The sequence below is a fragment of the Herbiconiux sp. 320_LB genome, assembly GCF_059691755.1.
On record NZ_JCAWAD010000001.1, the window covers coordinates 847,485 to 890,850 of the forward strand.

At 71.4% G+C, this 43,366-nt stretch carries 39 protein-coding genes, 1 tRNA gene and 1 rRNA gene (1 of these 41 running past the window's edge); 12 read left to right on the forward strand and 29 right to left on the reverse strand.

Annotated elements, in window-relative coordinates:
• Both AC59HU_RS03895 and AC59HU_RS03900 read left to right on the forward strand, forming a co-directional pair.
• Positions 1-133 carry the 3' portion of a DUF3090 domain-containing protein gene (locus AC59HU_RS03895; RefSeq protein ID WP_497222021.1) on the forward strand. The gene continues 428 nt to the left of window position 1, outside the view, so the window shows 133 of its 561 coding nt (coding positions 429-561); its start codon lies off the left edge, out of view; the stop codon is at positions 131-133.
• Positions 133-924 carry an SCO1664 family protein gene (locus AC59HU_RS03900; protein ID WP_497222022.1) on the forward strand — a complete coding sequence of 264 codons (792 nt, stop codon included), beginning with the start codon at positions 133-135 and terminating at the stop codon, positions 922-924. The genes AC59HU_RS03895 and AC59HU_RS03900 overlap by 1 nt, the downstream gene beginning before the upstream one ends.
• Here the strand turns inward: AC59HU_RS03900 and AC59HU_RS03905 are convergent.
• A complete protein-coding gene (locus AC59HU_RS03905; RefSeq protein ID WP_497222023.1) occupies positions 885-2,912 on the reverse strand; it encodes a vWA domain-containing protein in 2,028 nt (675 codons plus the stop codon). The two genes, AC59HU_RS03900 and AC59HU_RS03905, sit on opposite strands and share 40 nt — an antisense overlap.
• Positions 2,913-2,923: 11 nt before the next feature.
• Positions 2,924-4,309, reverse strand: coding sequence for a MoxR family ATPase (locus tag AC59HU_RS03910; protein WP_497222024.1), 1,386 nt, complete (start codon positions 4,307-4,309; stop codon positions 2,924-2,926).
• 162 nt (positions 4,310-4,471) lie between these two features.
• On the opposite strand from AC59HU_RS03910, the gene AC59HU_RS03915 reads away from it, so the two are divergent.
• From AC59HU_RS03915 to AC59HU_RS03930, 4 genes are all read left to right on the forward strand, one after another.
• On the forward strand, positions 4,472-5,215 hold the full coding sequence (locus tag AC59HU_RS03915) for an alpha/beta fold hydrolase (RefSeq protein ID WP_497222025.1): 744 nt from the start codon (positions 4,472-4,474) through the stop codon (positions 5,213-5,215).
• Complete coding sequence (locus AC59HU_RS03920) at positions 5,212-5,904, forward strand: esterase/lipase family protein (RefSeq protein ID WP_497222026.1); 693 nt, start codon at positions 5,212-5,214, stop codon at positions 5,902-5,904. The genes AC59HU_RS03915 and AC59HU_RS03920 overlap by 4 nt, the downstream gene beginning before the upstream one ends.
• A gap of 80 nt (positions 5,905-5,984) precedes the next feature.
• Entirely contained in the window at positions 5,985-6,215 is a 231-nt protein-coding gene (locus tag AC59HU_RS03925; protein ID WP_497222027.1) for a hypothetical protein, read from the forward strand.
• 7 nt (positions 6,216-6,222) lie between these two features.
• Positions 6,223-6,627, forward strand: coding sequence for a hypothetical protein (locus AC59HU_RS03930; RefSeq protein WP_497222028.1), 405 nt, complete (start codon positions 6,223-6,225; stop codon positions 6,625-6,627).
• 40 nt (positions 6,628-6,667) lie between these two features.
• Here the strand turns inward: AC59HU_RS03930 and AC59HU_RS03935 are convergent, their stop codons facing one another.
• Together AC59HU_RS03935 and AC59HU_RS03940 are read right to left on the reverse strand one after the other, a co-directional pair.
• Complete coding sequence (locus AC59HU_RS03935; protein ID WP_497222029.1) at positions 6,668-7,135, reverse strand: Hsp20/alpha crystallin family protein; 468 nt, start codon at positions 7,133-7,135, stop codon at positions 6,668-6,670.
• 133 nt (positions 7,136-7,268) lie between these two features.
• Positions 7,269-7,832 carry a TetR/AcrR family transcriptional regulator gene (locus tag AC59HU_RS03940; protein WP_497222030.1) on the reverse strand — a complete coding sequence of 188 codons (564 nt, stop codon included), beginning with the start codon at positions 7,830-7,832 and terminating at the stop codon, positions 7,269-7,271.
• 143 nt (positions 7,833-7,975) lie between these two features.
• Between AC59HU_RS03940 and AC59HU_RS03945 the strand changes: the two genes are divergently transcribed.
• Positions 7,976-11,665: a glycosyl hydrolase gene (locus AC59HU_RS03945; protein WP_497222031.1), complete on the forward strand. Its 3,690-nt coding sequence runs from the start codon at positions 7,976-7,978 to the stop codon at positions 11,663-11,665.
• Between the two features lie 164 nt (positions 11,666-11,829).
• Entirely contained in the window at positions 11,830-12,300 is a 471-nt protein-coding gene (locus AC59HU_RS03950; RefSeq protein ID WP_497222032.1) for a DUF8821 family protein, read from the forward strand.
• Between the two features lie 88 nt (positions 12,301-12,388).
• Here the strand turns inward: AC59HU_RS03950 and AC59HU_RS03955 are convergent, their stop codons facing one another.
• From AC59HU_RS03955 to AC59HU_RS03970, 4 genes are all read right to left on the reverse strand, one after another.
• Positions 12,389-14,557, reverse strand: coding sequence for a glycoside hydrolase family 3 protein (locus tag AC59HU_RS03955; protein ID WP_497222033.1), 2,169 nt, complete (start codon positions 14,555-14,557; stop codon positions 12,389-12,391).
• A 143-nt stretch (positions 14,558-14,700) separates the two neighbouring features.
• Positions 14,701-16,014 (reverse strand): ROK family transcriptional regulator, encoded by a 1,314-nt coding sequence (locus AC59HU_RS03960; RefSeq protein ID WP_497222034.1) that lies wholly within the window; start codon positions 16,012-16,014, stop codon positions 14,701-14,703.
• Positions 16,015-16,101: 87 nt separating this feature from the next.
• On the reverse strand, positions 16,102-17,547 hold the full coding sequence (locus AC59HU_RS03965) for an MFS transporter (RefSeq protein WP_497222035.1): 1,446 nt from the start codon (positions 17,545-17,547) through the stop codon (positions 16,102-16,104).
• Positions 17,548-17,773: 226 nt separating this feature from the next.
• Positions 17,774-18,430, reverse strand: coding sequence for a type 1 periplasmic-binding domain-containing protein (locus AC59HU_RS03970; protein WP_497222036.1), 657 nt, complete (start codon positions 18,428-18,430; stop codon positions 17,774-17,776).
• Between the two features lie 271 nt (positions 18,431-18,701).
• On the opposite strand from AC59HU_RS03970, the gene AC59HU_RS03975 reads away from it, so the two are divergent.
• Both AC59HU_RS03975 and AC59HU_RS03980 read left to right on the forward strand, forming a co-directional pair.
• The gene (locus tag AC59HU_RS03975; RefSeq protein ID WP_497222037.1) at positions 18,702-20,672 is read left to right on the forward strand and encodes a purple acid phosphatase family protein; all 1,971 of its coding nucleotides are present in this window, start codon (positions 18,702-18,704) and stop codon (positions 20,670-20,672) included.
• A gap of 106 nt (positions 20,673-20,778) precedes the next feature.
• Complete coding sequence (locus AC59HU_RS03980; RefSeq protein WP_497222038.1) at positions 20,779-21,891, forward strand: COG1361 family protein; 1,113 nt, start codon at positions 20,779-20,781, stop codon at positions 21,889-21,891.
• Positions 21,892-21,974: 83 nt separating this feature from the next.
• Here AC59HU_RS03980 and AC59HU_RS03985 read toward each other — a convergent pair whose 3' ends face one another.
• The 3 genes from AC59HU_RS03985 to AC59HU_RS03995 all read right to left on the reverse strand — a co-directional run bounded on the left by AC59HU_RS03985 (position 21,975) and on the right by AC59HU_RS03995 (position 24,028).
• The gene (locus AC59HU_RS03985) at positions 21,975-22,394 is read right to left on the reverse strand and encodes a hypothetical protein (RefSeq protein ID WP_497222039.1); all 420 of its coding nucleotides are present in this window, start codon (positions 22,392-22,394) and stop codon (positions 21,975-21,977) included.
• On the reverse strand, positions 22,391-23,719 hold the full coding sequence (locus AC59HU_RS03990) for a HupE/UreJ family protein (protein WP_497222040.1): 1,329 nt from the start codon (positions 23,717-23,719) through the stop codon (positions 22,391-22,393). The genes AC59HU_RS03985 and AC59HU_RS03990 overlap by 4 nt, the downstream gene beginning before the upstream one ends.
• A gap of 235 nt (positions 23,720-23,954) precedes the next feature.
• Positions 23,955-24,028: transfer RNA gene (locus AC59HU_RS03995), tRNA-Pro, on the reverse strand.
• Between the two features lie 217 nt (positions 24,029-24,245).
• Between AC59HU_RS03995 and AC59HU_RS04000 the strand changes: the two genes are divergently transcribed.
• Together AC59HU_RS04000 and AC59HU_RS04005 are read left to right on the forward strand one after the other, a co-directional pair.
• Positions 24,246-24,902 (forward strand): TetR/AcrR family transcriptional regulator, encoded by a 657-nt coding sequence (locus AC59HU_RS04000; protein WP_497222041.1) that lies wholly within the window; start codon positions 24,246-24,248, stop codon positions 24,900-24,902.
• A gap of 9 nt (positions 24,903-24,911) precedes the next feature.
• Entirely contained in the window at positions 24,912-25,859 is a 948-nt protein-coding gene (locus tag AC59HU_RS04005; RefSeq protein ID WP_497222042.1) for an ROK family protein, read from the forward strand.
• 79 nt (positions 25,860-25,938) lie between these two features.
• Here AC59HU_RS04005 and der read toward each other — a convergent pair whose 3' ends face one another.
• The 18 genes from der to rrf form a co-directional block, all read right to left on the reverse strand.
• Positions 25,939-27,471 carry a ribosome biogenesis GTPase Der gene (gene der / locus AC59HU_RS04010; RefSeq protein WP_497222043.1) on the reverse strand — a complete coding sequence of 511 codons (1,533 nt, stop codon included), beginning with the start codon at positions 27,469-27,471 and terminating at the stop codon, positions 25,939-25,941.
• Between the two features lie 106 nt (positions 27,472-27,577).
• Positions 27,578-28,300: a (d)CMP kinase gene (gene cmk, locus AC59HU_RS04015; protein WP_497222044.1), complete on the reverse strand. Its 723-nt coding sequence runs from the start codon at positions 28,298-28,300 to the stop codon at positions 27,578-27,580.
• On the reverse strand, positions 28,297-29,379 hold the full coding sequence (locus tag AC59HU_RS04020; RefSeq protein WP_497222045.1) for a prephenate dehydrogenase: 1,083 nt from the start codon (positions 29,377-29,379) through the stop codon (positions 28,297-28,299). Before AC59HU_RS04020 ends, cmk begins: the two co-directional genes overlap by 4 nt.
• Positions 29,380-29,382: 3 nt before the next feature.
• On the reverse strand, positions 29,383-30,276 hold the full coding sequence (locus tag AC59HU_RS04025; RefSeq protein ID WP_497222046.1) for a pseudouridine synthase: 894 nt from the start codon (positions 30,274-30,276) through the stop codon (positions 29,383-29,385).
• Complete coding sequence (gene scpB / locus AC59HU_RS04030) at positions 30,273-30,923, reverse strand: SMC-Scp complex subunit ScpB (RefSeq protein WP_497222047.1); 651 nt, start codon at positions 30,921-30,923, stop codon at positions 30,273-30,275. Before scpB ends, AC59HU_RS04025 begins: the two co-directional genes overlap by 4 nt.
• Complete coding sequence (locus tag AC59HU_RS04035; protein WP_497222048.1) at positions 30,913-31,854, reverse strand: segregation and condensation protein A; 942 nt, start codon at positions 31,852-31,854, stop codon at positions 30,913-30,915. The genes scpB and AC59HU_RS04035 overlap by 11 nt, the downstream gene beginning before the upstream one ends.
• Entirely contained in the window at positions 31,745-32,578 is an 834-nt protein-coding gene (locus AC59HU_RS04040) for a ParA family protein (protein WP_497222076.1), read from the reverse strand. Before AC59HU_RS04040 ends, AC59HU_RS04035 begins: the two co-directional genes overlap by 110 nt.
• 165 nt (positions 32,579-32,743) lie before the next feature.
• Complete coding sequence (gene xerD / locus AC59HU_RS04045; protein ID WP_497222049.1) at positions 32,744-33,655, reverse strand: site-specific tyrosine recombinase XerD; 912 nt, start codon at positions 33,653-33,655, stop codon at positions 32,744-32,746.
• 10 nt (positions 33,656-33,665) lie between these two features.
• Complete coding sequence (locus AC59HU_RS04050) at positions 33,666-34,298, reverse strand: NUDIX domain-containing protein (protein WP_497222050.1); 633 nt, start codon at positions 34,296-34,298, stop codon at positions 33,666-33,668.
• Positions 34,291-35,949, reverse strand: coding sequence for a CTP synthase (gene pyrG, locus AC59HU_RS04055; RefSeq protein ID WP_497222077.1), 1,659 nt, complete (start codon positions 35,947-35,949; stop codon positions 34,291-34,293). The genes AC59HU_RS04050 and pyrG overlap by 8 nt, the downstream gene beginning before the upstream one ends.
• 73 nt (positions 35,950-36,022) lie before the next feature.
• Complete coding sequence (locus AC59HU_RS04060) at positions 36,023-37,045, reverse strand: hypothetical protein (protein WP_497222051.1); 1,023 nt, start codon at positions 37,043-37,045, stop codon at positions 36,023-36,025.
• A 31-nt stretch (positions 37,046-37,076) separates the two neighbouring features.
• On the reverse strand, positions 37,077-38,822 hold the full coding sequence (recN, locus tag AC59HU_RS04065; protein ID WP_497222052.1) for a DNA repair protein RecN: 1,746 nt from the start codon (positions 38,820-38,822) through the stop codon (positions 37,077-37,079).
• Positions 38,815-39,744, reverse strand: a complete 930-nt coding sequence (locus AC59HU_RS04070) for an NAD kinase (protein WP_497222053.1) — start codon at positions 39,742-39,744, stop codon at positions 38,815-38,817. Before AC59HU_RS04070 ends, recN begins: the two co-directional genes overlap by 8 nt.
• A gap of 3 nt (positions 39,745-39,747) precedes the next feature.
• On the reverse strand, positions 39,748-40,548 hold the full coding sequence (locus tag AC59HU_RS04075; protein WP_497222054.1) for a TlyA family RNA methyltransferase: 801 nt from the start codon (positions 40,546-40,548) through the stop codon (positions 39,748-39,750).
• Positions 40,541-40,699: a hypothetical protein gene (locus AC59HU_RS04080; RefSeq protein WP_497222055.1), complete on the reverse strand. Its 159-nt coding sequence runs from the start codon at positions 40,697-40,699 to the stop codon at positions 40,541-40,543. Before AC59HU_RS04080 ends, AC59HU_RS04075 begins: the two co-directional genes overlap by 8 nt.
• 53 nt (positions 40,700-40,752) lie before the next feature.
• On the reverse strand, positions 40,753-41,772 hold the full coding sequence (locus tag AC59HU_RS04085; RefSeq protein ID WP_497222056.1) for an HAD-IIA family hydrolase: 1,020 nt from the start codon (positions 41,770-41,772) through the stop codon (positions 40,753-40,755).
• A complete protein-coding gene (locus tag AC59HU_RS04090; protein WP_497222057.1) occupies positions 41,744-42,445 on the reverse strand; it encodes a hypothetical protein in 702 nt (233 codons plus the stop codon). The genes AC59HU_RS04085 and AC59HU_RS04090 overlap by 29 nt, the downstream gene beginning before the upstream one ends.
• 678 nt (positions 42,446-43,123) lie before the next feature.
• A 5S ribosomal RNA gene (gene rrf, locus AC59HU_RS04095) occupies positions 43,124-43,240 on the reverse strand.
• Positions 43,241-43,366 lie beyond the last annotated feature (126 nt).

Here is a 43,366-nt window from a genome sequence, read left to right on the forward strand (position 1 = left end):
GCCGGTGGGCACGGCCCGGGCCTTCGCGAAGCGCACCCGCGAGATCGTCGGAGCGGGCCGACCGCTCTGCCCGCTCTGCGGCGAACCGATCGATCCCGAGGGGCACGTCTGCGCCTCGCCCGGCGACTTCTGATGACGCCGGCCCCGGATGCTCGGCCCGAGCAGGGCGACCTGCTGACGGGCGATCTCGAGATCCTGGGGCGCATCCGCACGGCCTCCAACGCCACCTTCCTCGCCCGCATCGGCCAGGTCGAGGTGGTCTACAAGCCCATCTCGGGCGAGAAGCCGCTCTGGGACTTCCCGGACGGCGACCTCGCCCACCGTGAGGTGGCCGCGCGACTGGTCTCCGAGGCCTTCGGCTGGAACGTGGTGCCGGAGACCTGGCTCCGCGACGGCCCGCTCGGCGCCGGGATGGTCCAGCGCTGGCAGGACGTGGATCCCGAGCAGGAGGCGGTCGACCTGGTCGCCGTCGACGCGCTGCCGGATGCGGGGTGGCGGCTGGTCTTCGACGGGCACGACGACGACGACCGACCGGTCGCCCTCATCCACGAGGACTCACCGGCCCTCCGCCGGATGGCGGTCTTCGACGTGGTGGTGAACAACGCCGACCGCAAGGGCGGGCACGTGCTCGCCCTGCCGGGCGGCCACCGCCACGGCGTCGACCACGGCCTCACCTTCCACGTCGAGCCGAAGCTGCGCACCGTGCTGTGGGGCTGGCTCGGCGATCCGCTCGACCCGGACGAGCTCGAGGGGCTGCAGCGCGTGTCGACCGCCCTGGCCTCAGGCCTCGCCGACGAGCTGACCGGCTACCTCACCGACGACGAGATCGGGATGCTCGTGCTGCGCTGCGAGCAGCTCGCCGCGACCGCGCGCTTCCCCGCCCCTCAGGGCCAGATGCCCGTGGTGCCCTGGCCGTTGTTCTGACCGGGGCGTGAGGAGCGCAGGTAGGAATCGACCACGGCGGCGCTGAGGTCGTCGGCCTCGGGCGCGACCACCGTGCCGCCGACCCGCTTAGCCATCGAGGCGATGAACCGGGCGAGCCCCGGGTCCTCCCCGAGCCGGAAGAAGGTGGTCTTCGCCCCCAGCCGCATCGAGTTCTCGAGCTCGCGCACCGCGTAGGCGATCGTGAGCGGCGCCGGCGGGTAGTCGAAGTACACCTCGCCGTCGGGTTCGAGGTGCGAGGTCGGCTCGCCGTCGGTAACGATCAGCAGCACGGGCTGGGCGTTCGGATGCTTCCGGAAGTGCCGGTTCGCCAGCAGCAGGGCGTGGTGCAGGTTGGTGCCCTTGTCCCACTTCGCCTCGAGGCCGACCAGGTGCTCGATCTCCATCACCTCGGCCGAGCGGCCGAAGCCGATCAGCTGCAGGTCGTCGCCGCGGAACCGGCTCGTGATCAGGGTGTGCAGCGCGAGCGCGGTGCGCTTCATCGGCACCCAGCGGCCGTCCATCGCCATCGAGAACGAGGTGTCCACGAGCAGTGCCACGGCCGCCTGCGTGCGGGCCTCGGTCTCCTGCACCTCGACGTCGCCGATCTCGATCCGCACGCCCGGGCCGGTGCGCTCGGCCGTCTCGCCCGCGGTGCGGGTGATCGCGTTCGTGATGGTGCGCGTCACCTCCCAGGGCTCGGTGTCGCCGAACGCCCACTCGCGGGTCGCGCCCGAACGTTCGCCCGCCGCGCCCGCCTGCCGCACGTCGCGGTTGCCCTGCCGGCCCGAGAGCGACTCGGCGACATCCCGGAGCAACGCCCTGCCGAGCTGCCGCATCGCCTTGGGCGTCAGCCGGAGCTGCCCGTCGACCCCGCGTCGCACGGTGCCCGTGTCGCGGAGGGCCTTCTCGAGGCGCTGCAGGGTGCGGGCGTCGACGACGGCGTCGTCGCCGAGCTGGCGGGAGAGACGGTCGAGGTCGAGGTCGTCGAGCCGGGAGCCGTCGTAGGACTGCGAGAGCTGCTCGGCGAGCTGGTCGAGGTCGGCGAGATCCTGGAAGACGCCCGTGCCGTCGCCGAGGCCGAGGCCCTCGTTGCCGTCCATCCGTTCGGCGCCGCCCCAGTCCTCCCCCGGCCGGAGCGAGCGCAGCGTGCCGTCCAGCTCGGCGAGCGCGTTCATCAGGTCGGGAGAACCGAAGGCCTGCTGGGCCAGGGCGTCGAGCTCGGCGCGCTGTTCGGGGCTCATCGAGTTGCGCATCCGCTGCGCCGCCGCCGCACGGGCGGCCAGGGCGTCGAGCAGTTCGTCGATGTCCTGCGGATCCTCGGGGAAGTACTCGCCGTGCTCGGCCATGAACTCGGCGAACTGCTCTGGGGTGTCCTCGCCGCGGCGGTGGGCGTCGAGCAGGGTGTTCAGGTCGGCGAGCATCTCGGCGATCGCCGCGCGGTCCTCGTCGGTGGCGCCCTCGAGCGCCGACTTCATGCCCGCGAAGCGCTGATCGAGCATCTCGCGGCCGAGAAGGTCCTTGATCTTGTCGTAGTCCTCCCGGGCCTCGCGGCTCTTCCAGGAGTAGCCGGCCAACTCGGTCACCGCGGCGGCGGGCGAGGCGGGGAGGTTCGCCAGCTGGAGTTCGGCGAGCGCGCGATCGCCCTCGTCGAGCTCGACATCACGGGCCAGCTGCTTGCGCTCGGCCAGCACGGCCTTCTCCAGCAGCTCGCGGATCTCCTGCAGCGTGCCGTCGAGGTTGTGCTCGCGGGTCAGGTCGCGCCGGCGCTCGGCCACGCGGCGGGCGAGGTCGTCCAGCCCCGAGTGCTCGCGGCCACCGCGGCGGAGGAATTCGCGGAGCGCCTGCTCGGGCGAGTACCCCGCCATCACCTCCTCGCCGATGGCGTCGAGGGCCTCGGTCAGGTCGACCGGGGGCGCGAGCGGGTCGGGCCCGTCGACGTACTTGCCGTACCGGGCGTCGCGGGTCAGTCGCCGGTTCGCTCTCGCCATGTGCTCGCTCCTCAGCCGTAGATGGTCTCGCCGCCGCCGGTCTCCTTGCTCACCCGGCGGGCGAGGTAGAGGCCTTCGAGGGCGAGTTCGATGGCGCCGGCGCGCTCGCCGTCGTTCCGGGCGTCGAGCCGCTCGCAGATCTCGTCGTAGAGTTCGGACTCGCCAAGCGGGGGCAGCCCCGCCAGGAAGTCGCGGGCCGCCACCTGCTCGCCGGTGGTGACCAGGGCGCCGCTCTCCAGCGCCTCCACGAGCAACGAGAAGTCGATGCCGCGGAAGTGGGCGCGCACGGCCTCGGCCGTGGCGGTGCGGAGCAGGTGGTCGAGGATCTCGTCCTCCCGGCCCTCCTCCCCCGACTCGAACTCGATCTTGCCGCCGAGCACGTCGACCGCCGTCTCGAGGTCGACCGGTCGGGCCACGGCCTCGGCCTCGCCCTGCCGGGTGGCGCGGTGGATGGCGGCGGCCGCGATCGTCTCGGCCCCCGCGATCGCGAACCGGGCGCTGACGCCGCTGCGCTGGTCGACGGCCGGCGAGTCGCGGAGCGCGCGGGTGAAGCGGGCGAGGATCTCGACCAGGTGGTCCGGCACCTCGGCCACGAGCTCGGCCTCCTGGCGGATGACCGCGATCTCGTCGGCCAGCTCGGTCGGGTAGTGCGTGCGGATCTCGGCGCCGAACCTGTCCTTCAGCGGCGTGATGATGCGGCCGCGGTTGGTGTAGTCCTCGGGGTTGGCGCTCGCGACGACGAGCACGTCCAGCGGCAGGCGCAGCACGTAGCCGCGGATCTGGATGTCGCGCTCCTCCATCACGTTGAGCATGGCGACCTGGATGCGTTCGGCCAGGTCGGGCAGTTCGTTGATCGCGACGATCCCCCGGTGGCTCCGCGGGATCAGGCCGAAGTGGATGGTCTCGAGGTCACCCAGGCTCCGCCCCTCGGCGACCTTCATCGGGTCGACGTCGCCGATCAGGTCGGCGACGCTGGTGTCGGGGGTGGCGAGCTTCTCGACGTAGCGCTCGTCGCGGTGCCGCCACTCGATGGGCAGGTTGTCGCCGAGGTTCTCGGCGAGCCGCTTGCTCTGGCTGGTGATCGGCTCGTAGGGGTGCTCGCCGAGCTCGGAGCCGGCGATCACCGGGGTCCACTCGTCGAGCAGCCCCGGCAGGGTGCGCAGCAGCCGGGTCTTGCCCTGGCCGCGCTCGCCGAGCAGCACGATGTCGTGCCCGGCGATCAGCGCCCGTTCGAGCTGCGGGATGACGGTGGCCTCGAAGCCGTGCAGGCCCGGCCACGGGTCGCGGCCCTCGCGCAGGGCGCTCAGCAGGTTGTCTCGGATCTCGGCGCGCAGGGTCTTCTGGGTGTGCCCGGATGCCCGGAGCTCGCCGACGGTGGATGCGGATGGACGGTTCACCCGGCCACCGTAACCCCTCTTCCGCACCCCGATGTCACGATCCTGAGAAGTCGCGGAAACCCCGCCCCTTTTTCCCGGGGCGACGAGCCGATCGGGGCGACGGGGTCGATGCTGGAGGAGACCGTCGTCCGACGACGAGCCCGTTCCGACCGAGAGGATGCGATGACCGAGACCGGCCGCCCGCCCGCCGTCCTGGTGCCCGGCATCGGGATGTCGCACCGCTACAGCGTCCGCTTCACCCGGGCCCTCGAGGCCCGACGGCCGGTCCTGGCGCTGGATCTCAGCGGGTTCGCCGGGTTCCCGTTGGCGCCGGAGGCGAAGGAGCGGATGGCGGAGGGCGAACGGCCGCCGATGTCGGTGGAAGACTACGCCGCCGAGGTGATCTCGTCGATCCTGACCCGGCTCGCGGAGCCCGGGGTCGCGCCCGGTCCCGTCATCCTGATCGGCCATTCGATGGGGACGCAGATCGCCGCCGAGGCCACGCGGCTCCGGCCCGACCTGGTCGAGCGGCTCGTGCTCGCCGCCCCGGTCGTCGACCCGCGCCGACGGACGGCCAGGCAGCAGACCTTCGACCTGCTCAAGGACTTCCCCCGCGAATCGCCGCACGGGGCGGCGATCAACATCGCCGACTACGTCCGCACCGGGCAGCGCTACTTCGCCGCCGAGGTCGAGGCGATGCTCGCCTACCGGCTCGACGAGGCGATCCGCGACATCCACTGCCCCGTGCTCGTGGTGCGCGGGGAGCACGACCCGGTCGCGGGCCGGGAGTGGTGCCTCGACCTCACGCGGGCGGCGCCGGACGGCCGGTTCGTCGAACTGCCCGGGGCCGGTCACATCCTGCAGGACGCCCGGGCGCAGGCCTTCGCCGACGAGGTGGAGGCGTTCAGCGGGGCCGGAGTGCGATGAGCTCGCCCTGGCCCGATCGCGCCCGCTGGCTGGGTGAGGACTACCTCGCGGCCGTCCGGCTGCAGCTCGGCGGGATGGGGTCGAGGATCGACCCGCTGCAGTACCGCACCGGCACGAAGCGGCCCTGCGTCGTCATCCCGGGCGTCTATGAGACCTGGTACTTCATGCGCGAGATCGTCGAGCACCTGCACGACGCCGGGCATCCGGTCTACGTCGTCACCGATCTGCGGCACAACCGGCGGCCCGTGATCGACAGCGCCGAGACGGTCGCCCGCTTCATCGACGAGAACGGGCTCGACGACGTCTTCGTGGCCGCGCACAGCAAGGGCGGGCTGATCGGCAAGTACGCGATGCTGAAGCTGGATCCGGCGCGGAAGCTGGTGCGGATGGTGGCGGTCGCCACCCCGTTCTCCGGCAGCCGTTACGCGGAGTGGGCGCCGAACCGCACGCTCCGGGCGTTCCGGGCGAGCGACCCGGTCACGGCGCTGCTCTCGGCGGAGGATCTGGTGAACGACCGGATCACCTCGATCTTCGGCCGGTTCGACCAGATGATCCCGGAGTCGAGCGTGCTGCCGGGCGCCCGCAACATCGAGCTGCCGACCGGCGGTCACTTCCAGGTGCTCCGCCATCCCACCACCCTGGCCACCGTCCTCGCCGAGGCCGCCCGCCCGCGCGACGCGTCCCGCTGAGCCGAGCCCCTGTGCGCGCCCCCGGTGCGGCTCTGTGCGAGCCCCTGTGCGCGGCCGACGATCGGGGGCAGGGTGAGAGCATGGCGAGCGACGACGACAAGGCCCAGCTGGGCCGACGGCTGAACGGCGAGCAGGATCCCCTGGACCCGGACGGCCTGCTGACCCTCGACGACCTCTCGGAGGAGGAGCGCACCGGCGGCGACGACGCCCGCGGCAAGCCGCGCGCCCCCGGCTCGCACGAACCCCCGCACGAGGCCATCCCGCGTGACCAGACGCCGAGCAGCCACCGGGGCACGCCCCAGCAGGACTGAGGATGCAGTGACGCCCCGTCGCCCGCGCACCGGTGCGCTGGTCATGGTTCTCGCCCTCGACCTGGCCGCTGTCGCGGCTGTGGCCGCCATGGCCGCCGTGGCCGCCGTGGCGGCGGATCGCCACCGGAGTGGGACGGCTCTGACCGCCGGAGCATCCGCCGTCGGTTTCGCCACCTGGATCCCCGCGGCGATCGCCGTCGGTATTCGAGCAGGGGCACCCCGCTCGCGCCGCACGGAGGCGCGCGCACGCCGTCTCGTCCACCTCGGCTGGACGGCGAACACGGCCGGAACGCTCTCCGTCGCCGCTCTGGCCTCCTCGGCCGAGGGCCCCGGTTCGCGTCCGGCCGTGCTCGCCGGAGCGCTCGCACTGGGCGGGGCTGCCGCCAGCGCCTCCTACCTCGAGCTGCTCTGAGCTCCTCCGAGGTGCCCCGAACTGCTGCCGGCGCGACTCGTCAGCTCGTCAACGTCCTCTGGTCGTCGGATGCGGTCTTTGCCGCGGCCATCGCCGGTGACTCGGAGCCTGCCTGGCTCTGCACCTGGATCTTGCGCGGCTTCGCACGCTCGCTGACCGGGATGACGACGCTGAGCACACCGTTGTCGTAGCTCGCCGAGATGCCCGCCGTGTCGACGCCCTCACCGATGCTGAACTGGCGCAGGTACGACCCCGCGGGCCGCTCCTGGGCGAGCCACTTGGCGCCCTCGGCGCTGCCGGCGGTGCGCTGCGCCCGAATGGTGAGCAGCTGGCCGTCGACGTCGATGTCGACCGATCCCGGATCGACACCCGGCAGGTCGGCGTTCAGCACGTACCGGTCGGCGTCGCGGTACAGGTCGACGGGCATGACGCGGGGGCCCGGACGGGACTGGAGCAGGACGGCGGTGAGGCGGTCGAGCTCGCTGAAGGGGTCGAAGGTCATAGCCATGATGGATCAATCTCCTTCCGGATCAGGGGTTGAGTCACCTCGACTCAACTACTGAAAAATTAGCACTCTCTCCCACCGAGTGCCAAGCATCCGTAGCTCAAAATTCTCTTGGAAGTCGGCCGCCCTGCGAAGGTCACGGCCCGGTCAGGAGCGATTGAAGGCCGCGCCCGTAGAGGGCGACGACCTCTGCCGCCGGGGCCTCCACGAGGGAGGCGTCGTCATAGACCGTCAGCGCCACCATCAGGCCGATCAGCTGGGCTGCGAACAGATGGGCGCGCAGTTCGGCACCCGGCCCCTCCAGCCGGTCGACCAGCGGCGTCGCGAACTGCTGCACGATCGACACGCGCAGGTGGTCGCGGATGTCCGGGCGCGAGGACGCGCGGATGGTCGATCCGAACACCTCCAACCCGTCCCTCCGGTCGCGCAGCACCGACTCGACGACCCGGATCCCGAGATCGGAGATCGGACCGTCCAGAAGCCGCTGCCACCGCTCCCCCGGGTCGATCGACTCCAGGAACAGGTTCTCCTTCGATCCGAAATGGCGGGTGACCAGGGCGGGATTGACCTCCGCCGCGGCGGCGACGTCCCGGATGCCGACGGCGTCGTAGCCCTCCGCCGCGAAGAGCCGGGCCGCCGCTTCGAGGATGGAACGGCGGGCTCGAGCGGTGCGCTCGGCATTGGATACGCGTTCTGTCACCGGTCTCATTCCGCCAAACTTTGTATACGTCGTCTGCTTTCTTGCTAAGGTGCGATCGAACCCGGATCGCGACCCGTCGGCAGTCTTTCATCGAAGGCAGCGGCGGCGCCGAAGGTGAATCGTTTCAACGTCGAAAGGAACCCGTGATCTCCCGTCCCGCTCCCTCCGCTCCGCCGCGCCGGCTCCGTCGCGCGGCGGCCGTCGCCGTCGCCGCCTGCGTGCTGGCCTCGCCCCTTGCCCCCGCTTTCGGCCAGGGTGGGGCGCAATCCGCCTCCGCCGCAGCGGCCTCGTCCGCCCCGGCCGCCGCAGACGCCGCATCCGCCGCGGCGCCGGCATCCGCCGCATCGGGTTTCGCCGATCCGGCGGGCGACGTGCGCCCGCTGTACCGCTACTGGCTCCCCCTCGCCTACGTCGACGACGACGTGCTGCGCGACGAACTCCGCGACATCGCCGCCGCGGGCGCGGGCGGGGTCGAGGTCGCCCCGTTCGTGGTGCCCGGACAGGGCAATCAGAGCAACCCCTTCCTGGTGCAGTACGGCTGGGGCACCCCCGCCTGGGCGCACAAGATGGAGGTGATCACGGGCGAGGCGGCCGAGCTCGGCCTCAGCGTCGACCAGAACCTCGGGCCGCAGTACCCGCCGACGGTCCCCTCGCTCAACAGCTTCAACCAGCCCGAGGCCGAGCAGCAGCTTCTCTTCGCCACCGAGTACCGGCCCGCCGGGGCGAGCCGCGACGGAGCCCTCCCCCGACCGGCCACCGCGGTGCCCTCGGTCACGACCGCTTTCTGCGAGCCGGCCGCGGCGGGCGCCGCCCGGATCGGCGTCGCCTCGGTCGGCGGGTTCGCGGTCGGCGACACGATCACCGTCGGGTCCGGCGCGTCGGCCGAGCAGGTCTCCGTCACCGGCCTGGGCGACCGCCTCGCCGCCTGCGGCTCCCTCACCGTCTCGCCCCTCACGCAGGCGCACGCGAACGGCGAACCCGTGGTCGACGTGGCACGCACCACGCGCATCCGCACGCTCGTCGCCCAGTGCGCCGGCGCCTGCAGCCCGGGCGGCACCGGCCCGGTGCAACTCGTGCCCGAGTCGGTCGCCGACGTCACCGCTCAGGTCGACGCGGGCACGCTCGCCTACTCGTTCCCGGCCGGCAACGGCAATCCGTGGGTGCTGATCGATTTCACCCAGGCGCCCTCCGGTCTGATCGCCCAGCGCGGCGGCTACACCGCGACGCAGCCGAACTACGTGGTGGACCACCTCGGGGTCGGGGGCGTGCGCATCCAGTCCGACTTCTGGGACGAGAACGTCCTGACCCCGGCCGTGCAGGCCAATCTCGACCGCATCGGGCGGGGCGCCGTCTTCGAGGATTCGCTCGAGCTCGGCACCTCACAGAAGTGGACCTGGGGGCTACTCGACTCCTTCACCGAACGCCGCGGCTACGACCCGACGCTGCTGCTCCCGGCGATCGCCGGCATCGGCGTGCAGGGCACCGCGACACCCGCCTTCGACTTCGCCGGCAGCATCGGCGAGAAGGTCCGCGACGACTACCGCCAGACGGTCGGCGACCTCTACGTCGACGAGTACGTGACCCCGATGCAGGCCTGGGCGCAGACGCACGGGCTCGACTTCCGGGTGCAGGCCTACGGCACCCCCATCGCCACCGGCACCGCCTCCTCGGCAGCCGGCATCCCCGAGGGCGAGTCGCTCAACTTCGGCAGCCCCAACCCCGTGGGCGCCGAACAGGACTACCGCGTCGTCAGTGCGGGGGCGAACCTCGCGGGCAACGACGTGGTCTCGGTCGAGTGCTGCGCGGCCTTCCTCGGCGGGTACCGGTCCAGCGTCGCGGGCCCGAACGTCGGCGGCCAGTACGGGCAGGGCGGCGACGGCTCCCAGGTCGGCGGCAAGTACACCCAGGGCCTCCTCGACAGCGTCTACAAGGCCTACGCCGGAGGCGTCAACCAGCTCGTCTGGCACGGGTACCCCTACCGTGACGCCCCGAAAGGCGTCGGCACGAGCGGCCGCGACGGCGGCACCTGGCCCGGCTACAACCCGTGGGACATCTTCGGCGCGCTCAACGTCAACGACGCCTTCGGCCCCCGCCAGGCCAGCTGGGAGGACTACCGGGCGATCAACGACAGCCTGGCACGCACCCAGCTGATCCTCCGCGCGGGGCAGAGCCGGCTCGATCTCGGGGTCTACTACGAGGATCTCGGTCTCGCCGGCAGCTCGGTCGGCGACCAGCAGCCCGATCAACACCTGCTCGGCACCGGGTCGGCGACCTCCCGGGCCGGCTACAGCTACGACTACGTCGCCCCGTCGCACTTGCTCCGACCGGGCCTCGCGCCGGATGCCGACGGCGGCCTCTTCGCCGACACCGCCGACTACGACGCGATCGTGCTGAACGACCAGCGGACGATGTCGCTGCCGGCCGCCGAACGACTGCTCGCGCTCGCCCGCCAGGGCCTTCGCGTCTTCGTGGTCGGTCTCGCGCCCACCGAGCCGACGGGAGCCGGAGACGACCCGGCGGCCCTCTCGGCCACGGTGACCGCGCTGCTCGCCGAACCCTCGGTGACCCGCGTCCCGGACGAGTCCGGCCTGCCGGCCGCTCTGGCCGGTGCGGGCATCCTGCCGACCGTGACCCCCGAGGAGACGACGGATGCACTGGGCACCGTGCGCCGGGACGCCGGTGACACGACCTACGACTTCGTCTACAACCGGTCGGCCGCCGAGGTCGCACAGAACCTGACACTCCGCGGATCCGGCCTGCCCTACGCCCTCGACACCTGGACCGGGACCATCACCCCGATCACCCAGTACACGGTGGACGCCGACGGCTCCGGGGTCACGGTCCCGGTGAGGATCGCCCCGTACGACAAAGCCGTGATCGCGCTCGTCGACCCGGCGACCGCCGCAGCCGCAGGCAGCCCGTGGCCGGTCACCGCATCCGTCCACGCCGTGCGGAGCGACGCCGCCGTGGTCGGCGGGGCCGAGCCGGGCGGGCTCACCCTCCGTGCGGAGTCGGACGGGGTGTTCCGCACCGAGCTGAGCGACGGCCGCACCCTCCGCTCCACGGTCGACGGGCTCGCCGAACCGCGCGCCCTCGAGGACTGGACCCTCTCAGCCCAGACCTGGGGTCCGGGCGAGAACGCCTACACGACGGTGAAGACGGATGCGCCGTCGTTCGCCGTGCCGGCGACCGACGGCGGAGGCCTTCCGGCGTGGTCGGAGCTGTCGGCCCCGGTCGACCTGAGGAACGCCTCGGGCATCGGCACCTACAGCACCACGATCGACCTCGGCGCCGACTGGACCCCCGACGACGGGGCGTACCTCTCTCTCGGCGACGTGCTCGACACGGCACAGGTGCAGGTGAACGGCGTCGCCGTGACGGTCGACCAGTCCGACCGCGGGCGGATCGATCTGGGCGGCACGCTCCGGCCCGGCGCGAACACCCTCACCGTGCGGGTCGCGACGACCATGTTCAACGCGGTGCGGGCGACCGGAGACAGCAACTACCAGCTGCCCCCCGTGCAACGTACTGGCCTTCTCGGCCCGGTGTCGCTGACGCCCTACCGCACGGTGCCGCTGGACGTCGCGGTGCCGACGCCCGAGCCGACGGAGCCCGGTACGACCCCGACTCCGACACCCACGCCGGGACCGGCGGGATCCGGCACACCCGGCGCCGGTGACGGCGGCGGCTCGTCGCCCGCCTCGGCCGACCCGCGCTCGGGAGACCTCGCGTCGACCGGCGCGGTCGTGCTGCCGATCGTCGCGATCGGCGCGCTGCTGACCGCCGCGGGCGGATTCCTCCTCGTGCGCCGCCGCCGCGACCGCCGCGCCTGACCCGGGGCGCGCTCCGGCACCACCCGCCGGAGCGCGCTCCCCAGGCCCCCTCGGCCTCTCGGAGGCATCCGCCGCGACCATCCGGCTTCGTCGCGTTCTCGCCCCGGGCGCGCCATGATGGATGCGGCGACCAGGACGGCCGCCGGACCGAGAGGACGCACGTCATGGCATACGAGGTCGACTTCGTCACCGTCTCCCCCGTCGGCCTGGAATCGTCGCCGGTCGTCGACGCCCTCGCCGGCCTCCGCGCCAACGAGGCCCGCTACTACAAGAACAAGTACGACCACACCTTCACGGTGCTGGCCGCCGACGAGCCCGCCGCGCAGGCGATCATCGACTGGGTGCACGGCATCCTGAAGGACGAGAAGGAGCTGGTCATCGACTCGACGCCGCTGGAGGCCACCGAGTTCGAGGTCGAGGGCCTCCGGATGGCCTACGTCTTCTACGAGAGCGGCCTCTCGGTCAATGTGATGTACGCGGTGGAGGCCGGCGGCAAGCGTGCGGTCGGGTTCAAGCTCTCCGACGGGATGGAGGTGCCGGCCGAGCTCGCCGACCGATTCAAGTTCGCCCGGCAGCGGTCCAAGCTCGCCGGCACCATCCGCGGCTCGTACTTCGTGATCAAGAAGGAGCACTGACCCCGCGCACGACCGCGGACGACAAGAGGACCGGACGCCCTGGGGCGCCCGGTCCTCTTGTCTGTCTATCTGTCGACGGAACCCGGCGTTATGCGACCCGGCGACGACGCACGACGCGCCAGACCAGAACCGCTCCGGCCGCCATCACGACACTGCCGATCGCGAGGATCGCACCGGCCGGCAGACCGGTCGCGGCGAGCGCGCCGCTGCCGTCGGCCGCGACGTTCGAGCCGGGGGTGCCGGGCGCGGGCGTCGTGGTCGGTGCGGGGGTGCCGGCCGGGTCGGCGTAGGAGAGCCCGGCCCGGTAGGCGAACAGGGGGTTCGCCGTGTCGTTCGGCACGTCGGAGTACTGCGCGGCCACCTCGGCCATGCTCGACGGCAGCTCGAACGGCAGCGTGCCCTGGGGCGACGCGACGCCGGTCAGCACATTGAGCACGGCTTCGTCCGAGGCGCCGTAGGCGGCGAGCACCGCGTCCGAGTTCTCGAGCACGTTGCCGAGCACGAGCGGGCGGGACAGCTGCGGCACCGCGATGGTGAGCGCACCGGCCGCGTGGGCGGCGGCGAGCGCCTGGAAGTCGGCTTCCTGACCGGTGAAGTTGAGGTCGGTCAGGTCGTTCCCTCCGCGCGGGTCGGTGAGGCGCACGATCGCGACGTCCGCAGCGGCGGGGTCGGTGACCGGCACGAAGCCTGCGGCCACGGCCGCGGCGTCGGTGATGCCGGAGAGGAACACGGTGCGGCCGGCGCCGGCGCCGAGCGGAAGGGCGTCGCCCTCGTTCTCCAGCAGGGTCAGCGAGCGCTGCTGCGCGTCGAGACCCACCGCACGGGATGCGGCCGAGCCGACGACCTCATCGGCCACGGCCGGGTCGACGTACGGGTTCTCGAACAGGCCGAGGTCGAACTTCTGCGTGAGCACCCGGGCCGCGGCCTCGGTGACCCGCGCGTCGCTCAGGTAGCCCAGGTTCACGGCGTCGACGACGTTCTGCGGCTTGTCGCTGCCGCCGATGATGTCGACCCCGGCGTTGATCGCGCTGGCGTAGCGCTGGGGCAGCGTCAGGTTCTCCACGCCCCAGGGCATTCCCGCACCCCACGGTCCGACGAAGGATGCCGGCGGGCGCCGGTCGAGGCACTCCTGCGGGCAGTCGTTGGCGATGCCCCAGTCGGAGGTGATCACGCCGTCGAAGCCGTACTGGCCGCGCAGCAGATCCTGCAGCAGGAACTCGTTGTGCCCGGCGCCGACCTGCTCGAGCGGCGTGCCGTCGATCGAGAGGTCCTTGAGGATCGAGTACGTGGGCATGATGCCCGCGGCGCCGGATTCGAACGCGCCCTCGTAGGGGATCACGTGCTCGGCGAAGTTGTCGCCGGGGAAGGTCGCGTAGCGGCCGTAGTAGTAGTGGCTGTCGTAGCCGTTCTGCTGGGCGCCGTAGCCGACCCAGTGCTTGACGACGGTCGCGACGCTGTCGGGGCCGATGCCCTCGGTGCCGCCCTGCAGGCCGGTGACGTAGGCGGCGACCTGGCTCTTCGCATCCACACCGACCGACCCGAAGGTGCCGTTGATGCGGGTCCAGCGCGGCTCGGTCGCGATGTCGGCCTGGGGCGAGAGGGCCTCGCGGATGCCGACGGCCGCGTACTCCTCGCGGATGATGTCGCCCATCTGCTGGGTCAGCGCCGGGTCGTTCACGGCGCCCATGCCGATCGCGTCCGGGAAGGGGGTGAAGTCGCCGTTGGAGACGGTCTGGCCCTCGGTGACGGTGAAGCCCGAGCGGGGGTCGGTGCTGATCAGCAGCGGGATGCCGAAGGGCTGCGCCTCGGCGAGCTGCTGGAGGGTGTTGTGCTGCTCGGCCAGCGTGACGGCGTCGACGCCGAGCCGGGAGATGTAGGTGGTGATGTGACCGTTCTGCAGGAAGCCGTTGAACGAGTTCAGGTCGTAGGTGCCCTGGCCGGTGAGGCTGGCGTGCATCAGCAGGCCGGCCTTCTGCGCGAGGTCGAGGCGGCCGACGAGGTCGGCGGCACGCTCGGAGGAGGTCAGACGCCAGTCCTCGTAGGGCGTCAGGTCGCCGCTGCCGTCGAGGTCGCGGAACTGCAGACCGTCGACGGTGATGATGTCGGCCGTGCGCGTCCCGAGGTCGGGCTGCACCTCGGCGGCGGCCGCCGGGCCCGCGATGATCCCGCTGGCGAGCAGCGGCCCCGCGGCCACCGCTCCGATGATTCCGCCGGCGAGAGCCCTTCGCCCGCCCTTCGGATGGACTCGTGACCCCATATTCACTCCTTTGTGTGACCGCTGACCACTAACTGTGATCACAGGCAACTCTAAGGTGTGCCCCCATTGGGGTGTCAAGTCCTGAAATTGTCCTTATGGATGCACTATGGCTGCTCGCGGGGCGTCAGAAGTCCAGAATCCGTTCACGCCAGAGCGCTTGCCGCCCGCGTTCCCGGGTCGACGGTGAGCTCGCCCGTCGCGTGCCGCGGCAGCGAGGTCCCGCCGAGCTCGAGCCGGAACTCGTGGTCGAAGACCAGATGCCGGGCCCGGATGAGCGCCCCGGTCGACGCGCTCGACTCGCCGAGCTCCGCGGCCACCACGCCCAGCCCCTCGGCGATGACGGGCTGTGCGAAGCGCCGGATCGCCTCGCGGACGCCCTCGAGGTAGGACTCGTGGGCGCTCCCGAGCTGTCCGCCGATCACGATCGCCTGCGGGTTGAGCAGGTTGCACGCCTCGGCGAGCACCCGGCCGAGGGTGTGTCCGGCTTCGCGGAGGATGCGGGCGCTCACGCCGTCGTCGAAGTCGTGGAGGGCGAGCATCCCGGCCTCGTCGTCGCGCACGGCCCGGAGCTTCGCGAGCACCGGCCCGCTGGAGGCCACCACCTCGAGGCAGCCGTTCTGCCCGCAACGACAGAGCGGGCCGGCGGGGTCGACCTGGTTGTGCCCGATCTCGCCCGCGATCCCGGCGGCCCCGCGGTAGACCGCGCCGTCGAGCACCAGGCCGGCGCCGATGCCCCGCGAGGCCTCGACGTAGAGGAAGTCGCCGTACGACCGGCCGGCGCCCTCGACGAGTTCGCCCCAGGCCCCCAGGTCGGCGTCGTTGTCGACGTGCACGGCGACCCCGAGGCGGCGGCCGAGCTCGGCGGCCGGGTCGATGTCGGCCCAGGCCGAGAGCACGCTCGGCGAGCGCACCCGGCCGGTGGCCTTGTCGATCGGCCCGGGGAGGGTGACGACGACCGCGTCCAGCGGTTCCGGGCGCTCGAGCGTGGCGAGCACCCCGGTCACGAGCCCGGCGGCGGTGTCGAGCAGCGGGCCGGGGGAGGTGTTGATCCTGGCCGGGGCGGATGCGCGGCCGAGCGGCTCGCAGGACATGGTCGCGACCACCGCGGTGATGCCCTCGTGGTCGAACTGCACGGTCGCGATCAGCACGTCCGGCAGCACCGGCCGGAGCTTGCCGAAGCGCCTCCGGCGGTCGCGATCACGATCGTCGTCGCGGTCGTGCTCCTGGTGACGACCGCCCTCGAAGACCTCGTCGACCAGGCGCTCGGCGAGCAGTTCGCCGACCAGGGCGGCGACGCCGGACTTCGAGATCCCGGTCCGCAGCGCGATGTCCGACCGGCTGATCCCCCCGCTGGAGCGGATGATCCCCGCCACCCACTGCTTGTTCGTCAGCCGCGCCTGGGTGTAGCGCGAGGGGTGGAAGTCGACCGGTTCGTAGCCGGCGGCGTTCGATGCCAAAGGTCCTCCAGGTGTCCGGCGCGAGTGCGACGACCGGTATGCCGTCTCACTGTAGCCGGGCCCGGAGGACCCGCGGGGAGGACGCCCCTAGCCGCGGCGGCTGCGTTCGCGGGTGGTCCGCTCCCCCTCGACCTTGACCTTGCCGGAGTCGCCGACCGCCGACAGCGGGCTCGTGATCGCCTCGAGCGGTTTGCGCTCGGCGTTGACCCCGAAGATGAAGGCCACGATCCCGCCGGCCAGCATCAGCAACCCGGCCCCGATGTAGCCGATGGTGATCGGCCCCCGGTCCTGGCCGTCGCCGATCAGCGAGGCGAACAGCAGCGGGGCGATCGAACCGACGATCTGCCCGATCGAGAAGAAGTACGAGATCACCTGCGACCGCATCTCGAGCGGGAACAGCTCGCTCACCGTGAGGTACGCCGAGGAGGCGCCCGCGCTGGCGAAGAAGAACGAGACGCACCAGAACACGGTCTGGGTCGTCGCGTTCAGCACGTCGGCCTGGAAGAGGAAGCCCGAGATCGTCAGGATGATGCCCGCGAGCCCGTAGGTGGCGAGGATCATCTTGCGCCGCCCGATCGTGTCGAACAGGTGCCCGAGCACGAGCGGCCCGAGCAGGTTGCCGATCGCGAAGGGGAAGAAGAAGTACTGCACGGCGTCGTTCTCGACGCCGTAGAAGTTCTGCAGCGCCAACGCGTAGGTGAAGAAGATCGCGTTGTAGAGGAAGGACTGCGTGATCATCATCGTGAGCCCGGTCACGGTGCGGTTCGGGTAGTCGCGGATGAGCACGCTCGCGATCTTGCGGAACGGGATGCGGTCCAGCGGTTGCACCTCGATCGCCTGGTCCTCCGGCACCGGGTCGAGCTTCTTGCCCGACTCCTTCTCGACGCGGGCCTCGATGTCGTCGACGGTCTTCTCGGCGACGTCCTCCTTGCCGTGCGTCATCAGCCAGCGCGGACTCTCCGGGATGTGCCGGCGCATGTAGATCATGATCAGACCCACGATCGGGCCGATGAAGAACGCGAGCCGCCAGCCGATGTTCTCGGCGAAGTTGTCCGGGTTGAGGAAGAACAGGTTGGCCACCGAGCCCAGGGCGGCGCCGCCCCAGTAGGTGCCGTTGATCGCGATGTCGACGCGGCCGCGGTAGTGGCTCGGGATCAGCTCGTCGATCGCCGAGTTGATCGCCGCGTACTCGCCGCCGATGCCGAGGCCGGCGATGAAGCGCATCACGAACAGGAACTCCATGTTCGGCGACAGGCCGGCGAGCGCCGATCCCACGAGGTAGATCGCGAGGGTGATGATGAACAGCTTCTTGCGGCCCCACTTGTCCGAGAGCCGCCCGAAGACCAGCGCGCCCACGACCTGACCGACGAGGTAGATCGTGCCGGCGAGCCCGACCTGGGCCGAGTCCATGCCGAGGGAGGCCTGGAAGCCGTTGGACGCGATGATCTGGATCTCCAGACCGTCCAGGATCCAGGAGACCCCGAGGCCGAACACGACCATCCAGTGGAACCTGGTCCAGGGCAATCGGTCCATCCTGGCCGGGACCAGACTCCGCACGCTCCTGGGCTTCGACGGCTGGCCCGCCGGTTGCCTGTTGTCCGTCATCTCTGCAACCTCCCTCTCGCCGGTCGATCGGCGGCAGGATGCAGACGACGCCGACGGCGCGACCGAACGTACGCCTCTCCCGACTTTTCCGCTCGCGCGTGTTCCGCGTGCGAGAGGGCGCCGTCGGGCGGGCCCCGTCCGGGAGGCGCAGACCTCAGTCGATCCAGAGCACGACGCCGGTCATCCCGGTGAGCACCGCGGTCGTGCCCGCGCGGATGGCGTCGGCGCACCGCTCGGGGCTGAACGAGGCCTCGTCGAAGTGGGTGGCGGTACCCAGACCCTCCCCGCGGAAGCCGCCCCCGGTCCAGTCGACGGCCGTCACGTTGGCCGTGGGCTCGGCCAGTTCCGCGCCGAGCACCAGGAAGTGCATGTCGAGGTGGTTGGGCGTCACGAGGGCGAGCGCGTCGACGAGGTCCTCCCCCGCCGTCACGATGAGTTCGGGGTTCTGGTCCATCGACTCGACGATGGCGGGGATCGGGTCCTCTCCCGCCTCCACGTGCCGCAGGTCGGCCGAGGTCTCCTCGGCCCACTGCTGCACCGCCGCCGTCAGGGTGAGCGTCGTGGCGTCGTCACCGGAGGTCAGCAGCACCACCCGGTAGCCGGGAGCGGGCCGCACGTCTCCCCAGGAGCCGTTCGTCGGATTGATGGTCGCCTCCGGCGAGGGCTCGACCTCGGGCGCGAATCCCGCCGCCGGCGCTCCGATCGGGGTGGTCGCCGGGCGCGGCGTGCTCCAGTCGCCGGCGCAGCCCGCGAGTCCCACGACGAGCAACGCGGCCGTCGCGAGCGAGAGGAGGGGGGCGCGGAGCGACACGGTGGTTCCTTGCGGGCGAGAGGTCGGGCGGGTGACGGAGAGGATCGGGCGGGACGGGGCGATTCCAGGATGGACGACCGGGCCGGCCGTCGCAGTCGACGAGAGGCTCTGTTCCCCGACTGTTCTCCTGCCGAACGGTCGCCGTTCACGACTGCTCACGGGGGTGTTCAGTCGCGGGAAATCTCAGGACCGGATCCTCGTCACCGGGTCCGCTCATCGCGGCCCCGCTCATCCTGCACTCCCACTTCATCCATACAGAAACGGAAGACTCATGCTTCTGGTTGTCCCCTCTCGGCCGAGCGGCCGAGCGGCCCTGTGGCTCTCCGCCGCAGCGGTCAGCGCAGCCTTGGTGTTCGGCGGTGCGCTCGCCGCGCCGACCGCCGCCTCCGCGGCCGACACCGCCTCGTACACCGGCATCGTCCTCGGCGTCGGCGCCGACGAGGCCCAGCGCAACGTCAGCTGGTACTCCACCGCCGACACCGCCCAGCTCGTTCAGCTGGCCCCGACCTCGGCCCTGGTCAACGGCGAGTTCGTCACCTCGGTGACCACCTTCGCCGCCGCCGGTGCCGCGAACACCACGACGACCGGCTTCAACCGGCACGCCACCCTCTCCGGGCTGGCGGAGAACACCCAGTACTCCTACCGGGTCGGCTCCGAGGGCAACTGGTCGCCCGCGTACTCGTTCTCGACCCACTCGTTCGAGGGCGACTTCGACTTCCTGTTCTTCGGCGACCCGCAGATCGGCGCCTCCGGCAACGTGCAGAAGGACGGCGAAGGCTGGGCCGACACCATGAACGTCGCCCTGACGGCCAACCCGGACACCGAGCTCCTGGTCTCCGGCGGCGACCAGGTCGAGTCGGCGAACACCGAGGCGCAGTGGGACGCGTTCCTGGCTCCCGACCAGCTGCGCCGCTACCCCTGGGCCGCGACCATCGGAAACCACGACGTCGGCGGCAAGGCGTACGAGCAGCACTTCTCGACGCCCAACACCGACCGCTCGGCCGCGTACTACCGCAACGGCAACACCGCGACCGACTCCGGCGGCGACTACTGGTACATCTACAAGGACGTGCTGTTCATCGACCTGAACAGCAACAGCTACAACTCGGCCACCGGTGGCGGGGATGCGGCGCACGTGCAGTACGTGACCGACGTCGTCAACAACCACGGCGGCGACGCGAAGTACACCGTGCTGGTCTACCACCACTCGATCTACTCGGCCGCCGACCACGCGAAGGATGCCGACAACAAGGTGCGCCGGGTCGACTTCCCGACCACGTTCTCCAAGCTCGGCGTCGACCTCGTGCTGCAGGGCCACGACCACGTGTACACGCGCAGCTACGAGATCGCGAACGGCGAGAAGGCCAACCCCGACGAGAAGCCCGGTCAGAACGACGTGTTCGTCGGTGAGGGCGGGGTCATCTACATGACCGCGAACTCGGCGTCGGGCTCGAAGTACTACGACATCACCGCGCCGGACGCCAGCGGAACCTCCGGTGCCGGAAACGGTGCCGACCCGCTGAACCCGAGCAACTACTGGTACGACTCGGTCGAGAACCAGGAGCACGTGCGCAGCTACGTCAAGGTGCAGGTCAAGTCCGACGCCCTCGTGGTCGAGGGCATCCGCTCGAGCACCTGCGACGCCCCGAACGCGGCCGTCGAGCTCGGCAAGGTCAGCTGGTGCGGCACCCCCGGCACCAAGACCCCCGTCGACGGCGTCGGCACGCTGATCGACTCGGTCACCATCCACCCGTACCACGGCGACGGCGAAGACATCCAGGTGGATGTCCCGGCCGCCGCTCCGGGCGAGTTCGGCTGGACCATCGACGGCAAGAACGGCCTCGTCGACCTCGGCACCGCCACCGAGAAGGACGGCGTGTTCGAGGCCGCCGGAGACATCAACCCGATCAAGGTGTCCGACACCCGGTCGTCGCTGTCCCCGTGGTCGCTCACCTCGAAGCTCGGTGACTTCACCGACGGCGACAAGACCTTCTCCGGCAGCTACATGGGCTGGACCCCGAAGGTCGTCACCGAGGGTGCCGGCGCGGTCGCGGGTGCGCCCGTCGCCTCGGGCTTCGACGGCGGCAGCGGCCTCTCGGTCGACCGCGTGCTCGGCTCGGGCGCGCAGGGCCACCCGAAGGGCGACGCGCTCCTCGGTGCGGGCCTGGACCTCAAGCTGCCCGTCGACACCGCGAAGGGCAGCTACCGCGCGACCCTCACGGTGACCGCACTGGCCGGCTGACCCGGTCGAACGACACACCCTGTCCGTGGGTGAGTGGGTCCGTCCCGCTCACCCACGGACATCCCCGTTTCCCCCCTCTCCTCCCGCCTCACTCCGAAGGTCTCCCGTGAACGCTCGATCCGCCCCCGCCCGTCGCCCGGCCCGCATCCGCGAGCTCGCGATCGCGCTGCTCGCCGTCCTGTTCGTGCTGCTCCCCGCCGCCTCGCCCGCCACCGCCGCCGAGGGCGACCAGGTGAGCTGGACGGTCCGCACCGCCTCGAACGAGTACGGCGCCGACCGCACGAACTTCAGCTACACGGTCGACCCGGGCGGCACGATCTACGACTCGATCGTGATCGCCAACCACGGGGCCGACCCGGTGGAGCTGCGGGTGTACGCCTCCGACGGCTCCACCTCGGAGGACGGCCAGCTCTCCCTCCTGGTCGCGGGCGAGGAGTCGCACGCGGTGGGAGCCTGGGTGACCGCGGCGAACCCCTCGGTCACCGTGGCGGCCGGTGAGACCGCCACGGTGCCGTTCACCGTCGCCGTGCCGGCCGACGCGACCCCCGGCGACTACGCCGGCGGCGTCGTCACCTCGCTGACCGTCCCCGACGCCGCGGCCGGGGTCAACGTCGACCGGCGCCTGGGCATCCGGGTCAACCTGCGCGTCGGCGGCGAGCTCGCGCCGGCGCTCGCGGTCGAGAAGACCTCGGTCTCCTGGAACGGCGGCCTGAACCCCTTCGCCGGGGGCGACGCGACGGTGACCTACACCCTCCACAACACCGGCAACGCCGCGATCTCGGCCCAGCCCGGCACCGAGCTCTCGGGCCCGTTCGGGCTCGGCGGCGCCACCGCGCCCGCGGTCGACCCGGTGCCCGAGCTGCTGCCCGGGGAGTCGTGGACGCAGACGGTGACCGTGCCCGGTGTGCCGCCGCTGTTCGTGCTGCTCGCGACCACCACGGTGACCCCGCTGATGCTGGATGCCTCGGGCTCGACCACCCCGATCGCCGAGGTCTCGGCGACCGCGGGCGGCGCCGCCGTGCCGTGGGCGCTGCTGGTGATCGTGGTGCTGGTGGCCGCCGGCGTAATCGTGCTGCTCCGCCGCCGGAAGTCGCGGCGGGGTTCGGCCGCCGCCCGGGAGAAGGCGCGGGTCGACGAGGCGGTCGCCCGCGCGCTGGAGGAGGAACGCGCGAGGGCGGCCGCTGCCGACACCTCGCGGGCCACGGCCGGCGTCGAGTAGGCGCGCGCGGAGAAGCACGCGGAGAAGGATGAAGGCCCCGCCGGTGATCCGGCGGGGCCTTCGACATTCCTGGGGCCGGTCGGTCAGCCCTGGCGCCGACGGCGTCGGCCGGCGACCAGGATCGCCCCGGCTCCCGTCAGCGCGACGGCGGCCAGCCCCGCCGGCCACAGCGTGTCCGCGTCGAGACCGGTGTCCGAGAGCTGTCCTCCCGTGCCACCCGTGTCGGCCGCCGGCCCAGAACCCTGGCCGGGAGGACCGGAGGGCGCAGGCGAGGGCGACGGGGTCGGGGTCGGGGTCGGCGTCGCCGTCGGGCTCGGGCTCGAAGTCGGCTGCGGCGACCGCTCCGGGATCTCGACCCCGACGACCTCCGTCCGGCTGCTCGGGTCGCCGTCGTCCGGCCCCGCGAGCGCGGCCTCTGCCGGCGCGACCAGCAGCACGGCCAGCGCGACCGCACCGACCGCGCGCGGGAGCATCCGCATCCCGCCGCCCCGCCCGCCGGTCATCGCTGCACCTTCTCGAGCGGCCGAGGCGCCGGTCGGCGCGCCCGGGTCGAGTACCACAGCCCCACCACGACGACCACGAGCACGAGGTAGCAGAGGATCGGCACCTGCGCGATCTGGTCGAACACCGGCTGCAGCACGGACTCCTGGTCGGTGGTGATGCCGACGATCCAGGCGGTGGCCGCCACGATCGCCACCGCCGCGACGGCGGTGCGGAACCCGGCGTACGCCCGGGCCCGGGAGAGCAGGATGAGCAGCGGCAGGATGAGCACCGCCGCCGTCAGCTGGGCCAGTTCGACCCCCACGTTGAAGCCGAGGATGGCCACGATCTTCTCGCCGAACCCGAGGTTGAGGTCGAGGATCGTCGTCGCGAACGCGGTGCCGTGCACGAGCCCGAAGACGCCGGCGATGAGAAGTTCGCCGCGCGGCATCAGCGGACGGAACGCGTGGATCGCCGCGACGATGATCGACACCGCGACCAGGATCTCGACCGGTTTCGTCGGGAACGAGATCAGCCCGAGCGACACCAGCGCCAGGGTCACCAGGTGCCCGGCGGTGAAGGAGGTGATGATCAGGGCCGCGCGGCCGATGGTCTTCTTCACCGGGATCGGCTGCGTCCAGCGGAAGCCGCGGCGGGCCCGTCGCGCGACCGAGGGCGCCACCACGAGCAGGGTGGCGAGGAAGAGCAGGTGGTCGGTTCCCTCGGCGATGTGCAGGATGCCGAGCCAGACCACCGCGAAGAATCCGTGCAGCGGCGTCTGCTCGGTGCGATCCAGGGTCACCTCGGTCACCCCGCCGCCGAGCACGCCGATCACCTGGGGATCGCCCTCGGCGACCTGACCGTTGTTCCAGTCGCTGACGAGTGCCACGTATACCTGATGAGCCGGCACCACGTCGATGATGAAGTCGTCCTCGAACCGGATGGCGCCGTCGATGCTGCGCCCGCCGTCCATGAAGCGCATGGTCACGGCGATGGCGTCCTCGCCGTTCACCGGCACGAGCTCCGGATGCTCGGTGACGACGGGCTGGAGCGCGGAGACCACGTCCGAGACCCGCACCCGGTTCAGGATGAACGACTCGAGATTCGCCGAGACCGCGTCCAATGCGGCCTGATCGTCGGCCTCGTAGCCGGTCGCCGCCTCGAAGCCGGCCTTCTGGATCTGCATGTGCACGTCGACCGCATCCGACTGGATGGTGACGAAGACCCCGGTCGTGCCGGCGGGGTGGGCGGATGCGCGGGACGCGGGCCCGAGCACGAGGAGCAGGGCGGCGAGCGCGAGCAGCGCGGCCAGCAGGGGCCGGGCGGAGCGGGAGGAGAGGTACGGCACAGCGGAACGGTAACTTCCCCGGGTGGACGAGCGGTTCCCGCGGGCGAACGGCAGGAGAACTGCTGGCGACGTCGGGCTGACAGGATTTGACTCCCCACCGGCGCCCTCCTCCCGTCGCTGGACGCGCCGGGCGGAGCCTCTGCGCGGCGTGGGCCCACGAACAGCTTCGCGTCCGGGCAGACCGCCACAAATGCGAGAAGGGCCACCCTGACGGGTGACCCTTCTCGCATTTCTGTCGGGCTGACAGGATTTGAACCTGCGACCCCTTGACCCCCAGTCAAGTGCGCTACCAAGCTGCGCCACAGCCCGTGGCCCGTCATCCGAACCGGCGGACCGCGCCGGACAACTTGTCCATGATAGCGCCTCCGTGACGGGCTCGCTGACACCGCCGCTGACACCGTCGACACGCCCGAGCAGACCAGCGGCAACGCGACGGGACACCGGTCCGGGAAAACGTGCAGAGCAGTTTGGGACTCACAGTCCCGAAACACGGCCAATCCCTATGTTCGTGCGTACATAATTGACCATGCCCCAGTCGACTGTGCTTACCGCTGCCCCCTCCCGTCGTCAGGGTGCGTCGGCGAATCTGGCCGAACCCCGAGCTGCCAGAACGCACGAAGCCCTGACCACCGCTCTCTTCGACCTGCTGCGCGAGCACGATCTGACCGAGATCAGCATCAGCGAGCTGTGCCGCACGGCCGGAGTGCACCGCACCACGTTCTACGGCCACTACGCCGACATCTTCGCGTTCGCCGCCGACTCCTTCGCCCGCCAGCTCGACGAGCTCGCCGCGGTGACCGACACGCCCGAGAGCATGGACGGCGAGTCGGTCGAGACGATCAACGCCGTCTACGCGGCCTCGATCACCCGCGAGCTCGAGCACATCCGCGACCACCGTGCGTCCTACCGCATGATGTTCGGCACCCGCGTCGACGCCGGGTTCCGTCGCGAGCTGTTCCAGCGCACCCTCGTCCGCGCCTCGATCGCGATCTCGGTCTGGCAGCGGAAAGACGCCTCGCGCCACATCGACAGCCCGGCCGCCGCGGCCTACATCGCGGGCGGGATGGTCGGGGTCCTCGAGGAGTGGACCTACAGCGACGACACCGACGCCGAGGCCCGTACGGCCGACGTCGTCGCCGCCTGGCCCGCCTGGTGCTCCGCACACGACGCTCCGATGGTGTGAAATAGGGGGGTGTCGAACCCTGTGACCTCCTCCCCCCGTCTCGCTCTCGCCGTCGACGTCGGCGGCACCAAAGTCGAGGCGGCGCTGGTGGATGAGGATGCGCGGCTCGTCGCCGGTTCCCGTCACCGCGCCCCGACCGGGGCCGGCAGCAGCTCCGCGAGCATCGCCGCCGCGGTCGAGCAGGTCATCGACGCCGCCCTCGCGGCCACGCCCGAGGGAGCCGAGCTCGTCGGCGCCGGTGTCGGAAGCGCCGGCCCGATCTCGCTGGAACGCGGCACGGTCTCTCCTCTGAACCTGCCCGTCTGGCGCGACTTCCCGCTGCGCGACCTGGTCTGCTCCCGCTCGGGCATCCACAACACCGTCCTCCGGCTCGACGGCCTCTGCATCCTGCTCGCCGAGCACTGGGCCGGAGCCCTGCAGGGCTACCGCACCGCCATGGGCATGGTCGTCTCGACCGGCGTCGGCGGCGGCCTGCTCGTCGAGGGCCGGCTGGTCGGCGGCCGCAGCGGCAACGCGGGCCACATCGGTCAGATCCAGCTGCACACCCACACCAAGGCCGGCAAAGACCTCGGGGCGACCCTCGAGGGCATCGCCGCCGGTCCCCGCATCGTCGAGTGGGCGCGCGAGCAGGGGTGGACGGGAGCGACCGGCGAGGAGCTCGCCGCCTCCTACCGCGAGGGCGACGCGATCGCGCGCCTCGCGGTCGAGCGCTGCGCCCGCGCGATCGGCGAGGGGATCGCCTCAGCCTGCGCCCTGATCGACCTCGAGGCCGTCGCGATCGGCGGCGGGTTCTCGCGGGTCACGCCCGACCTCTTCGACCTGATCCGCGCGACGGTCGAGGCCGAGGCCCCGCTCGACACGATCCCGGGCGTGAAGGTGCTGCCCTCGGCGCTGTCCGACGAGGGTCCTCTCATCGGTGCGGCCGGGCTCGTCCACCGCGCCGACCTGCTGCCGTAGCGGCGCCGGGCGCCCAGCGCGGCAACACCCAGCACCGAGGCACCCAGCGCCGAGGCGCCGGTGCCCAGCGCCCAGCCGCCTAGCGCTTGCGCTTCTCCCGCACCCGCATGTTCACGATGATCGGCGACCCCTCGAAGCCGTAGATCTCCCGCAGCCGGCGCTGCACGTAGCGGCGGTAGCCGGGGTCGAGGAAGCCGGTCGTGAACAGCACGAAGGTCGGCGGGCGCGACGCGGCCTGGGTCCCGAACAGGATGCGGGGCTGCTTGCCGCCCCGCACGGGGTGCGGGTGCGCCGCGGTGAGCTCGGCGAGGAAGGCGTTGAACTTGCCGGTCGGGATCCGGGTGTCCCAGGAGTCCAGCGCGAGCTCGAGGGCGGGCACCAGCTTCTCCAGGTGACGCCCGGTGCGCGCCGAGATGTTGACCCGGGGCGCCCAGGTGACGTGGGCGAGATCCTGCTCGATCTCCCGCTCGAGGTAACGTCGGCGGTCGTCGTCGAGCAGATCCCACTTGTTGTACGCCAGCACGAGGGCGCGTCCCGACTCGAGCACGAGGTCGATGATCCGCAGGTCCTGGGTCGAGATCGGCTCGGTGACGTCGAGAACCACCACGGCGACCTCGGCCTTCTCGAGCGCGGCCGAGGTGCGGAGCGACGCGTAGAAGTCGGCGCCCTGCTGCAGGTGCACCCGCTTGCGGATGCCGGCGGTGTCGACGAAGGTCCAGACCTTGCCGCCGAGCTCGATCTGCTCGTCGACCGGGTCGCGCGTGGTGCCGGCGAGCTCGTTGACGACGACCCGCTCCTCGCCCGCCGCCTTGTTCAGCAGCGAGCTCTTGCCCACGTTCGGCCGGCCGAGGATGGCGACGCGGCGCGGGCCGCCCACCTCCTGCTTGGCGACGGCCGAGACCTCGGGCATCGTCTTCATGATCAGGTCGAGCAGGTCGGCGACCCCGCGGCCGTGCAGTGCCGACACCGGGTAGGGCTCGCCGAGGCCGAGCGACCAGAGCGCCGAGGCCTGGGGCTCCTGGCGGGCGTCGTCGACCTTGTTCGCAGCGAGGAACACGGGGCGGTCGGCCTTGCGGAGCAGCTTCACCACGTGCTCGTCGGTCGAGGTCGCCCCGACGTTCGAGTCGACGACGAAGAGCACCACGTCGGCGAGGTCGATCGCGACCTCGGCCTGCGCGGCGACGGCCGCGTTGATGCCCGAGGCGTCCGGCTCCCAGCCACCGGTGTCCACGAGCGTGAAGCGGCGGCCGTTCCAGTCGGCCTTGTAGGCGACGCGGTCGCGGGTCACGCCGGGGGTGTCCTCCACGACCGCCTCACGACGGCCCAGGATGCGGTTGACCAGCGCCGACTTGCCGACGTTCGGCCGGCCCACGATCGCGAGCACGGGAAGGGCCGGCAGGTAGACCGAGCCCTCCGGGTAGTCCTCGGTGATCTCGAGCAGGTCGAGGTCGCCGTCGTCGAGCTCGTAGTCGGCGAGGCCCGACCGCAGGGTGGCGGCGCGCTGTTCGGCGAGGTCCTCGTCGACGTTCGCGAGCCGCTCCGCCAGGTCGTCGTCGGGGGCGTCGAAGTCGTCCGGGTCGCTGCCCGAGGTGGGGTTCTGGCTGTCGGCCATGCTGGTTCCTCGCTGTCTGGGTGGGTCCGGTCTCGCCGGTCCCGGTGTCCTGTGGTCCCACTCTTCCGTGGTCCCGATGTTGGGGCGGGGCTCGGGCCCCGGTGGATCAGTGTGCCGGGCTCGTCGAGCTCCGGGAATGCACCACGTCGACGATGGCGTCGACCGTCTGGTCGAAGTCGAGGTGCGTGGAATCGACGGTGATCACGCCGTCGGCGGCGTTCAGGAAGTCGACCACCCGCGAGTCGGCCCGGTCGCGGGATCGAAGCGCCTCACCCACGACGGCGGCCGATTCACCGGTCAGTTCTTTCGAACGCCTGGCCATTCTAGCCTCTTCCGAGGCCGTGAGCAGGATGCGGACGGGCGCATCCGGTGCGACGACGGTCGTGATGTCCCGCCCCTCGGCGACGATGCCGTCGAACTCGGTCGCCGCGAGGATGTGCCGGAAGCGCTCGTTCAGCCACAGCCGCACCTCGGGGATGCGGGCCACGAGGCTCACCACGCCGGTCACCCGGGGCTCGCGGATGGCGTCGGTGACGTTCTCGTTCCGCACCCGCACGAAGTACTCGTCGGGGTCGGTGCCGATCCGGAAGTCGAACCGGGCGAGCTCGTCGACCACGTCCTCGGCCGACGCCGGGTCGATGGAGCGGTCGAGCAGGTCCCAGACGAGCGCGCGATAGGTCGCGCCGGTGTCGAGGTAGCCGTAGCCGAGTGCCCGGGCGACGGCCCGGCTCACGCTCGACTTTCCGCTCCCGGCCGGGCCGTCCACGGCCACGACGACGGGGGGCTCGTCCGTCCGGTGCGGGTCGCCGATCGTCTGCAGGTCGTTCATCCCGCGATTCTCCATCCACGTGCCGACAGTGCGGCGGTCAGCGGCTCGGCGGCCTCGGGCAGCACCGCGATCTCGGCCAGGCCGATCGGGGCGCCCGGGGAGTGCTCGAGCCGGAGGTCTTCCATGTTCACGCCTTCTTCGCCGATCTCCGCCAGCAGGCGGGCCAGCTCGCCGGGGCTGTCGTCGACCATGACGACCAGCTGGGAGTACCGGCGGTCCTGCCCGTGCTTGCCGGGGATCCGGGCCACACCGGCGTTGCCGCCCGCGAGCTCCTCGGCGATCACACGGCGGGCGCCGGGCGCCGTCGGCTGCTCGAGCGCCCCGATCACCCGGTCGAGGTCGTCGCGGAACGCCTTGAGCACGTCGACGACCGGCCCGGCGTTGGCGCCGAGGATCTGCACCCAGAGCTCGGGGTCGCTCGCGGCGATCCGGGTGACGTCGCGGAGCCCGCCGCCGGCGAGATCGACGGCCGCATCCCGGGCCCCGGTGAGCCGGCGCGCCATCAGGGTCGAGATGACCTGGGGCGCGTGCGAGACCAGGGCGACGCTCGCGTCGTGCTCGTCGGCGGTCATCTCCACCAGGGTCGCGCCGAGGTCGAGGATCAGGTCGTCGACCGCCGAGGCGGTCTGGTACGAGATCTGCGGATGACCGGCGACCACCCACGGCCGGCCCACGAAGAGGTCGGCACGGCCGGCCATCGGGCCCCCGCGCTCCCGCCCCGCGAGAGGGTGCGAGCCGACGTACCGGCTGACGGCTCCCCCGGCGGCGACCACCGCATCCAGGATCGGCTGCTTCACGCTCGCCACGTCGGTGACGACCGCCCGGGGATAGGCGGCGAGCTCGCGCACGATGACCGAGGCGGTCACGTCCGGCGGCACGCAGACGACGACGAGCTGCGGGTCGTCGTCCTCCCGCTCCGCCCGGCCGGCGCCGTAGTCGATGGCGATGCTGACGTTGGTCGGCGAGGCGTCCGCGAGGATGACGTCGACCCCGCGGGCGCGGAGGCCGAGGGCGATGCTCGTGCCGAGCAGCCCGACGCCCACGACGCGCACGGCACCGGTCAGTCGGGATTCCACCACGGTCTACTCCTCGGGTTCGTCGCCGCGATCGGCCCCGGCGTCGAGGTCGTCCGCGCGGTCGGCACCTGCTGCACCGTCGGCACTGTCGGTTCCATCTGCACTGTCGGCTCCATCGGCTCCGGCCGGTTCCGGCGTGCGCGACAGCGTGAGCAGGCGGCCGACCTCCACTTTAGTCAGGTCGCGCAGCGCTCCCGCCTTGAGGCTGCCGAGGGTGAGCGGCCCGAACGAGCGGCGCACGAGGTCGACGACCGGGTGACCGACCTCGTCGAGCATCCGGCGTACGATCCGGTTGCGGCCCGAGTGCAGCGTGAGCTCGACGATCGAGTTCTCGCGCTCCACGTCCAGCAGCCGGGCCTTGTCGGCCGCGATCGGGCCGTCCTCGAGCTCGAGCCCCGCCGTGAGCCGCGCGATGGTCTGCGGCGAGACCCGCCCCTCGACCTTCGCGATGTAGGTCTTCAGCACACCGAACGACGGATGCGCGAGCACGTGCGCGAGGTCGCCGTCGTTGGTGAGGATGAGCAGTCCGCTGGTCTCCGCATCCAGCCGGCCCACGTTGAACAGCCGCTCCTCGTACTGCTCGGTGTAGCGCCGCAGGTCGGGCCGACCGTACTGGTCCTGCAGCGAGCTGACGATGCCGACCGGCTTGTTGAGCATCACGTAGCGCTTGTCGGGGTCCAGCTGCACCGCGACGCCGTCGACGGCGACCAGGTCGTTCTCGGGGTCGATCCGCCGGCCGAGCTCGGTGACGATCTCGCCGTTGACCTCGACCCGCCCGGCCTCGATCAGCTGTTCGGAGACGCGGCGCGAGGCCACTCCCGCCGCGGCCATCACCTTCTGGAGGCGGACCCCCTGCGGCTCGGCGTTCTCGTCCCACGGGGGGATCTCGAAGGGGGTCATCGCACCATTCCGATCTCGTCGAAGCCCGCGCTGCCGTCGTCCAGCAGCGGGGAGATCCTCGGCAGTTCGTCGAGGGAGTTGATACCGAGCTGGCTGAGCAGCAGGTCGGTCGTGCCGTAGAGGATCGCGCCGGTCTCCGCCTGGGTGGAGACCTCGGTGATCAGGCCGCGGCTGAGCAGCGTGCGCACGACCGAGTCGACGTTGACGGCCCGGATGCTCGCCACGGCCCCGCGCGAGATCGGCTGCTTGTACGCGATCACCGAGAGCGTCTCGAGCGCGGCCTGGGAGAGCTTGGAGGGGTTCTGCGTCATCACGAAATCCCGCACGAGCCCGTCCCACGCGGCGCGCACGTACAGGCGCCATCCGCCCGCCACCTCGCGCAGCTCGAAGCCGCGGCGCACGGCACCGGGGGCGACGCCGTCGTAGTCGGCGACGAGGCGCTCGACGCCCTGGCGCACCACCGCGACCGGGCGGCCGAGGGCGGTGGCGAGGGCGACCAGGCTCTGGGGCTCGTCGACGACCATGAAGATCGCCTCGAGCGCACGGTCGACGTCGACGTGGGTGGGCGCCGGTGCGGCGGTCTCCGCCGCCGCTCCCGCTTCCGCCGTCTCCACCTCCACGGTCTCCTCCGTCAGATCAGTTGTCATAATCCGCTCCGAGATTCGCCAGGTTGTCCTCGGTCCAGTGCTCCGCCGTCCAGCTGAGCGTCAGATCGCCGAGGGGCTCGAGCTGTTCGAACGAGATCGAGGCGTGCCGGTAGAGCTCGAGCACGGCGAGGAAGCGGGCGATCACGACGCCCTTCTCCTCGATCCCGGCGATCAGCTGCCGGAAGCTCACGGCGGTGCCGGCGGCCGCTGCCGAGCGCAGAACCGCGACGACGTGCGCCGCCTGCTCGCGGATGCTGACGAGCGGCGCGTGCAGGTGCTCGAGCCCCACGACGGGCAGCTCGCGCGGGGCGAGCGCCAGGGCGGCGAGCGCCGCGAAGTCGTCCGCGGTCAGGGTCCAGACGAGTTCGGGTGTCTGCTGGCGGAACTTCTCCTCCAGCCGCACCGCGCGGGGCCGTCGCATCCCCTCCTCGTCGAAGCGGGTCGCGATCCAGGCCGAGACCTCCTTGAAGGCGCGGTACTGCAGCAGACGGGCGAACAGCAGGTCGCGGGCCTCCAGCAGCGCGACGTCCTCGGCGTCGACCAGCTCGCCCTGGGGCAGCAGGCCGACGATCTTGAGGTCGAGCAGTGTCGCGGCGACGACCAGGAACTCGGAGGCCCGGTCCAGCTCCTCGGTCGAGTCGAGGTTCTTCAGGTAGGCGATGAACTCGTCGGTGACCCGGCTGAGCGAGATCTCCGTGATGTCGAGCTCGTGCTTCGTGATCAGGCTGAGCAGCAGGTCGAACGGTCCCTCGAAGTTGTCCAGACTGAGCGAGAAGCGGGGCGCACCCGTCGCGCCGGCCGCCGCCTCGGCGAGCTCCGGTTCAGGCGACCGCGCCACGGGCGACCAGTTCTCTGGCCAGCTGCTTGTAGGCCTTGGCCGAGGTGTGCTCCGGGGCGAACTGCGTGATGGGTTTTCCCGCCACCGTCGCATCCGGGAACTTGACCGTGCGGCCGATGACCGTCTCGAACACCTTGTCGCCGAAGGTCTCGACCACGCGCTCCAGCACCTCGCGCGAGTGCAGCGTGCGCGGGTCGTACATCGTGGCGAGGATGCCGTCGAGCACCAGCGCGGGGTTGAGGCGGTCGCGCACCTTGTCGATCGTCTCGACCAGCAGGGCGACGCCGCGCAGCGCGAAGTACTCGCACTCGAGCGGGATGAGCACGCCGTGGCTGGCCGTCAGAGCGTTGACGGTGAGCAGCCCGAGCGAGGGCTGGCAGTCGATCAGGATGACGTCGTAGTCGCCGCTCACCTTGCGGAGCACGCGCGCCAGGATCGACTCGCGGGCGACCTCGCTCACCAGGTGCACCTCGGCGGCCGAGAGGTCGATGTTCGCGGGGATGATGTCCAGGCCCTCGACGCTGGTCTTCTGGATGGCCTCGGCCGGATCCTTCAGGTTGCCGATCAGGAGGTCGTAGATGGTGGGGGCGTCGTGCGTCATGACGCCCAGGCCCGCGGAGAGCGCACCCTGGGGGTCGAAGTCGATCGCGAGCACCTTCCGGCCGTACTCGGCGAGCGCCGCTCCCACGTTGACGCTCGTCGTGGTCTTGCCGACGCCGCCCTTCTGGTTGCAGAGCGAGATGATCCGGGCCGGGCCGTGCGAGGCGAGCGGGGCGGGGACGGCGAACTCCGTGACCGGTCGACCGGTGGGACCCATCTTGGGCAGATTCAGACCGGCGAGTTCATCGGTCTGGTTCGTCTTCACGGTTCGTGCGTTCCTGGTCGGCACCGAAGTCGCCCCTCGTTCCTGCCCGCCATCCCGGCGGACGTGTCGATTCTAATCCGGCGGGCCTGTGCTGCGCGCAGGCTCACCGGCGGAGCCTCAGCGGGCTCGGGGGTGGGCGGTTTGGTACATGTCTATGAGGGTGTCTGCCGTCACCTGGGTGTAGAGCTGCGTGGTGGCCACCGAGGAGTGGCCGAGGAGGTCTTGGACGACGCGCACGTCCGCTCCGCCCTGGAGCAGGTGGGTGGCGAAGGAGTGACGGAAGGTGTGCGGCGAGATGTGCACCGTGAGCTTCGCCCGCTCGGCCGCCGACTGGATCACGAGCCACGCCGCCTGCCGGCTCAGCCGCTGCCCCCGGATGCCCAGGAACAGCGCCGGCGTGGCCCGCCCCCGGGTCGAGAACACCGGCCGCACCCGCACGAGGTACGCGTCCAGCGCCGCGCGCGCATAGCTCCCCACGGGCACGATCCGCTGCTTGCTGCCCTTGCCGGTCACCCGCAGCATGTCGCCGTTCTGCACGTCGTCGACGTCCAGGTCGACGATCTCCGAGATGCGCGCGCCGGTCGCGTACAGCAGTTCCAACAGCGCCCGGTCGCGTACCGCCACCAGGTCCTCCCCGCCCGTGGCGGTCAGCAGCCGATCCATCTCGTCGATCGTGATGGCCTTGGGCAACCGCAGCGCGAGCTTCGGCGGCTTGACCTCGCGTGCGGCATCGCCGTCCACGAGCCCCTCCTCGGCGAGGTAGCGGTGGAAGCTCCGCACGGTCGACAGGATGCGCGCCACCGACGACGCCTTCAGCTCGCCCTCCCCCGACCCCCGGGTCTCCTGGGTGAAGGCGCTGATGTCCGCCTCCCCCACCGCACGCAGGTCATCGATCCCCCGCGCCTCGAGAAACGCCGAGTACCGCCCGAGATCGCGGCGGTAGGCGGCCACGGTGTTGGCCGCGAGCCCCCGCTCGATCGTGATGTGGCGCAGGAACCCGTCGATCTCCCGCCCGATCCCCGCCGTCATCGGCGACCGGCTACCCGGCGGTCCTGAACCGCGGATGCGCTTCCCACGGCGAGTCCGCCGGCCGCAGCGTCGACCAGCCGCGCGCCCGTGAGGCGTCGGCGGCGAGCGCCCCGATCACGAGCGACGGGTTCTGCACCCGGCTCGCGAGCACGGCCTCGACGACCTCGTCCAGCGGGAACCAGGCCGACTCCATGTCGGCCTCCTCGCCCTCGCGGTCGAACCGCGACCCGGTGGGCCGCACGCCCCGCGCGAGGTAGATCCGGATGGCCTCGTTGTTGCCCCCGGGCGTCGTGACGTAGTCGCTCAGCACGTGCCAGTCGTCCGCCTCGAGGTCGACCTCCTCCGAGAGCTCGCGCTTGGCGGCCTCCAGCGGCGACTCCGCCTCGACGTCGAGCAGCCCCGCGGGCGGCTCCCACTCGCGACGGCGCACCGGATGCCGGTACTGCTTGATCAGCAGCACCCGGTCCTCGTCGTCCAGCGCCAGCACGGCGACCGCCCCGGGGTGGTCGACGAAGTCGCGCCGCAGCGTGTCGCCGCCGTAGGCGAAGGCCTCCCGCCGCACGTCCCAGACGTAGCCGTCGAAGACGACCTCGCTCTCGGAGACGGGAACGAGGGCGACCTCGTCGGCGAGGGGCTCAGGCATCCTGCACCGGGAACAACCGAGTCGCCTCCTGGCGGTCGAGCGCGGCGCCGACGAGGCCCTTGAACAGCGGATGCGGGCGGCTGGGCCGCGAGCGCAGCTCCGGGTGGGCCTGGGTCGCCACGTAGTACGGGTGCACGTCGCGGGGAAGCTCGACGTACTCGACCAGGTGCCCGTTCGGCGACAGGCCCGAGAACCAGAGGCCGGCGTCGGCGATCCGGTCGCGGTACTTGTTGTTGACCTCGTAGCGGTGGCGGTGGCGCTCGGCGGCGGTGGAGGCGCCGTAGACCTCCTCGACGATCGAGCCCGGGGCGAGCTCGGCCTCGTAGAGACCGAGGCGCATCGTGCCGCCGAGGTCGCCCCCGGCGATGATGTCGACCTGCTCGGCCATCGTCGCGATCACCGGGAACTCGGTCTCGGGGTCGAACTCGCTCGACGAGGCGCCGGGGAGCCCGACGACGTTCCGCGCGTACTCGATCACCATGCACTGGAGGCCCAGGCACAGCCCGAGCGCCGGGATGCCGTTCTCGCGGGCGTAGCGCAGCGCGCCGAGCTTGCCCTCGATGCCGCGCACCCCGAAGCCGCCGGGCACGCAGATGCCGTCGACGTCGGCGAGCGCCTTGGCGGCGCCCTCGTAGGTCTGGCAGTCGTCCGAGGGGATCCAGCGGATCGCGACCTTGGCGCGGTGGGCGAACCCGCCGGCGCGGAGGGCCTCGGTGACCGAGAGGTAGGCGTCGGGCAGGTCGATGTATTTGCCGACCAGCCCGATGGTGACCTCGTGCTTGGGCTCGTGCACCGCATCCAGGATCGGCTGCCAGCCGGCCCAGTCGACCTCGCCGGTGGTCTCCCGCAGCCCCAGGTGGTCGATGATGTAGTCGTCCAGGCCCTGGTCGTGCAGCATGGTCGGGATGTCGTAGATCGAGGGCACGTCGACGGCGTTGACGACGGCGCCCTCGTCGACGTCGCACATCAGCGCGATCTTGCGCTTGTTGCTCTCGGACACCGGTCGGTCGCTCCGGAGCACGAGGGCGTCGGGCTGGATGCCGATGGAGCGCAGCGCGGCGACGGAGTGCTGCGTGGGCTTGGTCTTCTGCTCGCCCGAGGCGTTCATGAACGGCACCAGCGAGACGTGCACGAAGAACACGTTCTTCCGCCCCAGCTCGTGACGCACCTGGCGCGCGGACTCGATGAAGGGCTGCGACTCGATGTCGCCGACCGTGCCGCCGATCTCGGTGATGATGACGTCGGGGTGCGAGGAGTCGTGCGCCTGCAGCCGCATCCGGCGCTTGATCTCGTCGGTGATGTGCGGGATGACCTGCACGGTGTCGCCGAGGTACTCGCCGCGGCGCTCCTTGGCGATCACGCTCGAGTAGATCTGCCCGGTCGTCACGTTGGCGGCCTGGTTGAGATTGATGTCGAGGAACCGCTCGTAGTGCCCGATGTCGAGGTCGGTCTCGGCGCCGTCGTCGGTCACGAAGACCTCGCCGTGCTGGAACGGGTTCATCGTCCCCGGGTCGACGTTCAGGTAGGGGTCGAGTTTCTGCATCACGACGCGAAGACCTCGCGCGGTGAGGAGATTCCCCAGGCTGGCGGCGGTGAGCCCCTTACCCAGAGAGGAGACGACACCCCCTGTGACGAAGATGTGCTTCGTCAGTTTCGTGTCGTTCTGTCGGTCCGCGTCATGAGCATCTTCCACGGAATTCCATCCTAACAGTGGTCGGGGCCGGTCATGTCGCCCGGCGTTCTGAACTCGTGTCGGCGTCCGCCCTCCGGAGCCGGGCCATGCCGTCGCGGACCCGGGTCCGGAGTGCCCGCGCCGGACGGTACGGGCCCGCCAGCCAGCCGATCGCCGCCACGACGACGGCGACCACCGCGGTCATCACGACGGTCGGAGCGATCCCGGAGACGAGCCGGCCGGAGATCGCCTGAGCCGCGTCGACCGGCAGGTAACGGGGTGCGAGCGACGACACCGCCACGAGGTCGCCGATCCGCAGCGCGACGCCCAGCAGCACCATGACCAGGGCGAGCGCCACGGCGGACCGGAACAGGGTCACCCACCGACGCCGGGCGAGCAGCACCCCCGCGACGACGAGGAGGAACGCCGCCCACGGCAACCAGGCCCCCACGGCGACGGCGAGCCCGTAGCCGGTGCGCGCCTGGGCCAACCCGTCCGACTGCGCCACCACGATGCTGCGGTCGATGTCCGGGATGGCCTCGGCGAAGCCGAGCCCCCGTGCGATCATCACCGCCTTGACAGCACTGACCACCGGTCCCAGCTCGATCGTCAGCTGGCCGGCCGACGAGACCGCCAGCGCCGAGTCCGGGTCGCTGGTCAGGGCCGCGACCAGCTGCGCGTGACTCAGCCGAAGCGTCTGCTCCCAGATGTCGGCGAAGGCCGGCGAGTCCACGACGTCCGTGACCGCCCCGGTCGCCAGCGAGCGCAGTCCCAGCGCCGCGGGGGTCTTCAACCCGTCGAGAGCGTCGGCGGCGCGCTCGGGCACACCGAGCCCGTTCAGGGCGTCGATCACGTCGCTCGTCGTCCCCGCGAAGTCGACCCTCTCGTCGACCACGCCCATCACCTCGGAGACCACGAGCGCCTTGACGGCCGGATCCGTCGCCAGCGGCGCGAAGGTCGAGACGAACCGCCCGGTGTCGGTCAGCTGCCCGTGCGCCCAGCCCGCCACGATCCCGAGCGGCGCGAGGATCAGCCCGATCACGACCAGGACGACGGATGCGACGGTGCGCGCCATGCTGGAACCCCCTCCCGCCCCCGACTGGGTCTCAGTGTGGCACAGCGAGGCTCGTGGCCGTCTCCAGGAGTTCTGACGCGTGCGCGAGCCCCGACTCGGAGTCCGGCAGGCCCGAGAGCAGACGCGCCATCTCGGCGAGCCGTTCGTCGCCGGTGAGCTGCACCACGTTGGATGCGGTGACCGGCCCGTCGAGATCTTTCTCCACCCGCAGGTGGTTGGTCGCGAACGCCGCCACCTGTGCCAGGTGGGTGACCACGATCACCTGCGAGGTGCGGGCCAGGGCCGCCAGCCGCCGGCCGATCTCGATCGCCGACGCACCGCCGACGCCCGAGTCGACCTCGTCGAAGACGAAGGTGGGCACCGGGTCGGCCGCGGCCAGCACGACCTCGATCGCGAGCATGACCCGCGAGAGCTCACCGCCGGACGCGCCCTTGTTCAGCGGTCGCGGTTCGCTGCCCTCGTGCGGTCGCAGCAGGAACTGCACCAGGTCGCGGCCGCTGGAGCCGAGCTCCTCGCGCTCCTGCACCTCGACGACGAAACGGGCGTTCGGCATCGCCAGCGCGGCGAGCTCCTCGGTCACGCCCGCGGCGAGCGCCTCGCCGGCGGCGCGACGCAGCCCGGTGAGCTCGGCGGCGACGCGCTCGAGCTCGGCCAGCTCGTCGTCGACGAGTGCGGAGAGCTCCTCGATGCGGTCCGAGTCCGAGTCCAGTTCGAGCAGTCGCGGTCCGGCCTGAGCCGCGTAGGCGATCACGTCCGAGAGCTCGGGGCCGTACTTCCGGGCGAGGTTCGTCAGGGCCGCACGACGCTCCTGGATGCGGTCCAGCGCGCCCGGCTCGTCGCTCTCGAGATTCGCCACATAGCTCGCGAGCTGGGTACCGGCGTCCGAGAGGATGAAGCTCGCGTTCGCGAGCGCCTCGACGATCGGGGCGAGCGAGGAGTCGTGGTGGGCGACCCGTTCCAGGCTCCGCCGGGCGGCGTCGACCAGGCCGATGGTGTCCGGGGTGTCGCCGGTCTCGCTCGAGATGGCCTCGTGCGCCTCGGCGGCCGCGAGCCGCAGCTCCTCCACGTTGGTGAGCCGGTCGGCGACCTCGGTGAGCTCGACGTCCTCGCCCTCCACGGGCTCGACCGCGCCGATCTCCTCCACGGCCGAGCGCAGCGAGTCGGCCTCGCGGAGGCGGGCGCTCCGCTCCGTGACCAGCGCGTCGATCTCCGCACGATGGCCCTGCCAGCGGTCGTAGGCCTCCCGGTAGTCGGCCAGGCGCGCGGCGAATCCCGGTCCGGCGAAGCTGTCGAGCGCGGCCCGCTGCGCCGACTGGCTCTTCAGCCGCAGCTGATCCGACTGGCCGTGCACCACGACGAGGGCGCTGCCGAGCTCGGAGAGCACGCTGATCGGGGCGGAGCGGCCGCCGACGACGGCGCGGCTGCGCCCCTCGGTCGAGACGGAGCGCGACAGGATGAGCTCGCCGTCGGGCAGGCCGCCGCTCGCGGCTCCGGAGGGGTTCTCTCCCCCGCCCTCGACCTCGCCGCCGAGCTCGCGCACGCGCTCGGCGACGCCGCCGGCGGAGTCGACGAGGATGCGCCCCTCGATCCAGGCCTGCGAGGCGCCCGAACGCACCGAACCGGTGTCGGCCCGCTCGCCGAAGAGCAGTCCGAGGGCCGAGACCACCATGGTCTTGCCCGCGCCGGTCTCCCCGGTCACGGCGGTGAACCCGGGGCCGAGGGGCAGCACGGCCTCCCCGATCACCCCGAGGTCTCTGATCGACAGTTCCTCAATCACGATCCATCGGCCCCCTCCACCCGTTCACGGGCAGATTGAACTTGCGCACCAGCCGGTCGGTGAACGGCGCCTGGTGCAGGCGGGCGAGTCGCACCGGGATGGGCGAGCGCCGCACGACGACGCGCGCGCCCTTCTCGAGGTCGCGCATCCGTCGCCCGTCGCTCCACAGCACGGCGCCGCCCTGGGTGCGGTCGAGCACCTCGACGGCGAGAGCGGAGTCCGGGCCGACGACGAGCGGGCGGGCGAACAGGGCGTGCGGGCTGAGCGGCACCATCAGCAGCGCGTCGACGCTCGGCCACACCACGGGGCCGCCGGCCGAGAAGGAGTAGGCGGTCGATCCGGTGGGGGTCGACATCACGACCCCGTCGCAGCCGAAGCTCGACAGCGGCCGGCCGTCGACCTCGATGACGACCTCGAGCATCCGCTCACGGCTCGCCTTCTCGACGGTCGCCTCGTTCAGCGCCCAGCTCTCGTAGACGACGTCGTCGCCCACCTTGACCCGCACCGAGAGGGTCATCCGCTCCTCGACCTGGTAGTCGCGGGCGAGGGCGCGCTGCACCGTCTCGGTGAGGTCGTCGCGGTCGCTCTCGGCGAGGAAGCCGACGTGACCGAGGTTGACCCCGAGCAGCGGCACCGTGCGGCCCTCGACCGGCGCGTTCCGCACCAGCTCGGCCGCGCGCAGGATCGTCCCGTCGCCGCCCAGCACGATGACCAGCTCGAGGTCGGGCACGGTCACGCCGTCGCCGAGCAGTTTGAACGAGCCGAGCTCGGCCAGCACGTGGATGTCGTCGTTCTCGTCGAAGGGCGCGATCACGGGGGTGACCCCCGCGTCGCGGAGCTGCTGGCACACGCTCTGGGCCGCGAGCACCGAGTCACGACGACCGGTGTGCAGCACCACGAGGATGTAGCGTTCCACTGACACGCGTCAGGCTCCTGTCATCTCGGTCACTCGGTCCAACCATTCTGTCGGATTCGTCCCGGCTTCCCGGTCGAACCAGACCAGGTACTCGAGATTGCCCGCCCCGCCCGCGATCGGCGACGGGATGAGGCCGGCCGTGGGCAGACCGAGATCGAACGCCGCCCAGAGCACGTTCGCGACGGCGTCGGCCCGCAGGTCTTTGTCGCGCACGATCCCCTCGCGCACTCCGGTGCGCCCGACCTCGAACTGCGGCTTGATCAGCAGCACGAAGTCGGCCTCCGGGGTGGCGACCGAGATCAGGGGCTCGAGCACCAGCCCGAGCGAGATGAACGAGAGGTCGGCGACCACGAGGTCGACCGGCTGGTCGATTCCGGATGCACCGGCGAGCGTCGCCGGCGTCGCGAACCGCAGGTTGAACCCCTCGACCTCGACCACGCGCGGATCCTTGCCGATGATCGGGTCGAGCTGGCCGTGCCCCACGTCGGCGGCGATGACGCGGGCGGCGCCGCGCTCGAGCAGCACCTGCGTGAAGCCGCCGGTCGAGGCGCCGGCGTCGAGGGCGAGCCGCCCCTCGACGGTCACGGGAAACGCGTCCAGGGCGGCGATGAGCTTGTGGGCGCCGCGGCTGACGTAGCGGTCGACGCTGTCCACGGTCACCGACTGCTCCTCCTCCACCGGGAAGGACGCCTTGATCACGGGGGTGCCGTCGACGCGCACGTAGCCGTTGGCGATCAGCCGGGCAGCGTGCGTGCGGGAACGCGCGAGTCCTCTGGCCGCCACGGCGGCGTCGAGCCGGGAGCTACCCATTCGTCGACGAGGAGTCTCCGCCCTCGAGGCGGCCCTTCAGGTCGTCGTGCAGCTGGGCGTACGCCGAGGCACGCTGGTCGAGCGGCTGCTCCTCGATCAGGCGCAGCCGCGGAAGCAGCGCGTCGTCGGTCTCGAGGTCGTCGGAAGTCACTCCACCAGCGTACCGCGGAGCCCTGACGGCGGGCCGTCCGGGCGCGTCGCGGATCAGCTGTACAGCCGCGGATCGACGTCGAGCGCGTGGATCGACAACCCGGAGTCCCAGATCGCCGCACTGCCCGCCCGCACGAGGTCGACGGGCGACCCGCCGGCCTTCACGACCCTGACCACGTGGCCGTTCATCCGCACCACGGCGTCGCCGACGCTCGTCTCGGAGCCGTCCTTCGAGGTGCGTGTCACCGGATAGGGCTCGAACAGCTCCCGCAGGTCGGTGAGGATGAAGTCGGGACGCGAGCCCTTCGGCGCGGCAAGCAGCTGCTTGGGCCCGTCGATGCCGGTGAGCACGTGGATGGCGCGGAGCCCCGCGCGCTTGGCGCCCATCGTGTCGGTGTCGAGCCGGTCGCCGATGAAGGCGGCGTGCTGAGCGCCGAAGCGGTCGGCCGCGACCTCGAAGATCGTCCTCTCCGGCTTCCCGGCCACGACCGGCAGCCGCCCCACGGCGGTGTGCACGGCCGAGACGAGGGTGCCGTTGCCGGGCGCGATGCCTCCGGCGACCGGGATCGTCCAGTCGGTGTTCGTGGCGACCCAGTGCACGGCGGGGTCGGCCAGCGCGAAGCTCGCCTGGGCCAGCTGCAGCCAGCCGACTTCGGGCGCGAAGCCCTGCACCACGGCGGCGGGCTTGTCCGCGGCCTCGCGGGTCACGACCAGTCCGGCCTTCTCGACCTCGGTCACGAGCCCCACTCCCCCGACGACGAGCACGGTGGCACCGGGGTCGACGAGGGTGGTCAGGATGCGCATGGCCGCCTGCGGAGACGTCACGACGTCGGCCGCGGCCACCCCCAGACCGAACGAGCTGAGGTGCTCGGCGACCTGCGCGTCGGTGCGGGAGGCGTTGTTCGTGATGTAGCCGGTGCGGATGCCCTCCGCCGCCACGCGGTTCAGCGCGTCGACGGCGTACGGCACCGCGTCGGGGCCCTTGTAGACGACCCCGTCGAGGTCGGCCAGCACGGCGTCGACGCCCTCGAGAGGCAGCACGGTCTCAGGCTTCTTCGGTCGGAACAGACTCATCGCCCTCAGCGCCCTCGTCGTCAGCGAAGTCGTCGACGACAATGTCGTCTCCGTCGTCTTCGTCGTCCAGCTCTTCGAACACCTCGATGGTGTCGTCCCCGTCGCCGTTCAGTGCGGCGTCGGCGCGCTCGGCGCGCTCCCGCCAGCGCGCGGCCTCCTCGTCCTGCCCGAGCTCGGTCAGCACCTCGGCGTAGGCGTCGAACAGGTCGGGGCTGTAGGAGTAGGCCACGTCGGGATTCAGCTGCGGGATCTCGAGCTCGGTGAGCGCCGCGTCGGGCTGCCCGAGGTCGAGCCGCGCACCGGACATGGCGATCGCCACGGCGACCTGGCTCGCGACGGAGAGGCTGGAGCGCTCGACGGAGCGGCCGACCTCGAGGGCGCGGTCCGGACGACCGATCCCTCGTTCGCTGTCGATCATCAAGGCGAGCTGCTCGTTCGACCCGGAGATGCGGCGGTAGGTGCGCAGTTCGCGCAGGGCCAGGGCGAAGTCACCCGTGGCGTAGGCGGTGATCGCCAGCGTCTCGCGGACGACACCGATCCGGCCGGCGCGGCGCGCGGCGGAGGTGGCGTGCAGGTGCGCGAGCGCCGGATCCTCCTCGATCAGGCGGGCGGCCATCGCCAGATGGCGTGCCACCTCCTCGGCGTTCTCCTTGTTGAGGGTCTTCAGCTCCATGCGGGCGACCTTGTCGAGGTCGCGCGGGGTGACGTCGTCCGGGATGATCGGGTCGTCATGGCGCGGACGGACCGCACGCAGTTCCCGAGCCCGCAGCTCCTCCTCGGTGAGCGGGGGGCGCTCGAAGCGCGAGGCGCTGGAGTCGTTGCGGGCGGGCTTGCCGTCCTTGGTCCAGAGCCGCCGCTCGCCCGGGCCGCCGTTGGACGGCCGGCCCCCGCGATCGGGCCGCTGCCCACCGCGGTCGGGTCGCTGCCCGTCGCGCGCAGGACGCTGACCGTCCCGTGCAGGACGCTGCCCATCGCGGGCAGGACGCTGACCGTCCCCCGCAGGACGCTGCCCATCTCGAGCAGGTCGCTGACCGTCACGAGCCGGCCGCTGACCATCGCGAGCCGGTCGCTGCCCGTCGCGGGCAGGACGCTGTCCGTCGCGGTCCGGCCGCGGGCCCGAGCGCTCCGGACGCTGGCCGGTCCGGTCAGAACGCGAGGCCGAGTCCCGGCGCGGGGTAAAAGGACGCTTGCCCGAGTCCTTCCGAGGGGGGCGACGATCGTCGCTCGTCCGCTTCTCATCGTCGGCTTCGCTCACGATGGCCCTCCTCAGGATCTCAGGTGCATTCTCTATTGGATTAAAGGTGTTAAACGAAAATGGCCGACCATCGCTGGTCGGCCATTTCCAAAGTAAGTCCGGCGGTGTCCTACTCTCCCACAAGGTCCCCCTTGCAGTACCATCGGCGCTGAGAGTCTTAGCTTCCGGGTTCGGAATGTGACCGGGCGTTTCCCTCTCGCTATGGCCGCCGAAACATTAGAGACGCAAGTCTCGAAGTTTCAAGCATTCATTGCTGAATAACTTGGTTCTCGACCGTACATCGAGAACCACATAGTGGACGCAAGCATTTCATGTCCCCACATGCCAGCCTTACAACAT

What these genes read in the sequence shown, in the direction of transcription:
- AC59HU_RS03920 (WP_497222026.1), top strand. Translation starts at nt 5,212, where the DNA reads ATGAGCTCGCCCTGGCCCGATCGCGCCCGCTGGCTGGGTGAGGACTAC.
- AC59HU_RS03965 (WP_497222035.1), bottom strand. Translation starts at nt 17,547, where the DNA reads ATGGACCGATTGCCCTGGACCAGGTTCCACTGGATGGTCGTGTTCGGC.
- AC59HU_RS03955 (WP_497222033.1), bottom strand. Translation starts at nt 14,557, where the DNA reads ATGGGGTCACGAGTCCATCCGAAGGGCGGGCGAAGGGCTCTCGCCGGC.
- xerD (WP_497222049.1), bottom strand. Translation starts at nt 33,655, where the DNA reads ATGACGGCGGGGATCGGGCGGGAGATCGACGGGTTCCTGCGCCACATC.
- AC59HU_RS04090 (WP_497222057.1), bottom strand. Translation starts at nt 42,445, where the DNA reads ATGGAGCTGAAGACCCTCAACAAGGAGAACGCCGAGGAGGTGGCACGC.
- AC59HU_RS03975 (WP_497222037.1), top strand. Translation starts at nt 18,702, where the DNA reads ATGCTTCTGGTTGTCCCCTCTCGGCCGAGCGGCCGAGCGGCCCTGTGG.
- AC59HU_RS04000 (WP_497222041.1), top strand. Translation starts at nt 24,246, where the DNA reads ATGCCCCAGTCGACTGTGCTTACCGCTGCCCCCTCCCGTCGTCAGGGT.
- AC59HU_RS04025 (WP_497222046.1), bottom strand. Translation starts at nt 30,276, where the DNA reads ATGACCCCCTTCGAGATCCCCCCGTGGGACGAGAACGCCGAGCCGCAG.
- AC59HU_RS04050 (WP_497222050.1), bottom strand. Translation starts at nt 34,298, where the DNA reads ATGCCTGAGCCCCTCGCCGACGAGGTCGCCCTCGTTCCCGTCTCCGAG.
- AC59HU_RS04035 (WP_497222048.1), bottom strand. Translation starts at nt 31,854, where the DNA reads ATGCGACGGTGGCGGGAAAACCCATCACGCAGTTCGCCCCGGAGCACA.
- AC59HU_RS03925 (WP_497222027.1), top strand. Translation starts at nt 5,985, where the DNA reads ATGGCGAGCGACGACGACAAGGCCCAGCTGGGCCGACGGCTGAACGGC.
- AC59HU_RS04085 (WP_497222056.1), bottom strand. Translation starts at nt 41,772, where the DNA reads ATGAGTCTGTTCCGACCGAAGAAGCCTGAGACCGTGCTGCCTCTCGAG.
- AC59HU_RS04040 (WP_497222076.1), bottom strand. Translation starts at nt 32,578, where the DNA reads ATGGGTCCCACCGGTCGACCGGTCACGGAGTTCGCCGTCCCCGCCCCG.
- der (WP_497222043.1), bottom strand. Translation starts at nt 27,471, where the DNA reads ATGGCCGACAGCCAGAACCCCACCTCGGGCAGCGACCCGGACGACTTC.
- AC59HU_RS04075 (WP_497222054.1), bottom strand. Translation starts at nt 40,548, where the DNA reads ATGGGTAGCTCCCGGCTCGACGCCGCCGTGGCGGCCAGAGGACTCGCG.
- AC59HU_RS03935 (WP_497222029.1), bottom strand. Translation starts at nt 7,135, where the DNA reads ATGGCTATGACCTTCGACCCCTTCAGCGAGCTCGACCGCCTCACCGCC.
- cmk (WP_497222044.1), bottom strand. Translation starts at nt 28,300, where the DNA reads ATGAACGACCTGCAGACGATCGGCGACCCGCACCGGACGGACGAGCCC.
- AC59HU_RS03915 (WP_497222025.1), top strand. Translation starts at nt 4,472, where the DNA reads ATGACCGAGACCGGCCGCCCGCCCGCCGTCCTGGTGCCCGGCATCGGG.
- AC59HU_RS03900 (WP_497222022.1), top strand. Translation starts at nt 133, where the DNA reads ATGACGCCGGCCCCGGATGCTCGGCCCGAGCAGGGCGACCTGCTGACG.
- AC59HU_RS04060 (WP_497222051.1), bottom strand. Translation starts at nt 37,045, where the DNA reads ATGGCGCGCACCGTCGCATCCGTCGTCCTGGTCGTGATCGGGCTGATC.
- AC59HU_RS03985 (WP_497222039.1), bottom strand. Translation starts at nt 22,394, where the DNA reads ATGACCGGCGGGCGGGGCGGCGGGATGCGGATGCTCCCGCGCGCGGTC.
- scpB (WP_497222047.1), bottom strand. Translation starts at nt 30,923, where the DNA reads ATGACAACTGATCTGACGGAGGAGACCGTGGAGGTGGAGACGGCGGAA.
- AC59HU_RS03905 (WP_497222023.1), bottom strand. Translation starts at nt 2,912, where the DNA reads ATGGCGAGAGCGAACCGGCGACTGACCCGCGACGCCCGGTACGGCAAG.
- AC59HU_RS03950 (WP_497222032.1), top strand. Translation starts at nt 11,830, where the DNA reads ATGGCATACGAGGTCGACTTCGTCACCGTCTCCCCCGTCGGCCTGGAA.